The sequence below is a fragment of the Caballeronia sp. LZ003 genome, from assembly GCF_031451465.1.
Classification (GTDB): domain Bacteria; phylum Pseudomonadota; class Gammaproteobacteria; order Burkholderiales; family Burkholderiaceae; genus Caballeronia.
In genome coordinates this window covers 477,743-534,099 of the sequence record NZ_JARUXJ010000002.1, presented here as the reverse complement: position 1 = coordinate 534,099, position 56,357 = coordinate 477,743, and the positions used below count along the sequence as shown (strand labels likewise).

Annotated in this window: 55 protein-coding genes (2 of these 55 running past the window's edge); 20 read left to right on the top strand and 35 right to left on the bottom strand. The window is 61.6% G+C overall.

Features of this window, described 5'->3' with window-relative positions; all coding sequences use genetic code 11:
- Both QCE79_RS17095 and QCE79_RS17090 read right to left on the bottom strand, forming a co-directional pair.
- Window positions 1-38, bottom strand: the beginning of a protein-coding gene (locus QCE79_RS17095; protein WP_250527457.1) for an ABC transporter permease. 967 nt of this gene lie to the left of the window's left edge; 38 of the gene's 1,005 nt are visible here — the first part of the coding sequence; the start codon lies at window positions 36-38; its stop codon lies beyond the left edge, outside the window.
- A complete protein-coding gene (locus tag QCE79_RS17090) occupies window positions 31-1,653 on the bottom strand; it encodes an ABC transporter substrate-binding protein (protein ID WP_250469870.1) in 1,623 nt (540 codons plus the stop codon). Before QCE79_RS17090 ends, QCE79_RS17095 begins: the two co-directional genes overlap by 8 nt.
- A gap of 262 nt (window positions 1,654-1,915) precedes the next feature.
- On the opposite strand from QCE79_RS17090, the gene QCE79_RS17085 reads away from it, so the two are divergent.
- Window positions 1,916-2,512: a carboxymuconolactone decarboxylase family protein gene (locus QCE79_RS17085; RefSeq protein WP_250469869.1), complete on the top strand. Its 597-nt coding sequence runs from the start codon at window positions 1,916-1,918 to the stop codon at window positions 2,510-2,512.
- Window positions 2,513-2,668: 156 nt separating this feature from the next.
- Window positions 2,669-4,015 (top strand): chloride channel protein, encoded by a 1,347-nt coding sequence (locus QCE79_RS17080; protein WP_404989372.1) that lies wholly within the window; start codon window positions 2,669-2,671, stop codon window positions 4,013-4,015.
- A 57-nt stretch (window positions 4,016-4,072) separates the two neighbouring features.
- Here the strand turns inward: QCE79_RS17080 and ilvD are convergent, their stop codons facing one another.
- From ilvD to QCE79_RS17060, 4 genes are all read right to left on the bottom strand, one after another.
- A complete protein-coding gene (gene ilvD, locus QCE79_RS17075) occupies window positions 4,073-5,932 on the bottom strand; it encodes a dihydroxy-acid dehydratase (protein WP_250469867.1) in 1,860 nt (619 codons plus the stop codon).
- A gap of 152 nt (window positions 5,933-6,084) precedes the next feature.
- Window positions 6,085-6,498: a hypothetical protein gene (locus QCE79_RS17070; protein WP_309846242.1), complete on the bottom strand. Its 414-nt coding sequence runs from the start codon at window positions 6,496-6,498 to the stop codon at window positions 6,085-6,087.
- 11 nt (window positions 6,499-6,509) lie between these two features.
- Window positions 6,510-6,782, bottom strand: a complete 273-nt coding sequence (gene hfq / locus QCE79_RS17065; RefSeq protein WP_244831805.1) for an RNA chaperone Hfq — start codon at window positions 6,780-6,782, stop codon at window positions 6,510-6,512.
- A gap of 84 nt (window positions 6,783-6,866) precedes the next feature.
- Complete coding sequence (locus QCE79_RS17060; RefSeq protein ID WP_309846240.1) at window positions 6,867-9,044, bottom strand: response regulator; 2,178 nt, start codon at window positions 9,042-9,044, stop codon at window positions 6,867-6,869.
- Window positions 9,045-9,330: 286 nt separating this feature from the next.
- Here QCE79_RS17060 and QCE79_RS17055 point away from each other — a divergent pair, with 286 nt between their 5' ends.
- Window positions 9,331-9,972, top strand: a complete 642-nt coding sequence (locus tag QCE79_RS17055; RefSeq protein WP_309846238.1) for a DUF429 domain-containing protein — start codon at window positions 9,331-9,333, stop codon at window positions 9,970-9,972.
- On the opposite strand, the gene QCE79_RS17050 is transcribed toward QCE79_RS17055, so the two are convergent.
- A complete protein-coding gene (locus tag QCE79_RS17050; RefSeq protein WP_244831802.1) occupies window positions 9,969-11,120 on the bottom strand; it encodes a Gfo/Idh/MocA family protein in 1,152 nt (383 codons plus the stop codon). The two genes, QCE79_RS17055 and QCE79_RS17050, sit on opposite strands and share 4 nt — an antisense overlap.
- 20 nt (window positions 11,121-11,140) lie before the next feature.
- The gene (locus tag QCE79_RS17045) at window positions 11,141-12,319 is read right to left on the bottom strand and encodes a phytanoyl-CoA dioxygenase family protein (protein WP_309846235.1); all 1,179 of its coding nucleotides are present in this window, start codon (window positions 12,317-12,319) and stop codon (window positions 11,141-11,143) included.
- Window positions 12,320-12,418: 99 nt separating this feature from the next.
- On the opposite strand from QCE79_RS17045, the gene QCE79_RS17040 reads away from it, so the two are divergent.
- Window positions 12,419-13,486: a LacI family DNA-binding transcriptional regulator gene (locus tag QCE79_RS17040; protein WP_309846234.1), complete on the top strand. Its 1,068-nt coding sequence runs from the start codon at window positions 12,419-12,421 to the stop codon at window positions 13,484-13,486.
- Here QCE79_RS17040 and QCE79_RS17035 read toward each other — a convergent pair.
- Window positions 13,476-14,348 (bottom strand): cytochrome c oxidase assembly protein, encoded by an 873-nt coding sequence (locus QCE79_RS17035; RefSeq protein ID WP_309846232.1) that lies wholly within the window; start codon window positions 14,346-14,348, stop codon window positions 13,476-13,478. The genes QCE79_RS17040 and QCE79_RS17035 overlap by 11 nt on opposite strands.
- 293 nt (window positions 14,349-14,641) lie before the next feature.
- Here QCE79_RS17035 and QCE79_RS17030 point away from each other — a divergent pair, with 293 nt between their 5' ends.
- Window positions 14,642-16,612 (top strand): PAS domain-containing protein, encoded by a 1,971-nt coding sequence (locus QCE79_RS17030; RefSeq protein WP_309846231.1) that lies wholly within the window; start codon window positions 14,642-14,644, stop codon window positions 16,610-16,612.
- 25 nt (window positions 16,613-16,637) lie between these two features.
- Here QCE79_RS17030 and QCE79_RS17025 read toward each other — a convergent pair whose 3' ends face one another.
- Window positions 16,638-16,763, bottom strand: a complete 126-nt coding sequence (locus QCE79_RS17025; protein ID WP_309846228.1) for a hypothetical protein — start codon at window positions 16,761-16,763, stop codon at window positions 16,638-16,640.
- Between the two features lie 89 nt (window positions 16,764-16,852).
- Window positions 16,853-17,827 carry a ferritin-like domain-containing protein gene (locus QCE79_RS17020; protein WP_244831796.1) on the bottom strand — a complete coding sequence of 325 codons (975 nt, stop codon included), beginning with the start codon at window positions 17,825-17,827 and terminating at the stop codon, window positions 16,853-16,855.
- Window positions 17,828-18,270: 443 nt separating this feature from the next.
- Here QCE79_RS17020 and QCE79_RS17015 point away from each other — a divergent pair, with 443 nt between their 5' ends.
- Window positions 18,271-19,092 (top strand): alpha/beta hydrolase, encoded by an 822-nt coding sequence (locus tag QCE79_RS17015; RefSeq protein ID WP_309846225.1) that lies wholly within the window; start codon window positions 18,271-18,273, stop codon window positions 19,090-19,092.
- 14 nt (window positions 19,093-19,106) lie between these two features.
- Here QCE79_RS17015 and QCE79_RS17010 read toward each other — a convergent pair whose 3' ends face one another.
- The 9 genes from QCE79_RS17010 to QCE79_RS16970 form a co-directional block, all read right to left on the bottom strand.
- Complete coding sequence (locus tag QCE79_RS17010) at window positions 19,107-20,582, bottom strand: PepSY domain-containing protein (RefSeq protein WP_250494915.1); 1,476 nt, start codon at window positions 20,580-20,582, stop codon at window positions 19,107-19,109.
- A 109-nt stretch (window positions 20,583-20,691) separates the two neighbouring features.
- Window positions 20,692-21,093 (bottom strand): DUF2946 domain-containing protein, encoded by a 402-nt coding sequence (locus QCE79_RS17005; protein ID WP_309846220.1) that lies wholly within the window; start codon window positions 21,091-21,093, stop codon window positions 20,692-20,694.
- Between the two features lie 10 nt (window positions 21,094-21,103).
- Window positions 21,104-23,200, bottom strand: coding sequence for a TonB-dependent receptor domain-containing protein (locus QCE79_RS17000; RefSeq protein ID WP_309846217.1), 2,097 nt, complete (start codon window positions 23,198-23,200; stop codon window positions 21,104-21,106).
- A gap of 204 nt (window positions 23,201-23,404) precedes the next feature.
- Window positions 23,405-23,788: a DUF2946 domain-containing protein gene (locus QCE79_RS16995; protein ID WP_309846213.1), complete on the bottom strand. Its 384-nt coding sequence runs from the start codon at window positions 23,786-23,788 to the stop codon at window positions 23,405-23,407.
- 128 nt (window positions 23,789-23,916) lie between these two features.
- Window positions 23,917-24,135, bottom strand: coding sequence for a hypothetical protein (locus QCE79_RS16990; protein ID WP_244831790.1), 219 nt, complete (start codon window positions 24,133-24,135; stop codon window positions 23,917-23,919).
- A 223-nt stretch (window positions 24,136-24,358) separates the two neighbouring features.
- Window positions 24,359-24,562: a cold-shock protein gene (locus QCE79_RS16985; protein WP_244831789.1), complete on the bottom strand. Its 204-nt coding sequence runs from the start codon at window positions 24,560-24,562 to the stop codon at window positions 24,359-24,361.
- 237 nt (window positions 24,563-24,799) lie between these two features.
- Window positions 24,800-26,011: a DUF2252 domain-containing protein gene (locus tag QCE79_RS16980; protein ID WP_244831788.1), complete on the bottom strand. Its 1,212-nt coding sequence runs from the start codon at window positions 26,009-26,011 to the stop codon at window positions 24,800-24,802.
- A 131-nt stretch (window positions 26,012-26,142) separates the two neighbouring features.
- A complete protein-coding gene (locus QCE79_RS16975) occupies window positions 26,143-26,430 on the bottom strand; it encodes a DUF6723 family protein (RefSeq protein WP_250469853.1) in 288 nt (95 codons plus the stop codon).
- A gap of 329 nt (window positions 26,431-26,759) precedes the next feature.
- On the bottom strand, window positions 26,760-28,154 hold the full coding sequence (locus QCE79_RS16970) for a PLP-dependent aminotransferase family protein (protein ID WP_309846210.1): 1,395 nt from the start codon (window positions 28,152-28,154) through the stop codon (window positions 26,760-26,762).
- On the opposite strand from QCE79_RS16970, the gene QCE79_RS16965 reads away from it, so the two are divergent.
- Genes QCE79_RS16965 through QCE79_RS16945 form a run of 5 tightly spaced genes read left to right on the top strand, consistent with a single transcriptional unit; the run spans window position 28,146 to window position 34,019 of the window.
- On the top strand, window positions 28,146-29,615 hold the full coding sequence (locus tag QCE79_RS16965; RefSeq protein WP_309846207.1) for a hydroxymethylglutaryl-CoA reductase, degradative: 1,470 nt from the start codon (window positions 28,146-28,148) through the stop codon (window positions 29,613-29,615). The genes QCE79_RS16970 and QCE79_RS16965 overlap by 9 nt on opposite strands.
- On the top strand, window positions 29,608-30,549 hold the full coding sequence (locus QCE79_RS16960; protein WP_309846204.1) for a hydroxymethylglutaryl-CoA lyase: 942 nt from the start codon (window positions 29,608-29,610) through the stop codon (window positions 30,547-30,549). The genes QCE79_RS16965 and QCE79_RS16960 overlap by 8 nt, the downstream gene beginning before the upstream one ends.
- A 43-nt stretch (window positions 30,550-30,592) precedes the next feature.
- The gene (locus QCE79_RS16955; RefSeq protein WP_309846202.1) at window positions 30,593-31,075 is read left to right on the top strand and encodes a hypothetical protein; all 483 of its coding nucleotides are present in this window, start codon (window positions 30,593-30,595) and stop codon (window positions 31,073-31,075) included.
- A complete protein-coding gene (locus tag QCE79_RS16950; protein ID WP_250494922.1) occupies window positions 31,075-32,460 on the top strand; it encodes a tripartite tricarboxylate transporter permease in 1,386 nt (461 codons plus the stop codon). The genes QCE79_RS16955 and QCE79_RS16950 overlap by 1 nt, the downstream gene beginning before the upstream one ends.
- A 47-nt stretch (window positions 32,461-32,507) precedes the next feature.
- Complete coding sequence (locus tag QCE79_RS16945; RefSeq protein WP_404989371.1) at window positions 32,508-34,019, top strand: MFS transporter; 1,512 nt, start codon at window positions 32,508-32,510, stop codon at window positions 34,017-34,019.
- Here the strand turns inward: QCE79_RS16945 and QCE79_RS16940 are convergent.
- From QCE79_RS16940 to QCE79_RS16930, 3 genes are all read right to left on the bottom strand, one after another.
- Complete coding sequence (locus QCE79_RS16940; protein WP_309846199.1) at window positions 34,016-34,933, bottom strand: LysR family transcriptional regulator; 918 nt, start codon at window positions 34,931-34,933, stop codon at window positions 34,016-34,018. The genes QCE79_RS16945 and QCE79_RS16940 overlap by 4 nt on opposite strands.
- 88 nt (window positions 34,934-35,021) lie before the next feature.
- The gene (locus QCE79_RS16935; protein WP_309846197.1) at window positions 35,022-35,768 is read right to left on the bottom strand and encodes an SDR family oxidoreductase; all 747 of its coding nucleotides are present in this window, start codon (window positions 35,766-35,768) and stop codon (window positions 35,022-35,024) included.
- A 33-nt stretch (window positions 35,769-35,801) separates the two neighbouring features.
- Entirely contained in the window at window positions 35,802-36,548 is a 747-nt protein-coding gene (locus tag QCE79_RS16930; RefSeq protein WP_309846195.1) for a glucose 1-dehydrogenase, read from the bottom strand.
- A gap of 314 nt (window positions 36,549-36,862) precedes the next feature.
- On the opposite strand from QCE79_RS16930, the gene QCE79_RS16925 reads away from it, so the two are divergent.
- Complete coding sequence (locus QCE79_RS16925) at window positions 36,863-37,681, top strand: class I SAM-dependent methyltransferase (RefSeq protein ID WP_309846193.1); 819 nt, start codon at window positions 36,863-36,865, stop codon at window positions 37,679-37,681.
- A gap of 184 nt (window positions 37,682-37,865) precedes the next feature.
- Complete coding sequence (locus tag QCE79_RS16920; RefSeq protein ID WP_309846190.1) at window positions 37,866-39,329, top strand: tyrosinase family protein; 1,464 nt, start codon at window positions 37,866-37,868, stop codon at window positions 39,327-39,329.
- A gap of 7 nt (window positions 39,330-39,336) precedes the next feature.
- On the opposite strand, the gene QCE79_RS16915 is transcribed toward QCE79_RS16920, so the two are convergent.
- The 11 genes from QCE79_RS16915 to QCE79_RS16865 all read right to left on the bottom strand — a co-directional run bounded on the left by QCE79_RS16915 (window position 39,337) and on the right by QCE79_RS16865 (window position 47,955).
- The gene (locus tag QCE79_RS16915; RefSeq protein ID WP_309846187.1) at window positions 39,337-40,209 is read right to left on the bottom strand and encodes an anti-sigma factor; all 873 of its coding nucleotides are present in this window, start codon (window positions 40,207-40,209) and stop codon (window positions 39,337-39,339) included.
- Window positions 40,206-40,724, bottom strand: coding sequence for an RNA polymerase sigma factor (locus QCE79_RS16910; RefSeq protein WP_244831775.1), 519 nt, complete (start codon window positions 40,722-40,724; stop codon window positions 40,206-40,208). Before QCE79_RS16910 ends, QCE79_RS16915 begins: the two co-directional genes overlap by 4 nt.
- Before the next feature lie 43 nt (window positions 40,725-40,767).
- A complete protein-coding gene (locus QCE79_RS16905; RefSeq protein WP_250511459.1) occupies window positions 40,768-41,463 on the bottom strand; it encodes an anti-sigma factor in 696 nt (231 codons plus the stop codon).
- 112 nt (window positions 41,464-41,575) lie between these two features.
- Window positions 41,576-41,893, bottom strand: coding sequence for a DUF4148 domain-containing protein (locus QCE79_RS16900; RefSeq protein WP_309846182.1), 318 nt, complete (start codon window positions 41,891-41,893; stop codon window positions 41,576-41,578).
- A 110-nt stretch (window positions 41,894-42,003) separates the two neighbouring features.
- Window positions 42,004-42,567: a thioredoxin family protein gene (locus QCE79_RS16895; RefSeq protein WP_309846180.1), complete on the bottom strand. Its 564-nt coding sequence runs from the start codon at window positions 42,565-42,567 to the stop codon at window positions 42,004-42,006.
- A gap of 159 nt (window positions 42,568-42,726) precedes the next feature.
- On the bottom strand, window positions 42,727-43,581 hold the full coding sequence (locus tag QCE79_RS16890; RefSeq protein WP_250527441.1) for an MBL fold metallo-hydrolase: 855 nt from the start codon (window positions 43,579-43,581) through the stop codon (window positions 42,727-42,729).
- Window positions 43,578-44,936, bottom strand: a complete 1,359-nt coding sequence (locus QCE79_RS16885; RefSeq protein ID WP_309846176.1) for an MFS transporter — start codon at window positions 44,934-44,936, stop codon at window positions 43,578-43,580. Before QCE79_RS16885 ends, QCE79_RS16890 begins: the two co-directional genes overlap by 4 nt.
- 17 nt (window positions 44,937-44,953) lie before the next feature.
- Window positions 44,954-45,967: a succinylglutamate desuccinylase/aspartoacylase family protein gene (locus tag QCE79_RS16880; RefSeq protein ID WP_250494932.1), complete on the bottom strand. Its 1,014-nt coding sequence runs from the start codon at window positions 45,965-45,967 to the stop codon at window positions 44,954-44,956.
- A gap of 97 nt (window positions 45,968-46,064) precedes the next feature.
- Window positions 46,065-46,961 (bottom strand): LysR family transcriptional regulator, encoded by an 897-nt coding sequence (locus QCE79_RS16875; protein ID WP_309846173.1) that lies wholly within the window; start codon window positions 46,959-46,961, stop codon window positions 46,065-46,067.
- A gap of 107 nt (window positions 46,962-47,068) precedes the next feature.
- The gene (gene flhC / locus QCE79_RS16870) at window positions 47,069-47,650 is read right to left on the bottom strand and encodes a flagellar transcriptional regulator FlhC (RefSeq protein WP_244831767.1); all 582 of its coding nucleotides are present in this window, start codon (window positions 47,648-47,650) and stop codon (window positions 47,069-47,071) included.
- A gap of 2 nt (window positions 47,651-47,652) precedes the next feature.
- Window positions 47,653-47,955: a flagellar transcriptional regulator FlhD gene (locus QCE79_RS16865; protein ID WP_250469837.1), complete on the bottom strand. Its 303-nt coding sequence runs from the start codon at window positions 47,953-47,955 to the stop codon at window positions 47,653-47,655.
- A gap of 1,070 nt (window positions 47,956-49,025) precedes the next feature.
- On the opposite strand from QCE79_RS16865, the gene QCE79_RS16860 reads away from it, so the two are divergent.
- Window positions 49,026-49,760 (top strand): Crp/Fnr family transcriptional regulator, encoded by a 735-nt coding sequence (locus tag QCE79_RS16860; protein WP_244831764.1) that lies wholly within the window; start codon window positions 49,026-49,028, stop codon window positions 49,758-49,760.
- A gap of 12 nt (window positions 49,761-49,772) precedes the next feature.
- Here the strand turns inward: QCE79_RS16860 and QCE79_RS16855 are convergent, their stop codons facing one another.
- Entirely contained in the window at window positions 49,773-51,116 is a 1,344-nt protein-coding gene (locus QCE79_RS16855) for a PLP-dependent aminotransferase family protein (RefSeq protein WP_309846570.1), read from the bottom strand.
- A gap of 74 nt (window positions 51,117-51,190) precedes the next feature.
- On the opposite strand from QCE79_RS16855, the gene QCE79_RS16850 reads away from it, so the two are divergent.
- From QCE79_RS16850 to QCE79_RS16825, 6 genes are all read left to right on the top strand, one after another.
- Window positions 51,191-51,679 (top strand): PaaI family thioesterase, encoded by a 489-nt coding sequence (locus QCE79_RS16850; protein ID WP_250494941.1) that lies wholly within the window; start codon window positions 51,191-51,193, stop codon window positions 51,677-51,679.
- Between the two features lie 109 nt (window positions 51,680-51,788).
- Window positions 51,789-52,598, top strand: a complete 810-nt coding sequence (locus tag QCE79_RS16845) for a DeoR/GlpR family DNA-binding transcription regulator (RefSeq protein ID WP_250494942.1) — start codon at window positions 51,789-51,791, stop codon at window positions 52,596-52,598.
- 63 nt (window positions 52,599-52,661) lie between these two features.
- Window positions 52,662-53,654: a sugar kinase gene (locus tag QCE79_RS16840; RefSeq protein WP_309846166.1), complete on the top strand. Its 993-nt coding sequence runs from the start codon at window positions 52,662-52,664 to the stop codon at window positions 53,652-53,654.
- Window positions 53,647-54,945, top strand: a complete 1,299-nt coding sequence (locus tag QCE79_RS16835; RefSeq protein WP_309846163.1) for a D-tagatose-bisphosphate aldolase, class II, non-catalytic subunit — start codon at window positions 53,647-53,649, stop codon at window positions 54,943-54,945. The genes QCE79_RS16840 and QCE79_RS16835 overlap by 8 nt, the downstream gene beginning before the upstream one ends.
- Window positions 54,946-55,127: 182 nt before the next feature.
- Window positions 55,128-56,132 carry an ABC transporter permease gene (locus QCE79_RS16830; protein ID WP_309846160.1) on the top strand — a complete coding sequence of 335 codons (1,005 nt, stop codon included), beginning with the start codon at window positions 55,128-55,130 and terminating at the stop codon, window positions 56,130-56,132.
- Window positions 56,133-56,163: 31 nt separating this feature from the next.
- Window positions 56,164-56,357 carry the start of a sugar-binding protein gene (locus tag QCE79_RS16825; RefSeq protein ID WP_244831757.1) on the top strand. The gene runs 754 nt beyond the window's last position, so only the first 194 of its 948 coding nucleotides appear in the window; the start codon lies at window positions 56,164-56,166; the stop codon falls past the right edge of the window.

Genomic DNA, 56,357 nt, shown 5'->3' with positions numbered 1-56,357 from the left:
GCGGTGCGCTTTGTATCGGTCGCGATGAGCTCACTCATGCTTCGAAGGGTCGGTGTACCACACGTTCTTGAACGAGCCATAGACCTGATCGACGCCGCTTACCGTATCGTTGAGGTCGGCCGATTGCACCGTGAAGAAGTGCAGTTCGAGCAGCGGCAGCGACGGCAGATCGGTCTGCACCTGACGCTGGAACGCTTTGAAAAGCGTTACGCGTTCGGCTTGATCGCCGGAGGCTTGCGCATCGCGAATCAGTTGATCGACCTTGGCGTTGCGATACCCCGAGCCATTCGTGAAGGGAATGTTCTTGCCGATACTGTCCGACTGATACTCGCGCGTCACGCCCACTTGCGGGTCCGAGAAGCCTGCGTACCACTGGATCGTCACGTCGAAATCGCGGTCGCCGTAAATGCGGCGCGTGTAGGTCGGCGTGTCCTGATTGCGGATATCCGCGTCGATACCGATTTTCTTGAACGCTTGCTTGATGAACTCCGCGCTGCGAAGAAACTCGTCACCGTACGGCAGATAATCGATAGTCAGCTTGAAGCGAGTACCGTTGGGGCCTGCCTTGTAACCGGCCGTATCGAGCAACGCGTTGGCCTTCGCAATGTCGTAGGGATACTGCGGCACGTCGGGCTCGAAGAACTCCTTGAGCGTCGATACGACAGGGCTCACCGCGGGTTTGCCGAAGCCTGACCACACCACGCGGTTATACGCGTTGCGATCGATGGCCAGATAAAGCGCCTGCCGCACGCGCGCATCCTTCAACTGAGGACGATCGTTGTTGATGTCGAGAAAGAGCCACGGCGAGAGCCATTCATAACCCTTCGTTTCCACCTTGAGGTTCGGCAGTTTCGCGAGACGTTGGGCGTCGCGAGCGGGTACGGGGCTCAGCGGCGCGTATTGCACTTCGCCCTTTTCGAGCGCAGCGGTGCGTGCGCCGCCATCGGGAATCACACGATAGATCACCTTGTCGAGATACGGCTTGCCCTTGTCCCAGTAGTCCGGATTGCGTTCGAGCAGAATGTAGTCGCCTTTCACCCATTTGCGGAAAATGAATGGACCCGTGCCCACTGGCTTGTTGTTATACGGATTGTTGAGGACGTCCGTGCCTTCATAAAGATGCTTCGGCAACACTTGCGCGCCGTTGCTGTTGAGCGAACTCAGCACGGCAAGCGATGGCTTCGAAAAATGGATGATGACGGTGTAATCGTCCGGCGTATCCACGCGGTCCGCGTTGGCGAACAGAGCCTGATTGCGCGGATGATATTTCTTCCACACGTTTTCGAGCGTCCACTTCACGTCGGCGGAAGTGAAGGGTTTGCCGTCGTGCCACTTCACGCCCTGACGCAGATTCAACGTGAGCGTCTTGCCGTCGGTCGAAAGCGCCCACTTGACCGCGAGTCCCGGCTTGAGATGAAAGTCGTTGTCGTATTCGATGAGGCCGTCGAAGACATTGGTGCTGAAGGTTCCCGTCGGCGAAGACGTGCTCAGTGCTGCCGTCAGAATGACAGGCTCGGGCTGCGAGATGACGGTGAGCGTGCCGCCGCGTTTGGGCGTTTCTGCGTGAGCCAGGCTCGATCCCGCGATGAGCGCCACGAATGCGAGCGGGCGCGCCCAACGCTGCCAGAGCCTGAGTGTTGTGCTGGTCGACACGTGCGATTCCTCTTGTTGTGATGTTGCGCGATATTTGCGTAGTGTTGATTCGATGTTGCGGTAGATGGCCGCTGCAAGACAGGGCGAGCACCTTGCGGGATCGCGAACGATAGCAACGACTCGCCACGTGAGGAACCAATAAAAAGTGCTGTGCATATGACGCGGCATGCTTCGCATCGGTCCGGTGGATGAACGCTGCGTGGCCACGAAGAATGGTGTACGTTTCGTGTCTCGCCTGGCTTTCATATCGAACGGATCGCACATGACTCATCAAGCCGATGTCCGCGCGCTCGCCGCGCTCGAATCACGTAACGCGCATGCCGGGGCGTTTCGCCGCCTCTCGCAGGCGCATTGGAGCGACGGTCGTCTGTCGAGCCGCGACAAACATTTGGTCGCTGTGGCGGTGGGGCAGGTGACGCGCTGCGAGTACTGTATCGAGCATCACGCGGAGATCGCGAAGCGCCTGGGTGCGTCGCTCGATGAGTTGCTTGCCGCTTCGTATATCGCTGCGGCGCTAGAGACTTTCGGGCGCGGGGAAGTAAAGATCGATGCCGCCTTCACGTTCGAACAACGCGAGTCGGTGATCAACGGCACGGCTATCGGCGCGGGCCGCGATACGTTCGCAAGCACCGTCTTTCGCGACGATACCTTGCCGCGTGAATTGCGCCTCGTGACCGCCGCCGCTGTCGCGCAAACGCAAAATCACGAGCCGTTGCGGCGGTCGCTGCACGCGCTTGCCATCGAAGCAGGCGTCACATCCGAGGCGCTCGAAGAAGCCTACGCGGTCGCGATCATTCTGCGTGCGGGCGCGGTCTACGCGCATACCTTGCCTATCGCGAGATTGTTCGAAGCGAAGTGATGCAAGCCGGGTCCATTCATCGTGGCCCGGCTTTTCTTCATCCCAAAATAGCTACTAACGGTCTCTCGCCAACACGTCAGTGAATCGCGCAAAGCCGTGCGAATAGAAAAACAACGCGCTTGGTTCGGAGAGCCTGCAAGTCAGGCGCGATACTCTATGGTTTTTGCGCTCAACGTGACCGAGATGACACCGACTTCGCCTGGCAACGGCTTGGCTTCGGCCAGCAGGTTTATCGTCGTGACCGTGCTCGTGGGTGTGGGCGCGGGCATCGGCGGCATGTTGCTCGCGTTGTTGCTGCACGCCATCCAGCACATCGCGTTCGGCTATAGCCTCGATGCGGTCATCAGCCGGGAGAGCTTTCTCGAAGGCGTGACGGCCGCGCCACCCGAGCGCCGGCTCGTCGTGCTTACGGTGTGCGGTCTCGTTGCGGGAATCGGCTGGTGGTGCGTGTATCGCTTCGGCAAGCCGCTCGTGAGTATCCGCAAGGCCGTCAAATCGGACGATCCGCGTATGCCGGTGATCAGCACGCTCGCGCATACGGTGTTGCAGATCGTCACGGTAGCCATGGGTTCGCCGCTCGGCCGTGAAGTCGCGCCGCGCGAGATCGGTTCGCTGTGGGCGGGATGGCTCGCGCATTACGCGGGACTCACGCCCGCGCAGTCGCGCATCATGGTGGCGTGCGGCGCGGGTGCGGGGCTCGCGGCGGTCTATAACGTGCCGCTCGGCGGTGCGGTGTTCGTGCTCGAAGTGCTGCTCGGCACCTTCGAATGGTCCATCGTCGCGGCGGCGTTCGCGACCTCGGCAATCGGCGCGCTGGTGGCGTGGGTCGGTCTCGGCGATGAACATCAGTATCGGTTGCCCGCGCTCGCCTTCAATGCGCAGATCGTCGTGTGGGCCGTGGTCACGGGGCCGCTTTTCGGCGTCGCTGCCTGGGTGTTCGTGCGGCTGACATCGGCGGCGCGCAATGCCGCACCGCGCGGCAATGCATTGCCGGTGCTTGCACTCATCAACTTCGCGATGATCGGTGCGCTCGCCATGTATTTCCCGCAACTCGTCGGCAACGGCAAGGGGCCGGCGGGCCTGTCGTTCGACAATCAGATGACGCTCGGGCTCGCCGCCGTGCTGCTCGTGCTCAAGGTGATGGTCGAAGTGAGTACGTTGCGCGCGGGCGCGGAGGGCGGTCTGCTCACGCCGGGGCTTACGAATGGCGCGCTGCTGGCCGTGATTCTCGGTAGCGTGTGGAATGTGCTCTGGCCGGGAACGTCGCTTGGCGCGTTCGCTGTGGTGGGGGCGGCGGCGTTCCTGGGGGCATCGATGCAGATGCCGTTGACGGCCATCGTGCTGATGATCGAATTCACGCGTTTCAGCCAGGACTTTTTGATTCCGGCTGCGCTCGGCATTGCGGGTTCGACGGTGGCGTACCGGGCGGTCGAATCCTACGCGGCCCGCGCGGTCGCACGGCCGGAGCAACCGGCCAATGGCGTCGACGGGATCACGCCTTGATACATCGCGGGCTTCGCGCGGCAGCACCGCACGCGGCCGCCGAAGCCCGCGACGACCTCAATCGTCCAGCAGCGAAGCGTCCCGCACCGCGCCCTTATCCGCCGACATCACGAGCTTGGCGTAAGCCTTGAGCGCGGTCGATACCTTGCGCGGACGCGGCGCGGCCGGCTTCCAGCCTCGGGCGTTCTGCTCTTCGCGGCGGCGCGCGAGCTCGTCATCCGACAGCAGCACGTCGATAGTGCGATTCGGAATGTCGATGCGAATCTTGTCGCCATTGCGCACGAGGCCGATAGCGCCGCCCGCCGCCGCTTCGGGCGAGCAATGACCGATTGACAGCCCCGACGTGCCGCCCGAAAAACGCCCGTCCGTGAGAAGCGCGCACGACTTGCCGAGCCCCTTGGACTTGATGTAGCTCGTCGGATAAAGCATCTCCTGCATGCCGGGTCCGCCCTTCGGACCTTCGTAGCGCACGATCACCACGTCGCCCGCCTTGACCTTGTCGTTCAGAATGTTTTCGACCGCCTCGTCCTGCGATTCGGTGACATGAGCCGTGCCTTCGAACACCAGAATGCTCTCGTCCACGCCAGCCGTTTTCACCACGCAGCCGTCCAGCGCGATATTGCCCGTGAGCACCGCCAGTCCGCCTTCGCGCGAGAACGCGTGTTCATACGAGCGGATGCAACCTTCGGCGCGATCCGTATCGAGACTCGGCCAACGCGTGTTCTGGCTGAACGCCACTTGCGTCGGCACGCCTGCGGGACCGGCCATGTAGAAGGTCTTCACGGCATCGTCGGGATTGCGCTTGATGTCCCACTCGTCGAGCGCGTCCTTGAGCGTGTGCGCGTGGACCGTCGGCACGTCGGTATGCAGCTTGCCCGCTCGATCCAGTTCGCCGAGGATAGCCATGATGCCGCCCGCGCGATGCACGTCCTCGATGTGATACTTGTTCGTGTTCGGCGCGACCTTGCACAGTTGCGGCACGACGCGTGAAAGGCGGTCGATGTCCGTCATGGTGAAGTCGATTTCCGCCTCGCGTGCAATGGCCAGCAAGTGCAGGATCGTGTTGGTCGAGCCGCCCATGGCGATGTCGAGCGTCATCGCGTTTTCGAACGCCTTGAAGCCGACCGAGCGTGGCAGCACGCGGTCTTCCTCGTGCTCGTAATACTGCCGCGCCAGACCGACGATACGGCGCCCCGCGCGCTTGAAAAGCTGCTCGCGATCCGCGTGCGTGGCGACCACCGTGCCGTTGCCCGGCAGCGACAGACCGAGCGCTTCGGTCAGGCAGTTCATCGAGTTGGCCGTGAACATGCCCGAGCACGAACCGCACGTCGGGCACGCGGAGCGTTCGACCTCGGCGACATCGGCGTCGGAGTAGGAGGCGTCGGCGGCGATCACCATGGCATCGACCAGATCGAGCTTCTTGAACTCGATTGCCTTGGTCTTCGGATTGGCAAGATGCGTCTTGCCGGCTTCCATCGGTCCGCCGGACACGAAGACAACCGGAATGTTGAGGCGCATGGCGGCCATCAACATGCCCGGCGTGATCTTGTCGCAATTGGAAATGCAGACCATGGCGTCGGCGCAGTGCGCGTTGACCATGTACTCGACCGAATCCGCGATGATTTCGCGGCTCGGCAGCGAATACAGCATGCCGTCGTGACCCATGGCGATGCCGTCATCGACCGCAATGGTGTTGAATTCCTTGGCGACGCCGCCCGCTGCCTCGATCTCGCGCGCGACGAGCTGACCGAGATCTTTCAGGTGGACATGTCCGGGAACGAACTGCGTGAACGAATTGACGACGGCGATGATCGGCTTCGAAAAGTCTTCGTCTTTCATGCCGGTGGCGCGCCACAGCGAGCGCGCTCCCGCCATGTTACGGCCGGCGGTGGAGGTTTTGGAACGGTATGCGGGCATTGTAATTTCGAGGAGTCGCGGGGAAGAATGTGGGCCAGGGGATGAGCGGCCGGACATGCGCCCGTGCGAACGACCTTTTGAGCTTCGCCGCGGGCAATCCCAATATTATCCCACAGGCCCTGAAACGACCGCTGGATGCGGCTTTGGCGGTTTTATCGCGATACGGGCGGCTGGGGCGGCTGGGGTGGCCGGGGTGGCGTTACCCACATGGCGCTCGGCACGATGAAATACTGCGGCGCATTGCGCGTGGAGAGCGTGCCAGTAACGGCGATAGGAACCCGCACCGGAGGCGGCGGCACGCCAATGAGCTGTATGCGCGGGACCATGAGCCGTCCCAGCGCGTCCTGCGAAAACCGCCTGTCCACGACGCACAGGGGCGGGTCCATTGCGAGCATCCAGGCGGTCCTGACGGAGCCATCGCTCGATTCCACATCTTCACGCACGGCGGTGCCGAAAAGCGTGATTGCCGTGCCGACGGGATAGCACGCCACGTCGGCCCGGACCGCGCCGGCCCACAACCACAGTGCAACAAACAAGGGGCCGGTCTTCACGGATAAAGTGCGCAACGCGTTGTTCGTTACGCGCGTCGCGGACGCTGCACGCGCGCCATCGGCGTACGTTCGTCCGTCCTTCTCGGCGGCAGCGTATGCGGCTCGCACACCGTGGAGATCGCGTTCTTGTAAATGGCCTGCGAGCCTACCGGCGACTGCACGGCAATGACGTACTGATCGAAAGACTCGATGACGCCGGTGAGTTTTATACCGTTCACGAGAAAAACCCAGACGGTTTTTCGTTCGGCTATCAGGGCATCCAGGAATGCGGATTGAATTTCATGTTCGACTTGTGACATAGCGGCCATCCTCGACTTGCGTTATTCGCCTAAAAATTGTTATCACAGGGGCGTATCTGTGTAGTAAAGCATATGTGCCGGCGCTCATTCCGGGTAAGTCATCGGTACTCCGGTAAGGAGCGCCCTGAGGTCGTCGGTATTAAACGGTTTCGCCAGAACGGTTACACCCAGGCGACGCGCCTCGGCGAGATGATCAGCGTAACCTGTCATAAGCACGACCGCTTGCCGGGGCAAATGTTTTCTTATCCATTCGGCCAGGCAAATTCCGTCGCAGCCCGGCATCTGAATGTCGGACAGTACCAGAGTGAATCGGTTTCCCTCCTTTAATACGCGCATGGCCGCGTCTCCGTCCGACTCGTGGCGCGCGTGCCAGCCGAGCACGTCCAGCACCGCGACGAGTCCCGCAGCCACTTCCTCGTTGTCCTCGACCAGCAGCACGGACGTCTCATTGTCGATCAAAGGCACGCTGACCGGTTCCGCTTCGTCTGCTTCGAGCGGCGCGGCGCCCGTCCAGCGTGGAAGGTAGATGAAAACGGTCGTGCCTTTTCCCCATGTCGTCTCCAGTCGCGCCGTGCCTCCGGCTTGCTCGGCCATGGCCAGTACCTGAGCGAGTCCGAGGCCCGTGCCCGCGCCCGCTGCCTTCGTGGTGAAGAGCGGCTCGAAAGCCTGGTGCGCCACTTCGTCGCTCATGCCTGTTCCGGTGTCGCGGCTTTCGATCACCACGTAATCGCCGGGCGGAACGCTGTAGCGCCGGCTGCTGAACGAGGCATTGCGCGCGGTGACGATGAAATGGCCGCCGCCACGCATCGCGTCTTTCGCATTGACGGCAAGATTGACGAGCGCGGACGTGAGCTCGACAGGATCGACCTTGACCATCCAGAGCGCGTCCGGCGCATTGATTTGCACCGTGATCTTGCTGCTCATGGCCGAATGGAGCAGCGGCTCCGCCTGTTCGAGCCAGCGGTTCAGATTGAGCACGCGCTGTTGCAACGGCTGCTTGCGTGCGACGCTCATCAGCCGGCGAGCCAAGACTCGCGCATTGATGGACGCGCGCTCGACCGCGTTCACCTCGTTCCTGACGCCGATATAGTTCTTGCGCCGCACGAGCTCCATGTTGGCCGTGACGACCATCAGCAGGTTGTTGAAGTCGTGTGCCACGCTCGCCACGAGATTACCGAGCGCGCCCATGCGTTGCAGATGCCGCGTCGCGTCTTCGGCGCGCTGGCGCATCGCCAGTTCGCGGCGCCAGTTGAGCCAAGCCGCTTCTTCCGCCTTGAGGCGGCGCAGCGAAAATACGACGAGAAACCACAGGCAGACGCATGGCACGAGCGCAAGTCCGGCCACCAGCATGTCGTCGTGCCACCAGTCGTGTATCACGTCGCTCATCGCATAACTCGCCGATACATAGACCGGGTAATTCGATGCCTCGCGAAACGCCATCATGCTCTGGCCGCCATCGAGCGGTGAATCGCCTCGCAGGGAGCCGATGGACACCTTGCGCGCGAACGCGTTGGCGAGCGGCACATGATGCGTCGGCGCATTCATGAGCTTCGGCGCCGGCAGACGCACGAGAATGCCGCCGTCCTGTCGATACAGACCGAGCGTAAGTCGAGGATTGTCCACGAGCAGCTGGCGATAGAAGTCGAGCAGATAATTCCGGTCGAGCGAAACGACCACCGCGCCAATAAAGCGCCCGTCGCTCGCGGTCCGCGCGACGAGTTCGTTCACGATATCAAGGCCTGCCATCCGGCCGCGCACTGGCATCGACACATACAGCGGTGCGTGAGCGGCGCGCGTGGCCAGAAAGTCGTCCCGGTCGCCTATCGATACGGCAGGCGCGGGCGTCTGCTTACTTGTCGCGAGTATCTGGCCGGTTCGTCCCACCACGGAAAGCGCCGCCACGTGCGGCAGCTTGGTGACAAGCGCACTCAGCGTGTCGTGCAACTGCACCTGTTGGGTGCGCAGCGTGGCCTCGTCGGTCGAGCCGATTGCCTCTCCGACACGTGCAAAAAGTTCGCGATTCAGATCGAGAAGGTTGACGAGCTTGCACTCGGCGATCCACGCAAGACGGTCGAGCGCAATCTGCTTTTCGTGAATGGCGCGATCGTACGTAACGTAGCCGTACAATGCCGCGCACAGCAGGGGAACCGTAACGGAGGTGACGAGCGCGGCCATGAGTCGCCGGCGCGCGGTCTGGAAGTCGGGGGTATGTCTCGAAACTTCGTCGGATGCGTCTTTGGAGGACGTGGCGGCGCCGGTCATTGAAGACCTCCGGACGAGCGCACCCGATTAGCCATGTCGGATGGCGGGCCGATATTGGTACGCATGTCACTGTCCTCGGAATAGGCGAAAACTTCGCATTTCAATACGGCTTTCGCTCTTTGTCTGACATCCCGAGCCGGTCTCTCAGGTCGGCTCTTGAGCTTCGCCTTTATTTCGCGGCGAGGCTTATTCGTAATCCGTAGCAATCGTCATACCGCGCAAACAGGCACCAGCAGGTCGCATTTGCGCACGCGGCAGTACTTCCTGATAAGAGTAGAGGAACAAGTTGAGCGTTGTCGATCAAAAATTCGTGGCCGGTATCGATGTCGGCGGGACGAAGAAGGGGTTTCATCTGGTCATCGTGAGGGGCCGCGGCATCGAATGCGTTTTGACCAGCACGCATCCGCTCGAATTACACGAGCAGTGCCTGCGCTTCGGCGTCGCTGTCGTCGCCATCGATGCCCCTTGTCGTTGGGGAGCGGAAGGCGTTGGGCGCACGGCCGAGCGGCAACTGGCGCGCGAACGCATCTCCTGTTTCTCGACGCCAACGCTCCAACGCGCAGAATCGAATCCGAGCGGGTTCTTCGACTGGATGATCAACGGCGCGCGTGTGTACGATGCATTCGCGAACACTCATCCCATTCTCGAAACGAATCGATACTCGGGCAAGGCAGTCGCCATCGAGACGTTTCCGCACGCGACGACATGTGCGCTGCTTGGGCGCGAAGTCGCGTCGGCGAAGCTGAAGCGCGTGCAGCGCCGACGCCTTCTCGAAGACCTGGGCTTTGAAACGACGCGGCTGAAATCGATCGACTTCGTGGATGCAGCTCTATGCGCGGTCACGGCGCAGCGCTTTGTCGAAGGCAACACGCGCGTCTTCGGCGACGAGGCCGGAGGCTTTATCGTCGTGCCGGATAAGACGCTCTAGATGGCCACATCCGTCCAGCGTCCGGCGTTCGCGCTTTGCACCGCCGCCGCGACGAAAGCGAGGCCCTTCACGCCGTCGATGACACCCGGGTAGAGCGTCGCTTCGCCGGAGACATCGCGCCCGGCCAATCGGTTGGCAACACGCTTCGCGAACTCGGTGTACAGATTCGCAAACGCCTCGAAGTAACCTTCGGGATGCCCTATCGCAATGCGTGTCGATTGCTGCGCGCCTTGGCTCGTGGCGGGCCCGAGTCTGCGCGTGATGATCTGTTCGAAGCCATCCTTGCGCCGATGGATCAACCGGTTCGGCTCTTCCTGATGCCATTCCAGGCCGCCCGCGTCGCCATGAATTCGAAAGCTCAGGCCATGCTCGGAACCCGCGGCCGCATTGGTCACGTATAACGAGCCACGCGCGCCGTTGCCGTAGTGCGTCAACGCGCCGACATAGTCGTCCACCTGGCGGCCGGGAATGGCCGAGCCGAGGTCCGCGCAGATTTGCGTGACGTCTAGTCCCGTGACGAAGCCGCCAAGATGAAACGCGTGCGTGCCGATATCCATGAGGACGAGCGACTCGCCACCGCGTTTGCCCTCGGTGCGCCATCCCGAGGGCAAGTCGTGGTCCGCGAAATAGCCCTGGATGTATTGCAGATGCACTTGCCTGATCTCGCCCAGTTCGCCCGCCGCGACCATGTCGCGCGCTTGTCGCACCATCGGGTAACCGGTATAGCAGTAGGTCACGCAGAATTCGGCGTGTGTCTCGGCGACTTTGCGCGCAATGTCCCGCGCGGCGGCGAGCCCGTGCGCGAGCGGCTTGTCGCAGATGATATGAAATCCGCGATCCAGCGCCTGCATGCAGATGTCGTAGTGCGAGTCGTTGGGCGTCATGACGGCGACCACGTCCATCCGGTCGGGACGTTGAGCTTCGGCTTGCAGCATCTCCTGCCACGAGCCATACGCGCGTTCTGCAACGATGCCAAGCGCAATGCCCGCCTCGCGCGAGCGCACGGCGTCCGAAGTCAGCGCACACGCGACAACCTCGTATTGACCATCGAGCCGCGCCGCGATCCTATGCGTCTCGCCGATTATCGAGCCCGGTCCGCCGCCTACGAGTCCAAGACGGATGCGCCGTCCGATGATGTCGATCGTCATTGTCGAGTCCCGTTGGAAGGTCAAGCGGTGCGCCCGAGCGACGCGTAGTGGGTGAGCGCGTCATCGAACCGTTGCGCGGACCAGGCTTCTTCGATTGCCTGGTTGAACAGATCCTGCTGTGTGGCCGGCGCAAGACCGTTGAGCGGCGGATTGATATCGAGGTTCGTCGGGAACGCGTAGCCTCCCGCGCAGGAAGCGATGATCGTCCGCGTTTCCGTATTCGTGATGCGTCCTTCGGCACGCATCTCGCGCAGCACGGAATAAAGCGCGGCGCACATGCGGTTGCGGTCGAGCGACTCCATCGCACGTCCATACGCCGACGACACCTGTAGCAGATTCGCCATGCGCTGAACGTCCGTGGTCCGGTTCGAGCCGGCCGCATGAAATAGCGCGGGGCTGAAGAAGATTGCATCGCCCTTTTTCAGCGGCAACTGCACGAAGTTCGCTTCGAAGTAGTCGCGGAAGTCTTGCCGCCGCCACGCGACGTAGCCTTCGGCATAGCGCTGCGAACAAGGCAGCAACTTGGTGGGACCGCTTTCAACCGGCATGTCGCCATGCGCGACCGCGCCTTGCAAAGTGAGAAACGGCGACATTGCGTGAACGTGCGCGGGAACGCGCTGCGCCTCGTCGACCGTGAGGAAACCGAGGTGGAAGTCGCGATGCGCTTGCTGCGCCGCACCGCCCGGCCGCACGACATTGACTTGCGATGTCATCTGATAACCTGGCCCCAGCCACGCTTCCGATGCAGCCGCGATCACGGGGTTGGCGAAGTATCGGGCGAAGACGGCTGGCGCTTTCAGGCAGAGCTTTTCCTGCGCGTTCCAGATGCGGTCGTTCGCTCCGGCCTTGGCGAAGTGGTCCGCCTTGCCGCCGCCCGCAGCGCGTTCCTCGCGAATGATTGCTTCGAAGACTTCGGTAGCTTCGTCGATGGGCGCGGTATCCGCATACGCTTCCCGAAGCACGAAAACACCCGCGCCCTTCGACAGCACGTGCGCCCATTCCGCGAGCAAGGACTGGCGACGCGCGGCATCGCCGAGCACGTTCTCGAGTTCGGGGCACGCATAAACAGGGATGCGCTCGCGCACTTCGGCGCAGTACTCGAGCGCTTCAATGTCATCCGCGGCTTCGACCTGCGCCACGAAGTCGCTCACCGAACAATCCTCTTCCCGATACCAGCCCGACCGCTGCGCCGACGTCATGGTGTCTCCTCCACTCTGGCGACAAGCTTAGTCTTATCGACGCGGGCTGCGTTATCATCGAAACATCAAAAACACATCATAACGCCGGGACGCGAAGCCATGTCTCACCCGTTTCTGATCAAGGAAATCGCGCTTCAGGCGGGTGTCGGCACCGCCACCGTGGACCGCGCGCTGAACGGGCGGGCGCACGTGCGCGAACATACGCGGCGGCGTATCGAACAGGCGATCAGGGAACTGGAACAGCAGCAATTCCAGCTGGCGACGACGGGCCGCAAGATAGTCGTCGATGTCGTCGTGGAAGCGCCGCGCCGATTCGCCGACGAGATTCGCGAGGCGCTGGAGGCCGAAGTGCCGGGCCTGCATCCCGCCGTGTTCCGTATGCGCTATCTCATGCGCGAAAGCATGGTTGCGTCCGAGGTGGTTCAGGCGCTGCGCGACATCGCGCGCCGGGGCAGTCACGGCGTCTTCCTGAAAGCGCGCGATGTGCCGGAGATTGCGAGCGCGATTGCCGAGCTTCAATCGTGTGGCATTCCGGTGGTGACGGTTTTCACCGACATCCCGTCGTCCGGCCGAATCACCTACGCGGGTCTCGATAACCGCGCGGCAGGCGCCACGGCGGCGTATCTCATCGGACAGTGGCTGGGTCGGCGGCCGGGCAATGTGCTCGTCACGTTGAGCCACGAACGTTTTCGCGGCGAAGAGGAACGCGAACTGAGCTTCCGGCGGGCACTACGCGCGCGCAACCCGCGGCTCGCCTTGATCGATGCCAGCGGTGGCCACGGTCTCGACGCGGCGACGGAAGAACGCGTGAGGCAGGCTGTCGGCGGTGGCCAAAAAATCGCGGCGGTTTATTCGATCGGCGGCGGCAATGTCGCGATACTCCGAGCGCTCGAAGCATTGGGGCTTCGGCCGAAGTGTTTCGTCGCGCACGATCTGGACCGGGAGAACACGCATCTGCTGCGCGAGGGCGCGATCTCCGCTGTGCTGCACCACGATCTTCGTCAAGACATGCGTTCGGCCTGTCAGCACGTGATGCAGTTTCACAAGCTGCTTCCTGCTTCGGGCGTGGCGCTGTCGTCGTCGGTCGTGGTGGTCACGCCCGAAAACATCCCGGCCTTCGTGGCGTCGCGCTTTTCTGCAAACACGGGCACGCGGCCTAGCGTGTGACCGGGTGAACGCGGTCCTGTCGTGCCGACCTTCTCCTCGATGCCTGACGCGCCTTTTCGCGCGGCGAGTTCGACAGACGCATCATCAGGCGCAGCGCCATCATCGCGCCGACGGTTTCCAGCACGGCGGCTGGCACCCACATGATGAGTCCGCCGAGGCTCTGATCGAGCGCGGGCGGAACGGACGTGAACGCGCGACCGCAAACTTCGAACACTGGGTAGAGATCGCGCGAGCTGAAGGTGATCAACGCACCCGCCAGAATTTGCGGCGTCATGGTGATGACGGGCGACAACACGCGCAAGCCAGGCCGCGTGCGGCTCGGCGGGCTCGGGCGATGATCGAGGATCATCCACCAGTACATGAGTCCGCTGATCGTGACGGACCAGTTCATGAAGCGATAGATGCGCCAGTCGAGCATCGACACGAATTGGATTGAAGGCAGCAGCCACACGAGCACCGACACGATGAACGCCATGCCGATGACCGTAGGATTCAGCAGTACCGCTCCGAGCAGACGCGCGCCGCGACTGCGTTGCCAGTTCCGTAGCAGGGGCCGCCAGGCGAACGGCAGGCCCGCACGCAGCGCGGCGCCCGGATACGAAGCCATGAGAACGAGCGGCGCCAGATGATGCAGCACGAGATGCTGCAAACGATGCACGAAGAACTGATGCTCGGCGTAGTAGTCCACTTTCGTGTGCAGCGCGACGTAGAAGAGGACGATTCCGGTCCAGAACGCGATGCGCCGCGCCACGCTCATGCGCGCCTTTCGCGCGCCGCGCGCAAACAGCCCGGCCACGACGATAAACACGGCAACCAGCGCGTACGACGGCTCCCACGGTTCGAGCAAACTGATGAGCGACATAAGAAGACAGGCGAGAGTGCGAGTGTGCAATGGCGTGCATGGTATCAACCGCGCCTTGAATTCTGCTGACCGCCGCCGCGTATTCGACGCGAACGCGCCGTATGACATCGATTGCATGCGACGGTAAGTCGCGCCACGCGCCGGCCGAATCCCGCGCGAAAACCCATATCCGCTTAAACTCGTCGGTCACCGCGACGCACGCCTTCACGTTGCCGACAAAACGGTATTATCGTCGGCGAATCGCTTGCATTCGGCACGCAGAGTTTCTTTTGAAAGCCTTTAGTCTTTAGTCGATGACAGACGAATCTTCCTCGCATCAGGACGTTGCGGCGCTTCAGGCCGAAATCGAGTCCTTGCGTGCGCAACTGAATTCACGCGACGACGCGCACGAACAAGTGCTGTGGCAACTCAGTCGCGATCTATTGGCCGTCGCCGACGAACAAGGCTCGCTCGCGAACGTCAATCCCGCGTGGACGCGCAATCTCGGCTGGTCGCTCGACGAAATCATCGGCCAGAATCTCGGCGAGTTCGTGCATGAGGAAGATCGCGAGGAAACGCTGGATGCACTGCAAAAGCTCGATCGCGACGGTTCCACCGCTGAATTCAAAAGTCGCATGCGCACGGCTTCGGGCAGTTATCGTCTGCTGGACGGTCGAGTGGATCGCATGCGCGGACGCATTTTCATCGTGGCGCGCGACATCACGGAACTGCGCGAGCGCGAGATCGCACTGAACGATTCTCGAGACTTCGCGCGGCTTGCGCTGTCGGCGGTCAGCGGCGTGGGCGCGTGGACGTATGAGGTCGCAAGCGACTGCTTTTTCTGCGATGCAGCCGTGTCGGAGCTCTACGGCATCGACGCCAACGAAGCCGCGCGCGGCATCAGGCGCGAGGGATTTCTCGCGAATGTCCATCCGGACGACCGCGCCGCGTTGCAGTCCACGATGTCGGGCGGCCTCGTGCGCAGCGGCGATCTCGAACTCGAATATCGCATTCGTCATCCCGACGGTTCTACCCGTTGGGTCTTGTCGCGCGGCAATACGCATTTCAACGATGCAGGCGTGCCGGTGCGGCGCACGGGCGTCGGCATCGACATGACTTCGCAGCGGGACCTCGAACAGCAGCTGCGCCAGAGTCAGAAAATGGAAGCGGTCGGGCATCTGACCGGCGGCATCGCGCACGACTTCAACAACATGTTGCAAGGCGTGATCGGACCGCTCGAACTCATCCGGCATCTCGTCGCGAAGGGCAATACCGCTGGCCTCGATCGCTTCATCGAGATGGCGATCTCTTCGGCCAAGCGCGCGGCGGGGCTCACGCATCGTCTGCTGGCGTTTTCGCGCAGGCAGCCGCTCGCGCCGAAGTCGGTGGATATTCGCGAGCTCGTCGTATCGCTAGAAGACCTGATTCAGCAGATGGCGAAGGAGACCATCTCGCTTTCCGCCGTCGCGGATGCCGAGCCGTGCTTCGTGCTCTGCGATACGAACCAGCTCGAAAGCGCCTTGCTCAATCTCGCGATCAACGCGTGCGACGCCATGCCCGACGGCGGGTCGTTGTCCATCGAGACATCGCGCAAGACGATCAGCGAGAAAGAGGCACGCATGCACAAGGATGCGCGCCCCGGACAGTACGTTTGCATCGCGGTCACGGACACCGGCTCCGGCATGCCGCAATACGTCGTCAATCAGGCGTTCGAGCCGTTCTTTACGACCAAGCCGCTAGGGCAGGGCACGGGCCTCGGATTGTCGATGGTCTATGGCTTCGTCGGCCAGTCCGGCGGCTTCGTGACCATCGATAGCAGCGTCGGCGTCGGCACCGTGGTGCGACTGTTTCTTCCTGAAGAGATGGAACAGGCGGACGCGGCACCGGACGCGTCGGTCCACCGCAAGGAGATCGGCACGGGCGCGGGCGAGACCATCCTCATCGTCGATGACGACGAAACCGTTCGCCAGGTGCTCCAGGATTTATTCGAGCGCCTGGGCTACAGGACGATGACCGCGCACGACGGTCCCTCGGGGCTCGCTGTCTTGCAGAGCAAGACGCCGGTCGACTTGCTGATTACGGACGTGGGCCTGCCTGGCCTAAACGGCAGACAGATGGCCGATGCCGCCCGTATGCATCATCCCGCGTTGCCGGTGTTGTTCATCACGGGCTATGCGCAAGCGGCGACCGCGAACAACTCGCTGGATACAGGCATGCAGATGCTCACCAAGCCGTTTTCGACGGAGGCGCTGCTTGATCGCGTACGCGCCATGCTCGGCGCCTGAACTTGCGAGAAGGCGCGCGAATCGGCTAAAAGCCGCCTCGCAACAAGTGCAGCGACGCCATGCATTGCAACAGCGCACCGCCAGCGAGAAAACACCCGACGACGCTGAGCCGCACGCGCATTCTCCAGTCTTCGACCGATGTGTCACCCATGATTCGGCGCTCCTTTGAGCGGTAAAAGCAATTCCGCGCGACTCCCATGCAAGCGAGCCGCGCGATGAACCTACCCGTGATGCGAAGACTTACACGAAGGCACTGCTCATGTTCAGACTGCCATTGACGCCTGCCGGGAAAAAGCCGCCTTTGTTCACTGCCGCCTTGCTCAGATAAACGATGTTGAGCACATCGTCATACGAGCGGCTGAACGCGATGCCGTTGCTATCGAGCGGGACGATGTTCGAGATTTGCGACGACGCGCCCGCAATACCCTGATCGACATCGCTGGATGAATCGAGCGAATCGCGCGCATCGGAAATGGCTTGCGTCGCGGTTACGAGGCTCGGTGTCTGAATTCCCTTCGTATAGAGCACCGTTCGAACGAGACCCGCGTGATAGGCCTCGGCCGCGAGAATGCCCGCTGCCGCTTCCAGATAGGTCTTGTTCGTAATGAGCGGCGACGCGCCCTTATAAGCGGTCACGCCCACGTCCTCGAAAATATAGGCGCCGAGGAGGAAGTTGTTGTCGTTCAGATAAGGGTTGAACGCCGTGCCAGCCGGAGCCAGGCCCGCCGCTTGGGCCGCGAGCGAGAAGGCCCCGTTCGGATCGACACCGCCGACATCGAGCGCGGGCATCGCCACCGCGGATGCGCCTAACGCCGTGCGAAGGAACGCCACGTGCTCCAGTTCATCCTTGGCAATCTCGCGTGCATAAGCGGCGACGACGGGATCGGAGAACTGGACTTGTTGTCCGGCCACGACCTTGCCTGGCGTGCCCACGCCGCTCATGAGATTGGCGGGGAGTCCTGCGCCGGTCGTTGCGTAGGCATAGAACGTTGCTTCGAGATATTCGAGATTCAATGCGAAGTTGAGAATCTCGGCATCGGTTGGGCCGGTCGCGGCATTGGCGTTATCGCCCGAGCCGCCTCCGCAGGCGCCGAGAATCGTGCCGCCGACGAGCCCTAGTCCCAGGCCGCCAGCACTCCGAAAGAACTGGCGCCGCTTTTCACGTCGTTCCACTCGACGGTCGAGCACCGATGTCACCGCAATATCTTCGAGCATGTCAGTCTCCTTTATCTCAGGTAGATGGGCGTACATGTTTTCCGCATGGACGAAGGGGCATGCGCCGCGCTTCTCCAACGGACTGTTTCGATGGTGAGCAGACTCGACCGATATGTCTGGCAGCCACGTCGACGGATACGTTGAAGATCGTGCGAAGAGATTCGCGCTGTAACACATGCTTGCATCTATCCGGTGATTGACGAGTTCTTTACTCGATGCGGGGACGAGCATCGGGAAACATGACGGTGCTCGAATAAAGATGTTTTTGCATCCGCAAGACACGCACTTGCGTATAGCGTAAGTGGCGTCAATCGCTCTCTTCAACTTCTTCATCCGACATGCCGTATCTACAGTCTCGCCGCTTATCGCTCAAGCTCGTTTCCTGCGTTGCCGTGTTGTCGGCGCTGACCGCATGCAGTCCCGTCAGGCTCCTGAATGCACTCGTGCCAAGCAATGATTTCGATGTACAACGCGCCGTTCCTTATGCAGAAGGCGACAGGCACGAAGCCGATATCTATGTGCCGCGCGCATCCGCGGATAACCCACGCGGCCGGCCGATGGTCGTGTTCTTCTATGGCGGAAGCTGGCAATCGGGAAGCCGTCGTGACTACCTCTTCGTGGGCGAGGCGCTGGCGTCGCGCGGCATCGTCACGGTCATTCCCGATTACCGCTTATATCCGTCCACCCTTTTTCCAGGTTTCGTCGAGGACGCCGCTGCTGCCGTTGCATGGGCGAAGGCGCATGCGAAAGACTACGGCGCAGACCCTGAGCGCATCTTCCTGATGGGACACTCGGCAGGCGCGCATATCGTCATGTTGCTCGTCACGGACAAGCACTATCTGGCCGCCGATGGCGTGGAGACGAATTCGCTTGCTGGTGCGATAGGGTTGTCCGGTCCATATGATTTCCTGCCCTTGAAGGACGATGCGCTCAGGAGCATCTTTCCCGCGAGTCTCAGAGCGGCGAGCCAGCCGATCAATCATGTAAGCGGCCACGAGCCGCCGCTCTTTCTGGGCGTCGGTTTGTCGGATGTAACGGTCGATCCCGGCAACACGTTCCGGTTCGCGGCGCGTGCCAACGAAGCAGGCGACAGCGTCGAGGTGAAGCAGTACGCGGGCATCAATCACGCGATGATCGTCGGGAGCGTGGGGCGACCGGTGCGCGCGCTGTCGCCGCTCATCAAGGTCGCACCGGTGCTCGACGACGTCACCGCGTTTATCGATCAGACGTCACTCAACGCAAGCCGTGCAGCGTCGGCGAAGTGACGCGCGTCATGTCCTTATGATGCGATGCGGCGAAACGCGCGATCGAACATCAGCCGGTCCATCAGCCAGACGGCGAGCATGGTGAGTCCCATCAACGGGAATACGATGCCAAGCAGCGCGAGTCCGGTCTTCCATGCGCGCATGGGCGGCGCCAGTCGCTCACGCGCCGGTGCGCCGAGCGTGCGTTGCGGACGACGCTTCCACCACATGACGAAGCCGGTCACGGCCATTGCCGCGAGGCCGAGCGAAATCGACGCGCACGCAAGTTGATTCCAAAAGCCGAAGTATCGGCCCATGTGCAGCGACGTGCCGTACGAAACCGCCTGCGCAACTGCGCCATAGTCCCGATAGCGGATGTCCTTGAGCACCGCGCCGCTGTATTGATCCACGTAGAGGGTGCGTTCGAGTTTCGGATCGGCGGGGAACCAGGAGACGGTGTAGACGCCCGTTGCCGTCGATGGCACCACGATGTCATAGCCGCTTCCCACGCCAAGCGATGCCGCGATATCCATCACGCGCTGCAACGGCAGGCGTGCGCCTTCCGCTGCGTGCGACTCGGGAACAGCGGCGTTCGTGACGGCCCACGGTGTTTGCGTCAAGGGTAGATCGCTCATCACCATGCCGGGCATGGAATCGCCGTTGCCGGCGTCGTGATGATGTTCGCCGGCATTGTTCGAAGCGGTCGCGACGCTGGCCTTGCCCGGCACGGATGATTGCAGGGGCAAGCCGCCCCAAGCGCCCGCCGGCGTACCGATATTCGCGCTCGTCGCAAGCGCATTGAAGTTTTTGCCCCAGGAGCCCGACCACGGCAAACCCGTCACCACGAAGAACAGCGCGCCGAGCGCAAGCCAAATGCCCATTACCGCATGCACGTTCTTCCACAAGGGCCGGCCTTTAAGTGAGAGCCGCGGCAGCAGCGCATCGCGCGCGGTGGTCTTCGTGCGTGGCCACCATAACGCAACCCCGGTGCCGATCATCACGAGCGTCCAGCATGCGGCGAGTTCCATCAACAGCTCGCCAGCCTTGCCGAGTAACAGTTTGCGATGCACCATGCGATCGAGCTGGATGAACCGGTTCTCGACGCTTAGCGTGCCGAGCACCGCGCCGGTGTACGGATTGAGGTAGACACTTTCCTTTTCGCCGCTCGGCAGCTTGAAGACGAATTCGGCGCTGCGAGAAGGATCGTCGAGAACATGCACTGTCGATATGACCGCGCCATGCGGCACTGCCGCGCGTGCATCGTGCATCAGTTGATCGGGAGGCAAACGTGGCGTGGTTCGCGGTGCAACCACCATTTGTTGTCTGTATAACAACGGCTCGATTTGCGGCTGAAAACAATAGATCGTTCCCGTGATGGCGAGGACGATCAGAAAGGGCATTACGAAGAGCCCCGCGTAAAAGTGCCAGCGCCATAGCGTTCGATAACTGCCTTGGGATGCGCTGGCCGCCTGGGCCGCACTCGAGGCGGCGCTGCTGGTCTTCGCGTGCATTGTGTTTCTCCATGCCACTTTCGGTGGCGTACCGTGGGATCGGGACATCACGATGCGATGCGCGCGCATGCCTGCGCGGCGTTCGGCATCGATCAAGCGGATATCGGCTTCAGGAGAAAGCGGGCGGGGCGCGCGCATGGCGCGAGGTGCGCGGCTCGATGCGTAACGTGCTGATAAAACGCGTGGCGACGAGTTGCGCGATGGCGCGAGCGGTGACCGCAAAGCTCACCGGCAAGCCCGGAATGAAGGGCACATGCGCAAGCAGGCCGCAATAACCGCATGCTTGTCCATCCGGCATCGTGGTGTGCGAGTGAGACGCGTGGTCTGCGTCGTCGCTCATCGATTGCGTTCGTTGCATCGGGCAGTCCGCGTCCATCGTCATGGCCGGCATGCGCGCGGCGACGACGAGTTGCGAAACCGTAGGCGCGAGCGTTGCCATGAGGATCGCAAGCAATCCCAGCAAGCTGCACCATGTCCGAAAGAAGCGGCTCTGCATGTCGCGGTGGGTCAATGAAGATGCCTTAGAAAGCGTAGCGCATGCCCGCGAAAATGCTACGTCCTTCGCCCGGATAGAAAATTGCGTTCGAGGTCGTGCGAGCATCGGCGACCGTGCTGATGTCGCTCACGTAACGCTTGTTCGTCAAGTTGCGCGCATCGACGAAAACCGAGAGACCATTGCGAAAATCCATTCCCGCCTGCACGCCGAGGAGCGTGTAACCGGGCACGCGCAAGGTGTTGGCGTCGTCCGCCCATGCGCCCGCCGGAACCCAGTCCACCGATGCCGATATATGAAACCCGTTGGGCCGCGAATAGCCGAGCGCCGCGCGGATCACGTTCACCGGCACGCCTGCGATGCGGTTGGAGCCGTATTGCGGATCGTCCTTGAAACGGAAATCGCTCAGATTCCAGAGCCCGGACAACGTGATCTTGTCGCCCGCGCCGGCATGCGTGATGTCGCGCAGCACATCCACCGATACACCCGCCTCGATGCCTTGCAGCACGGTCTTGTTGGCGTTGAACGTGGAGGCCGGAATGTCGGGATCGGTCGTGTATTGAAGCAGTTGATCGCGCACGAGCGAGCGATATGCGGTCAGGTCCCAACTCACGCGATCGCGCGTGCCGCGCGTGCCGATCTCAAGCGTCCATGCATGTTGCGATGCCAGCGGCGTGAAGCGCGTGGTGTTCGAGAAGGTCTGCGTGAGGTCGGTGAAGTCCGGAACATCCTGGCTGCGCGTGACATCCACGAATGCCTGAATGTCCTTGTTCGGTTGCCACAGCAGGCCGAGCTTCGGATTCACGCCGCTGAAATTTTCGCTCGCCGACTTGTAGTTCGGATCGGCGGCGAGACCGCCATGATCGACATATTTGCGCACGTCGCGCAGCGCCTTGAAGCCAGCCATCACGGCGAAGGTCGGCAGAAAGAAGAGCCGGTCTTCGACATACGCTTCGTAGTTATAGGCGCTTTGCGTCGAGTCGAGCGTTTGCGTGCCGCGCTCGCCCGACACGTTCACGTACTGCCGCGCCTGGGTGTTGCCGCCGAAGAAACGCGCACCCGCGATCACATCGTTGCGCATGCCGCCCACGTCGATGGTCGCCGTATAACGCGGCGCGAAGCCGTAGGTCCAGCCATCCTGATCGATCACCTGGAAGATCGGGTGATAAAGGCTCTTGTGAATGGCCCACGTGACGAAATCGAGCTGTCCGACATCGAGCTTGACCGTCGTGCGATTGGCAATGCGCTCGGTGCGCGTGTCGCGCGCCTGATCGCCGGCAAGCGCGCTCGCGGAAGCCTTCGTGGGATTGTTCAGGGCATCGCTCAGCGACAGCGTGCCGGGCAGTTGCTGATCGATGATGTACGCGCCGAGATAGAAACGCGTTTCGACATCGGGCGAAAATTTATAACCGATATTCGCGTTGAACTGCTCGTACTGGCCGCGATCGTGATCGCGATAACCGTCCGCATGATTCACCGAGAAAGTGCCGGTGAAGTCCAGCGGCCCGACCACGCGCGAGAATTGCGCGCTGCCCCGGATGGTGCCGTAACTGCCGCCCTCCAGCCGCACGATGTTGGGCGCATCCGCCGTGTAGGCGGTGGGCGTGAGGAAATCGATGGCGCCGCCGAGCGTCGACGAGCCATACGCGAGACCGTTGCCGCCTTTATAGACCTCGGCGGATTGCAGCGCGAGCGGGTCGATCTGGTAGTAGTCGCCGCTGCCATCGGCGAGATTGGTGGGAATGCCGTCCTGAAGAATTTCGAGGCCGCGCGTGTGGTAGCCGCGTGCGATACCCGAGCCGCGAATCGACAAGCGCAACTCTTGTCCGTAGCGCGTCTGCACGAACACGCCGGGCACGTTCTTGAGCACGTCGCGCAACGTGAACGCGTAGGTGTCGCGGTAATCGGCGCTATCCACGAAGCCCACGGAGCCGACGGTCTGATCGAGCGTCTGCTTTTGCTTGACGACAGTTTGCGATGTCAGCGAGTTCGCGGACTGGCCCTGGACGATGACTGCGGGAAGTGTGGCGGTCGCGTCGTCTTGCGGCGTCTGCGCAATGGCGCGCGTCGCGAAGAGCGCCGTCATGCCTGTCATCAGCGCGCCCTTTCTGGCAAGTCGTCTCATGATCGCGTCCCCCGTGCGGAAGACGCGGAAGACGTCCCGGCGGGGACGTGCGTATGACGCGTGGACGGCAAAGCGCCGCCACGTTCGAATGTGGTGAACATGGTTCATCTCCGAGTTCGATTGATCGGGACTCGCACGAACAGATGAACGTGCGAGACCGCGCAACACCTCACGGCAGTGCGGCATTGCGTTGGCGGAACGAAGTCAGATCAGAACGGGAGGCGCGCGCGGTTGCGCGGTGGTGAACGGCTGTGCGGGACGCTCGATCTCGGTCCGTGCGACCGCGATAGCGCGTGCTGCGGGAACATCGAGCGCGAAGCTCGCGCTTGCGCCCGGTACGACGGGTGTATGCGCGAAGAAGTGACAATAGCCACACGCTTTGCCGTCGAATTGCGAGAGCGCGTCGGGTGAGTGATGACCGGAAGCAGCATCGCCCGATGCAGCATGTGCGGAACACAATTCGGCGAGCGGAACGCCGTCATGCGTATTGGCTGCGATCAGCTGCGAGACCATCGGCGCGAACGTAATCAGCAGCATTGCAAGCAATGCCAGCAGAGAACCCGTTCGTTGATGAGTGCGGCTGCGCATGGAGGCCCAGGCGGGGAGGCAGATGAAAGTCAGCCGATTATGCCATCCGGCTAACTGTCTTTACACGCCGCTAGCGTGAAAAATTCCCGCTATAAGAAATGCTGCGTGGATCCATGTCGCAGGCTGGATCAGCCGCGCGCGTCGATCCAGTCGCGTGCCCAGATGCGTGAGTAATTCACGGCGTCGGCTTCTTTCGAAAAATAGCCGAGCGAATAAAAACGATACTGCGTGTCGATGGGATCTTCGTCGGAACGCTCGAGGAGGAGATTCGCCGAGAAGCTTTGATCGCGCAAACGATGCGCGGACGGATATACCGCATAACCGCGGTAGTTTTGAGAATGTGCCATTTTAATTTTAATGAAGAGGCCTTCCGGCAATAAACACGGAAAGTCAGCGGACTAATGCCGCAAAAACGAAAACTGAAGGATGTCAGGCGAATTAGCCTGTTTGATGAACTGCGCGGGAGAAATCTGGACTGCGAGATTTGGACTGCGAGGCTCAACTAAAACCCAACTGATATAAAAAAGGACCCGGTTTCCCGGGTCCTCACGCTACGAAGCTACTTGGAGCTTACAGCGGCGTGATGTTCGAAGCTTGCATGCCCTTCGGGCCGCGCTTCGTTTCGAAGCTTACCTTCTGTGCTTCGACCAGGGTCTTGAAGCCTTCCGAACGGATTTCGGAAAAATGGGCGAAGAGGTCGTCGCCGCCGTTATCCGGGCTGATAAAGCCGAAGCCCTTGGTGTCGTTAAACCACTTGACGGTACCGGTATCCATGATATTCCTTGGAAAAAATTTGGATGAAAATTGCTTTGAAACAGCGAAGCTGCAAGGAGGGAATGGACAACGAATACCGCGGAAAACGCACTATTGATGAGCAGCAATCAACTTCTTGAACTTCAGAACGGATTATCACAATTCCACATATTTTAGTCAAGTATATATTTGTCACCGTGAATAAAAGGCGGACCGGAGGTCCAAAAACCCGGCTCCGAACCCGCCCGTAACCCATGCTCAGGCTGCCGCAAGCGCGTAGCGCCGGCAATGTTCGAGATAGCCGGTTTCGTGACTGCCCACGAGTTCGACGATGCTGCTCCAAAGCCACAACGGCGCGTCGATCGATTTGGTCTTCGTGCGCCGTAGCTCCGAAAGCCAGCTGCGGCGGGTGTTCTTGTCCATTTGGCGCGCGTGCGCCTGACCGACGACGAGCGCGAGATAACGCGCGACTTCCATCGCCTCCGTTTGTCCGATCTGCTCGATCTCCAGCTTCAAATCCTGCGGCAACAATTCGCGCAGGATTACCGGCCGTCCCTGCAGACTCGCGGCGCGCATGCGTTCGCCGAGATGAGGCGAGAGATGGCGCGCGCCTTCCACGACGCGTTCGGCGTGATCGCGCGGCATCGACGTGCCGGGATAGCGCGGCGCGGCGGCCTTGACGCCTTCCTTGATGTCCATGATGCACAGATCGTCGCCTTCGATCACGCCGCCGTCGACATCCAGCAGCACGGCGTAGCGCAGACGTCCGAGCGAGCTACAACCCTTGACCCAGTAGGCGGCGTCGAGCACCGTGACTTCGCCGGTATCCGGGCGTCCGCGCAGGCTCGTCGCGAGTTGCGTCACGCTGGCCTTTTCGAAGAGCGATACGATTTCGGCGCGCTCTTTCTTGCTGATCGGCCAGAAACGGTTGCCGAATGGAATGGTGGGCTGCACGTCGTCGAGCCGCTCGCGGGCAAGATGCTTCCACGAACGGCGTACCGCTTCGCGCATCACCACGCGCACGACTTCGGGCCTGCGCACGGAATTGGCATCGCTATCCTTGTCGAAGGCTTCGGCGTAACCCGCGAACAGCGCTTCGATCATGTTGATGGTCGTAACGCCGGGCAGCGCCGATCCGCGCGCGGCCGTCGCGAGCGACAAGCCAAGCCGGATCAAATCGTGCGCGGGATTGCCGATAACCGTCTGGTCCAGATCGCGTATCTGGATTTCGATCTTCCCTTTCGCGTCCGCGATCGGGCCGAGATTCCCGGTATGACAATCGCCGCAAATCCAGATGGCCGGACCGTGCGGCAAACTGCGAATCTCGGCTTCTTCGAGCCAGTCGTAAAACTTGATCGTGTTACCGCGCACATAGGCGTGCGTCGAGCGCGCCATCTTGGCGTTGCGCTTGAGCTTCAGGATGTCCTGACGGCTTTCGGAATCAGGCACCTTGGTTTTAGGTTTGAGCATGTGGAGCAAGTAGTCGTGGGCAGAACGGGCGCATCGAGCGCGATTCGACGCTGGCTGCCGATCATCCGGCGCGCCATGTCGTTTTCGAAGCGATGCAATCGCACACCGTGTGCCTGAGCGGCAGACGCGGATTACATCTCCGGAATGCGGATATCCGCCTGGACGATTTCGCTGCCGCGCGCCGATGCGGCGTTGACGGCTTCGTCCTTCTTGCTATATGGACCAATGGTTTCGGCGCCATCGAACGGAAAGAGCAGACGGCCGTCGGTCTTTCTGACGACTTTCAGCGTGCCGAAAAATCCGGAGGTGGGCGAGCCGCGGTACGACGCATAAATTTCGAAGTCGCCGGCGCTGACGCCGGGCGCGGGAACGGTATAGCGGGAGGGGGAAAGCACGAGCTTCGGTCTTCGTCCAGTCATGATCTTCATCGGTAGCGTACGAGGGCTCGCCGGGAAGCAGCCGGACACCGGGGCAACGGTTTGAGCATCGCGCCGCTCGGGTTTGTCGATCTTCCCGACGAGCGGTGCGAGTACTGACTACCCAGCACTAACCGTTCCAGTCATCGGCCGCCTTGCCGTGCGGGTTTCGACAGGATGAAAGAAAGCGGTATCCGCTCAACGCGACGCTTATGGCGCAAGCAACGGGTCGATAAGCTTGGTGGACCAGGGAAGGATTACGGGCGCGGTTATGGCCAAATGCTGCACGGACAAACGCGAATGCCACGTAACGTGCGACGCGGAACGTGCCGTTACTTCGCGCGGCCCGCAAACCGTTCCATTGCCTTTTCGAAGCGCGGATCGCCGAGATAGCCGACGTTGAAGCGGAACCACGGCGAGACGCTATTCGCGTGCGCCGAGAAAATGGTGCCGGGCGCGAGAATCACGTGCTTGTCGAGCATCTCGCGTGCGAAGGCGATGGAGTCGTCGCAACCGGGCAGCCTGGCCCACAGGTACAGACTCTGATCGCTCACCTTGTAAAGCGTCGCGCCGCAACGCGTGAGCACTTCGACGCCATTGGCCGTCGCGCGCCGCAGCCGGTCTTGCAGGCGATTGGTATGCCGCAGGAAATGACCGTCGCTGACGATGGCGTCTAGCGTGCGTTCGCAGTATTCCGAGCTGCTGACGTGCGTGAGCATTTTCACGTCAGCCAGATCGCTTGCCAGATCCGCGCCGCACGCCAGAAAGCCGACCCGCAGTGCTGCCGATACCGACTTCGAAAAGCTGCCGACATAGATCGTGCGCCGCAATTGATCGAGCGCGCAGATGCGCGTGGCCGAGCGCGGCTTGAGATCGGCGAGGGCATCGTTTTCGACGACGATCAGATCGTGCGCTTCGGCAAGCCGCAAGATGCGATGGGCCTTGGCCGCGCTGATATCGGTCGCGGTCGGATTATGGCCGACCGATTGCGTGAAGAAGAGCTTCGGACGATGCGTCTTGAGCTGCTCTTCGAGCGCCAGGATATCGGGCCCGTCCACACCGCGCGGCACGCCGACGATATTCGCGCCCGAGAGTTTGAGCTTGCCGAAGAGCGCGTAGTAACCGGGGTCATCGACGAGAACCGTGTCGCCCGCGCGCACGAAGTAACGCACGACCATGTCCATGGCCTGATTCGCGCCATGCGTGAGGACGATCTGCGGCGGCGCGGCCTCGATCTCGTATCCGGCCAGCTTTTGCTGCAAATGCTGGCGCAACGGCAGATAACCGAAGCGGCTGCCGTACCGAAAGAGCGACGCGACGCCCGTGCGCACCACGCGCTGATGAAAGTGATCGAGCCGCGTCTCTTCGAGCCACGCGACGGGCGGAAAGCCTTCGCCCACGTTGAGAAAGTCGGGCTTGCTCTGCAACTGTTCGCGCATGAGCCAGACGGAATCCATCGCGCGATCGAGTGTGGGCGCGTCTTCATCCGGTAGTTGCTGCCCGGCGACGCTCGCGACGAAAAAGCCCGCGCCGCGTCTCGGTTCGATCAGACCGCGCGCGGTCAACGCGTCGAACGCGCTGATGACGGTGTTCTTCGAGCAACCGTTCGCCTCAGCGTATTCCCTGATGGAAGGCAGTTTGTCGCCGGCGCGCAGGAGCCCGTCCTCGATCTGTCTGGCCAGATTGTCCGCCAGTGTTCCTGACAGGCTGGGCTTCTCATGGCGCATTGCATCTTCCTCTTGTCGCATGTTCGCGTCTGTCATGGGTACAGTACGCGCGCTGTCTTCTCGAATTGTACCTTTCCATTGGGTACAGCAAGCCTATTATTCGCCCAACCGCCGCACGCCCGCAAGCTTCGCGGACAACGGAACGGACATCCATCGAAAGAGATAAGAGGAAGACACATGACAGATTCGCAATTGCCCAACTTTCGCGCGATGTCACCCGCGCAGCGCCTGAGCCATATTGCCCAGGCGACTGGCATGGACGACGCCGAGCACGCGCTACTGAAGACGCCCGGCGCGCTGCCGCTCGAAACGGCGGACGGCATGATCGAAAACGTGATCGGCACGTTCGAGTTGCCGATGGCCGTCGCAGGCTACTTTCAGATCAACGGTCGCGACGTGCTGGTGCCGATGGCGGTGGAAGAGCCGTCTATCGTCGCCGCAGCCTCTTATATGGCGAAGCTCGCGCGCGTGGAAGGCGGCTTTCGCACGTCGAGCACCGGTCCGTTGATGCGCGCGCAGGTGCAGGTGGTCGGCGTGTCGGACCCGTACGGCGCGCGTCTCGCTATCCTCAAGCATCGCGACGAGTTGATCGAGATGGCGAACGCACGCGACAAGGTGCTGATCGGTCTTGGCGGCGGTTGCCGCGATATCGAAGTACACGTGTTTCCGGATACGCCGCGCGGCGCGATGGTCGTCGCGCATCTGATCGTCGATGTTCGCGACGCCATGGGCGCCAACACCGTCAACACGATGGCCGAAACCGTAGCCGGGCGTATCGAGGAAATCACGGGCGGCAAGGTGCGGTTGCGTATCCTCTCGAATCTCGCGGACTTGCGGCTTGCGCGCGCCTCCGTGCGCTACAGCGCCGCCACGCTGCAAACGAAGGAGTATTCGGGCGAAGACGTGATCGCCGGTGTGGTCGATGCATATCTCTTCGCCGCCATCGATCCGTATCGCGCCGCGACGCATAACAAGGGCATCATGAACGGTATCGATCCGGTGATCGTCGCGACCGGCAACGACTGGCGCGCGGTCGAAGCGGGCGCGCATGCCTATGCGAGCCGCGGCGGCCGCTATACGTCGCTGACCACGTGGGAGGTGGCGAACAACGGCGACCTCGTCGGCGCCATCGAAATGCCGATGCCCGTGGGGCTCGTCGGCGGCGCGACCAAGACGCATCCGCTCGCGCGGCTCGCGTTGAAGATCATGCAAGTCGAATCGGCGCAGGATCTCGGCGAAATCGCCGTGGCCGTCGGCCTCGCACAGAACATGGGCGCGTTGCGCGCGCTTTCCACGGAAGGCATCCAGCGCGGCCACATGGCGCTGCACGCGCGCAATATTGCGCTGGCGGCGGGCGCGAGCGGCGCGGATATCGACTGGGTCGTGAAGAAGATGGTCGCCGCGCGCAACGTGAGCGTCGACTACGGCATGAGCCTGCTGCAGGGGCCGCGCGATGCATGAGCTTCCGAAGCGCGTGCGGATTGTCGAAGTCGGTCCGCGCGATGGCTTGCAAAGCGAGCCGTCGCCCGTCTCGGCAACGGTGAAGGCCGAACTGATCGAGCGTCTGATCGATGCTGGCGTGCGCTATGTCGAAGCCGCGTCGTTCGTCTCGCCGAAATGGGTGCCGCAAATGGCCGATGGCGCGCAAGTGCTCGAGCGCGTGTTGCCGTCCGCGCGCCGCACGGGTACGACGCTCGCCGCGCTCGTGCCGAATCTCAAGGGACTCGAAGCCGCGCTCGCCGCACACGCGGATGAAGTCGCGGTGTTCGCGGCGGCGTCCGAGTCGTTCTCGCAGAAGAACATCAACTGCTCGATCGACGAAAGCATCGCGCGCTTCGAGCCGGTAATCGGCGCGGCGCGCAAGGCGGGCGTGCGCGTGCGCGGCTACGTGTCGTGCGTGCTCGGCTGCCCGTTCGAAGGCGAAATCGCGCCGGAAGCGGTCGCGCGCGTCGCCAAACGGCTTTACGATCTCGGCTGCTACGAGATCAGCCTAGGCGACACCATCGGTGCGGGCACGCCGCTCAAGACGCAAGCCATGCTCGACGCGTGCGCCGCGCAGGTTCCGCTGCAGGCGCTCGCCGGCCACTTTCACGACACGTGGGGCATGGGTGCCGCCAACGTGCTGGCCGCGCTGCAACGCGGCGTGGCGACCTTCGACAGCTCGGTATCCGGTATTGGCGGATGCCCTTATTCGCCGGGCGCGACGGGCAATGTCGCGACCGAGGACATCGTCTACCTGTGCGAAGGCATGGGCATGACGACGGGCATCGACCTCGACAAACTTGCGGATGCGGGCGCGTTCATTTCGGCAGCGCTCGGACGCGCAACATCGTCGCGCGTGGCGCGTGCACTGGAGGGCAAACGCCAGCGGGAAAGCGCGGCGCGCAAGGTTTGACGCACGACATCAATACGATACGAACTCCGTATAAGGAGGAGACATGGAACAACAACTCGCCGCGCCTCAGCGCGGTCATCGGGCAACGACGAACGCGGCCGAGGCCGACTACAAGCTCGTCGAAATCTGGGGCGATACCGTCGATACGCGGCATCTCGCTTGGTCGGTCGTGCTCGGCATCGCGATCAGCTATGGCGCGTTCGCGGCGGCCAATCGCGTGCTCGCGGCCTATGTACCCGACCCGGCGATGGCGCGCGCCTACGCAATGCTCGTCGGTCTCGCGGGATGCCTGATTGCGGGCGCGGTCTGCGCGAGGCTGTTCCGCCCGAAGCGCGAAGTGATCGAGGAAGCGCATGGCGCGGCGGGCCGCGAGGAAGTGCTCGCGCAACTTGCAAGCGAAGCGGGTGGCCTCGGACGCGTCGCGGATCTGCCGCCCGCGGTGGCGGCGGAAATGAAGGAACTCGGCCTCTACGAACTCTTCGCCGATTACGAAAAGCGCGCCGATGTGCGCGAAGGAGCGCGCTGATGGAACCGCTCGTTCAACAACTGCTCGTCGCGCTGTCGATGGGTCTCATCGGCGCGGTCGTCTTTGCGGGCATCGGCCTCATCTCGGGCACGGACGAAACCACCACGCTCGCGCCGCTCACGCTGCTCGTCGTGTTGCTGGGTGTGCCGCCTGTCGGCGTATTCTCGTTCTTCATGGCGGGCGCGGTCTCCAAGCACATGACACACGCGATACCCACCGCGCTGCTCGGCATTCCCGGCGACACGCTCGCCACGCCGCTTCTGCAACAAGCGACGATGCTGCGCAATCTCGGCGTGCCGCACATTGCGCTGCGCAAGATGATCTCGGGCGCGATCATCGCGGCATTCGTCGCGGTCCCGCTCGCGGTGCTGTTCGCCGTGCTGCTCGCACCGTTCGGGCCGGTCATCACGAAGGCCGCGCCGTGGGTGTTTCTGGCGGCGGCCATTGCCATTGCATACTCTTCGTCGGGACGCTGGGCTTCGGTGCTGCTGCTCGTGCCGTTCGTGCTTTTGATCATCGGCTTGCAGGCGCTCACGGGCAAATACGGCGTCAAGCTCTCGGTCAGCTACTTTCTCGGCATCGCCATCGGGCCGCTTATCGCCGATCTCTTTTCGATACTTTCGCCCGTGGGCCGCGCACATATGCGGCGCGATCGTCCGCGCACGTTTTCGCTCGCGCCCGATGTGAAGGGCTGGAGCGGTTACTTCCCGAATCCGCTGAAGGTGCTCGATGGCCAGCAACGCGGCTGGGTCGTCGCGACCGCCGCCATCTCCAGCGCGACCTTCGTGTTCAGCCCGGTCGCGATGACGGTCGTGCTCGGCGAACTCGTCGGCTCGCGCGTGAAGCATGCGTATCACCGGCTCACGACCGTGATTTCGGCGCGTAACGGTGTGACCGAGGCCACGTATATCGCCGAGGCGCTGATTCCGCTCATCGCTTTCGGTCTGCCGCTGAGTCCGGTCGCGGCGGGACCGGCCGCGCCGCTCTTCAACGCGCCGCCGCGCTTTACCGTGGATACCGCGACGGGTCACATCAACAATCTTCACACGATGATGACGACTTGGCAGTTCCTCGGCTTCGGCTTGCTTGCAGTGGTGCTGGCGGCACTCGTGGCCTATCCACTGTCGATGAACTACGCGCATCGCGCGGCGTCGTTCGTCGCACGCAAGCTGAGTCACGAGGCGATCATCGCGACCTTCGTCGGCTTGATCGTGGTGATCAGCGTGTGGGAAGGGCAACTGCTGGGGCTGCTCGTGATCCTGACCGTGGGGCTGATCGGCGGACTATTGTCGCGCTTGTTCGGCTTCAACACCGGCGTGCAGTTCATGGGCTACTACACGGCGGTCCTGAGCGTGCCGGCCATCACGAAGCTCTTCGGCGGCTAGCCGCGCGTGGACGTATCCTTGATGGTTCACGCCATCGAGGAGCGAATGTGACGAGTCAGGACTTGAAAGAGCGCGCGGTGTCGCCTCCCGTGGTGCGGCACGCCGCGCCGCAAGGTCCGTGCGATGAACTGATCATTCGCACGCAGCCTGAAGCGACCGATCGACCCTGCCGGCGCAAACGGCTCGCGCTGGCGGCGACGATCCTCGGTTCCAGCATGGCCTTCATCGACGGCTCGGTCGTCAATGTCGCGCTCTCGTCCATTCAAAGCCAGCTTGGCGCGAGCGTCGCGGCCATGCAGTGGGTCGTGAACGCGTATCTGCTTTCCCTCGGCTCGCTCGTGCTGGTCGGCGGGTCGATGGGCGACAAGCTCGGCCGTCGCACCGTGTTCATCGCGGGCATCGCCATCTTCATGCTGGCTTCGGCGGTATGCGGCTTCGCGCCCGATACCGCGTGGCTCATCGGCGCGCGGGCGGTGCAGGGCATCGGCGCGGCGCTCCTCGTGCCGAGCAGTCTCGCGATCATCGGCGCCGTGTTCGAGGGCGAAGCGCGCGGACGCGCCATCGGCACATGGGCGGGCGTTGGCGCAATTACGTCGGCGCTCGGTCCGGCGGCGGGCGGCTGGCTCGTCGATGCCTACTCATGGCGCGCGATCTTCTTCCTCAATGTGCCGCTGGCCGCTGCGACCATCGCGCTCGCCATGCTGGCCGTTCCCGACAGCCACAAGCCCGACGCGACACAGCGCCTCGACTGGCCCGGCGCGGCCTGCGCGGCGGCGGGACTCGCGGCGCTGACCTATGGACTCACGGAAGCATCGGCACGCGGTTTCGGGAATCCGCTCGTGCTGTGCGCGCTGGCCGTCGGCGTGCTCGTGCTTGCCGTGTTCGTCGCGATAGAAGCGAAAAGCGCGGCGCCGATGATGCCGCTCGATGTCTTCCGCTCGCGCGACTTCAGCGGCGCGAACGTCGTCACGTTGCTGCTGTACTTTGGCTTGGGCGGCGTGTTGTTCTTCCTGCCGTTCACGCTGATTCGCGCCTATGGCTATACGGCGACGCAAGCGGGCGCCGCGCTCTTGCCGATGCCGCTCATCATCGGACTGCTGTCGCGCGTGACAGGCGGCGTGACGGGGCGCTTCGGCGCGCGCACATTGTTGACCGTGGGGCCGTGCGTCGCGGGCTTCGGCTTCGGCATGCTCGCGCTGCCTTTCGTGAGCGGAAGCTACTGGACGGGCTTTCTTCCCGCGCTCGTCGTGCTCGGCATCGGCCTCACGATCACGGTCGCGCCGCTCACGGCGGTAGTCATGGCGTCGGTCGAAAGCGAACGCGTGGGCGTGGCATCGGGGATCAACAATGCGGTTGCACGCGTGGCGAGCCTGCTTGCGATTGCGCTGCTCGGCATTGTGTTCGTGTGGTCGCACGACGCCGCGATGGCTTCCAAGGCAGCATCTGTCAGCGATGCCAGCGCGGTCGCCGGCGCATTGCGCGCCGTCGCGTTGCTGTCCGCGCTATGCGCGTTCGCAGCGGGAGGCGTCGCGGTCGCGACGATTCGCTCCGCCCGTTAAGTGTTGTTTATGTTCATTCGACGCTCGGCGGCGTGACGCGCGATGAGCTCGTCGAGCCGCGATAGGAAGAGGCGCAAGGTCGGCGACTGATTCGACTTGCTATAGCCGACAGCCAGGTCGATAGTCGGTGCATCGCCTGCCAAGGGACGGCTGACGACCGACCACGGCATCAAATTCTGAACGTACGATGGAATCAGCACGAGACCGCGCGTCGATGCCACGAGCGACATGACCATCGCCGGGTTATCGACGCTCTGCGAAGGCAAGATTTGCACGCCCGAGCGTTCGAGATAATCGTCGACGACGGAACGCAGCACCTTCGCCTTGCCCGCCATGGCAATGAACGGTTCGCCCACGAGGTCTTGCGGCGCAATCTCGGCGCGTTCGGTCAACGCGTGATCGCTCGGCATCAACACGACGAGCGGTTCTTTATCGACGATGTAATACGCCAGATCGAAGTCCGGCTCCGCGCGCATGAAGGCGAGGTCGAGCTTGCCGCGCGCGACACCTTCCGCGAGTTCGGTCGAATAATCGCTCGATACCGTGACATCGACGTTGAGCAATTCGTCGCGAAGAATATGCATGGCGCCCGGAAGCCAGTTCATCTCCTGGCCCGTGAGAAAGCCGAGCGCGAAACGTTGCTTGCTTGGCGTCGCGGCACGGCGCGCGGCTTCGACGGCGGCATCGACCTGATTCAAGGCGATTTTCGCGTGCTCCATGAAGGCCTTGCCAGCGGGCGTCAGATCCACGCCGCGCGCGGTACGCTCGAAGAGGCGCGTGCCGACCTGATCTTCCAGATCGCGGATCTGTCTGCTGAGCGAAGGCTGCGACGTGAACAGCCGCTGTTCCGCCGCTTCGGTCAGACTGCCGGTTTCCGCCACTGCAATGAAGTACCGCAGATGCCGCAGTTCCATGGGCTTCCCGTGCGAGTCGTTGAACGTATCACCCGGAGATTATCCGGGCAATCGTCCAACTGCACGAGTCGTCATGCGCGTTCAAAGGTCAAAGCTTCGAGCCGCCGTCCACGTGTAGCGTCTCGCCCGTGACCCAGCGTGCGGCATTCGAAGCAAGAAAGACCACGGCGTCGCCGATATCGTCCGGCTGCGCAATGCGTTTGAGCGCCTGCATGCCGAGCGTGAGTGCGCGGCCATCGTCGGTCTTCGTGAAGTTCGACATATCGGTTTCCACGACGCCCGGCGCCACCGCATTCACGCGAATGCCGCGTTCGCCGAGCGTCGCCGCGAAGTGCTTGACGAGCGTATCGACCGCGCCTTTGGTCGCGGCGTAAGCGGACAGCGAGGTCACGGACGCGCGCGCCACGAGCGACGACAGCAAGACCACGCTGCTGCCATTGCACATCGCGGGAAGCAGTTGCTGCACGAGGAAGTAGGGCGCGCGCACGTTCACGGCGTAGAGCGCGTCGAAGTCATCGACGGTCGTATTCTCGATGCTCGCGGCCTTCGAGATGCCCGCGTTGGCAACCAGGATGTCGAGCCTGTCGCCGACCACTTCACGTACACGCCGTGCGAGTTGGTGCGGTCCGTCTGCATCGCGCAAATTCGCCTGCACTTTCTGCGCGGTGCCGCCTGCGGCGCGAATCTGCGCGACGACGGCTTCGGCTTCCTGTTCGCCGCTGCTGTAGTGAACCAGCACGCTCGCTCCCGCACGCGACAGCGCGAAAGCCGTTGCGCGACCGATACCGCGCGATGCGCCCGTGACGAGCGCGGTTTTGCCTGAAAGATCGTTCATGTCGTTGCTCCTTTGAATGGGGAAGAGAACGCGTCAGCCCGCGGTCTTGCCACCATCGACGGTGACGATCTGACCCGTGACGAACGAGGCCGCATCCGAAGCAAGAAAGACGATTGCGCGCGCGATATCGACGGGCGTGCCAACACGTCCAAGCGGCACCTTCGATGCAAGCGCGGCCTTGCGTTCGGCTGTTCCGGTGAAGCGGTCGAGCATGCCGGTATCCGTGGGGCCGGGCGCCACTGCGTTGACGCGCACGCCGAGCGCCGCGACTTCGAGTGCGGCGGACTTCGTCATGCCTTCGACCGCATGCTTGCTGCCCGCATAGACCGACGCGAACGCCGCGCCTTCATGCCCGTAAGTCGACGACACGTTCACGATGCTGCCGTGCTTCTGCGCCTGCATGACGCGCAGTTCGTGCTTCATGCTAAGGAGCGTGCCGAGCACGTTGGTATCGAAAGTCGATGCATAGCTTGCGGCGCTCTGATCGACGATCGCACCGGGCTGGCCTTCGGTGCCCGCGTTGTTCACGGCGGCATCGATACGGCCGAAGTGCGCGACGGCTGCATCGACGAGATCGCGCACGCTGTCTTCGTGGCGTACGTCGGCGGCAACGAAGAGCGCTTCTCCACCGCGTTCGCGCAGTTCGGCTTCGAGCGCGCGTCCTTCGGCTTCACGCCGGCCCGATACGACGATGCGCGCGCCGCTGTCGGCAAAAGCAAACGCCGTTGCGCGGCCAATGCCGGTGAGCGCGCCCGTGATGAGAATGACTGGCTTGTCCATTTCGTGACTCCATCGAGGTCTGAGAGAGACGGGGTTGTGTTGCAGACCCGTCGGTGGAATCAAATGTAGGGTGCGTGCTTGCTCAAGAAAAAGACTTTCGAGGCAGCCGGTCATGCCTGCGAGGCATGACGCATTGGAATCACGAACTGGCCTCGCGTTCGGGAAAACGCCACTCCTGTCCCGCGACGCTATGTGCGTCACGTCACATTCAATCGCCAGGCGCGAGTCTATAAAGACTGGTCGTGACCATCCAGACGTTGCGCGTCATTCGTCGTACTTGCGTACATTCGCAGCCCGCCCCCAACGGAGTTTCCATGAACACGACGATGAGCATGAGCTTCAAAACCCGAATGAAACGCACGATCAAATGGCGGCTGATCGCCGTGGTCGCCGCGTTGCCGGACTGGGTTCAGACGCTGCTCTTCGTCTCGTGGATCAGGCGCTTCGGCGAACGCGTGCCCGTCTTGCGCGTGCTTTATAACGGCTGCTATAGAACGCATCCTATCGACCGCATGCTCGGGACCGATACAGGCGGCATTTATCCGCCCGAATCCGACAGCGGCCCCGGCGCCGATGCGGGCAATCTACCGTATATGGGATCGCAGCCGAGCATCGTGCGGCATGCGCTGCAGCAACTCCGAGACGTGCGTGGCAGCACGTTCATCGATATCGGCTGCGGAAAAGGGCGGCCGATGATCGTGGCCACCGAGTTTCCCTTTGACGCCGTGCTCGGTTATGACCTGGCCGAGCCGCTCATCGAGATAGCGAACCGCAATGCCGAGATCGTTGCGCGCCGGTTTCCGCAGAGGATACGCATGCAGGCCTTCGTCGAGAATGCGCTCGAACTCGCATTTCCGAAGGGCGATCTCGTTGTCTTCCTGTTCAATCCCTTCGGCGCCGCGCTCATGGCGACGCTTCTGAACAATCTGGAGAAAGCGGTTGCAGATGCAACTATCCGCAAACTCGTGGTGGTTTATATCTACCCCGTCTGCGCGCATGTCTTCGATCAATCGCCGATCTTGACGCGACACCTCTCGTGCTCGATTCCCTATGACAGTCACGAAATAGGCTATGGGGCAGAGTCGGAGCAGACTGTGATCGTCTGGAGCAACGCAGCACGAACGGACGTTTGAGTTCCGGCAATGTGCGCTAGTACACGTTCACTTTCGTTGGGTATTCTAAATATTCGTTGAACCCTGCGCGAAGTGAACCATACTTCCTTGGCATTTTCCGATCACTACTGCCACGTCGGCTGACTCATTAGAAGAGTCGGACGCGGAGCGTTCGCGGGCAATCCGCGGGCGCGAGGGGACAAACATGGCTTCCACGATTACCCGGCGCTCGTTCGTCACGGGGACGGCGTCGGCGCTTGCGCTTGCGTCCATACCCGAACTCGGTTTCGCCGCGACGCCCAATGTCATACGGCTCGAATGGCAAGTCTTCAAGACAACGCCTCACTACGCGTCGTTTCTCAATGCCATCCGCACCATGCGAGCCACGGCCGACAGCAGCAAACCGGCATCATGGCAGTACTGGAGCAACGTGCATTCGAATTATTGCCCGCATGGCGTGGCGTACTTCCTGACGTGGCATCGCGGTTATATCTATTACTTCGAGCAACAACTGCGCACTGTGTCAGGCGATAACACGCTGACGCTTCCGTACTGGGATTACTACACGTATCCCGTGATGCCCTCCGAATTCACCGATACCGCGAGCGGCAATCCCTTATACACATCGCGTGTGAACACGAACGTCTATCAGGCGCTCGATTTGAGCCCGTTCGCGCGCAGCGTCGCCAATTTTCAGCGCGGCACGAGCAACGCGTTCGAGACTAAACTGGAGAATGCACCGCACAATCCGGTGCATGACATCATCGGCGGATACATGGCGGATATCATGACCGCGCCGCTCGATCCCATTTTCTATCTGCATCATGCGAATCTCGACCGCCTGTGGAATGCGTGGTCGTTGCGCTCGACGAGCAAGGTTCCTGCAGCCAACAACAAGTACTGGTCCGGCAGCTTCACGTATGCGACCAACCTCACGATGACGAAGGCCAAGACGCGGACGACCACGGGGCTGGGATACGATTACGCCAACGATACCGTTCCAGTCATCTTGCCACCGCAAGCAGAACGCGGCGGAATCATTCGGGTTCAGGCGCAAATGTCACCCATAAGCGGACGTCCTCAGATCGGCACCTTTACCGCAAGCGCGGGGCGCACGGTGTCATCCACGCGGCGTTCGCTTGGCGGCGTGAAGGGCGTGGCCCTTGCCGACAACTCCATCAGCGCGCGCATTCCGCTTCAAGCCGCCAATGCCACGTTGCTGCGCGATACGCTTGCCGTGGCTCCGGAAGCGGACGACAGCAGCGCGATCGAATCGCAAGCGCAGTCGCAATCGCAAGCGGCCAGGCCCGCCGCTTCGGGATTTCGTCATGTGAATCTCGTGCTGGACGGCGTGTCCATGCCGGCGGCGGCACGTGCCGGCGGATTCTTCTACAACGTCTATGTGAATTTGCCCGCAACCGGCGACCCGGATGCTCAACGCGATGCTCACTTCGTCGGCACGCTCGGCGCGTTCGAGGTATCGACAGCGACGCATCACGGCGGCAGCTCGATCGAGTTTCCCGTGACTGAATTGCTCGCGCGCGCGGGCGTGACGAACCCGAGTGAAGTGGTCGTGTCGTTCGTGCGCGTGAGCGGTGTGAATGCGGTTAAGGGAACGGCGATATCCATCGGCGAGATGCGCGTCGAACTGGCCGCGGACGCCCCATAAGCCGCGCTCACTGCGTTGTTTTCTGTCCATTTCTCGCGGTGAGTTGCTCGTACACGTCGTGCGACACCGCGAGCAATTGCGGCCGTGCAATCGCGCCCGATACCGCATAGCCGAAGTCGCCATCGACCCAATAGAACACGTTGACCGAGCCGTCCTGATACAGCTTGAACGCGGTGACGTCGCGGCTCACTTTGCGATGAGACACGTTGAGCGTGATGCGTTCGCCATTGGCATCGTGATACATGAACTGCGCGATAGGACCTTCATCGCCGGGCAAGAGACGGCCGCCCATCAGATTGAAGCCCACGCGCGTGAGCACGGGCGCGTGCACGTCGGTGCCGAGGCGGCTCGATAGCCACTTCACGAGTTCTTCTTCCTGATCCGCGCCGACTTCGACAGGACGCGTGACCATCGGCGCATACGTGACATAAGCGATAGCCGATTGCCGCGCGAACGATTCGTCGCGGGAGAGGCTGACGTGACGAAGCGAAGCGTTCTCGCCATTCGGCATGAGCATGTCGCGCGCTGTTTCGCTGAACATGCCGCCCACGCCGATGCCGATACCCAGCACGAGTGCCGCAGCAAGTCCCGCAAAGCGCGGCCAATTCGCGGCTTCACGTCGACCCGCATCGACCTTCGTGACAGTGCTGGATGCCGATTCGAGCGGCAGCACGAGACGTTGCGGCAGCGGCTCTTGCAATACGCGATCGTACCGATCATGCAGCATGCTGTTGAGCGAAAAGTAGTCGCTCACGCGGCCCGCGAGCGCGTCGTCGGTTTCAAGCAGCCGATCGATTTCCTCGCGCCGTTGTTCGGCGATCACGCCATCCACGTAAGCCTGGATTTCGTCCTCGCTGACGGGAGTCGATTGTCTGTTCATCGCACCACCTTCAATTGAGCGCTGTCCTGCTTGCCTGCCATTAGCGCGCGAAGCCGCTCGCGTCCGCGCGAAAGCCGCGACATTACCGTGCCGAGCGGTATTTCGAGGGCGAGCGCCACTTCCGCATAGCTCATCTCTTCGAGCCCGACAAGCAGCACCACTTGCCGCTGTTCGATGGGCAGACGCTGCAGCGCATAGTCGAGATCGCGCATTTCCAGCGATTGCGTGTCGCGGCTAGCCACCGCGAACTCGCTTTCGTCGATAGCTTCTTCATCGACGGAGACATGCACGGCTCGCGCATCCGCACGGCGCGTTTGATTGGCGAACACGTTGTGCATGATCGTGAAAAGCCACGCGCGCAGGTCGGTGCCGGACTCGAATTTTTCGGTGTTGCGCAGGGCGCGTTCGAGCGTGTCCTGCACGAGATCGTCGGCGAGTTCCTGATTGCGGATGAGCGCACGCGAATAGCGCCGCAAACGCGGTACGTGGTCCATCAATTGGTCTCGCACGCTCATTGCGACTCCTTGCAGCGGGCGGTTCGATTGGTGACGCGTGCTTTCACGAGGCATTCCCTTGCATGTTCTGTTGCTTCGCCAGCAAGTCGGCCGCGCGCATCAGTCCTTGCGTGCCCGCTCTAGCGCCCACCACTGTGCGCACGCCAGCGGTCGAAGTCCATTCGAGAAGGCGCGCCGCATCGATTCTATGCGCCTGCCACGGCGTTCGCATGGATGCCGCGGGTGCGCGCATCGAGAGCAGGACGAGCGGTTCATTTAAGGCGTTGCGATACGTGATCACGCTGACCGTCGAGAAAGCGCCGAGCGTCACGTTGCGTATGCAGTTAGCGCGAAATCCAAGCGACGAAAGATCGGGCGCGGCAGCGGCGGGAACGGGCGTTGTCGCTGTCGGTGCATCTATTGATAGTGCTTCGACAGCTGCGCGTTCGAGCGCCTCATCAGGGACGCGCACGGTGACCCAGATCGCCGAGATCATGAGCGCGAAACACCCCAGGATCGCCGCGAGTAACCGGAAGCGCAGGTCGATCGTGGGACGGCGCGATGCTGGTTGAGCGTGGCTGACGTCGTACATCGAACGCAGTTGCACGTTCAGTCGATCGTAAAACACGACTCTGCGTGCTTCATCCGGCCGCCGCGCCAGATAGGCGTGCAAGCGTTCGGTCCGTTCCGACGCGAGTACGCCGTCCGCGAAAGCCTGGACATCTGCTTCGGATAGACGCATTTCAGAGGGCGGATTCACGATTGCGGGCCTGTTCGAGGATCGGGGTTCAATGACGCAAACAGCGCCACGCCGCGTTTATTCCGCAAGACGCGAATATTTTTCGATGCAGCGACGGGCGAGCTTGCGGCCATCAGGAACCGGCGTAGATATGGCAGAAGCTGTAGGGCCCCACGCATTGCGAGACGCTCATGTTCATGCGTGCGTTGCCCGAGTCTCTCGTGGACGCGGCGCCGCCGTATGAGGTCGTATCCGCGGACTTCGCATGCGCAACCTGGTTCTGATAGATCGGGCTGACGTCGGGATACGACGCATCGACCACGAGTCGCGAGCCGTTTTGCTCGGCCTGAACGAGTTGTGCGCGGACTTCGGCGCGTGTGAGGCTCTGCGCGAAAGCGCCTGAGGAGAGGACGAGTGCGGCGGATACAGCGGCGAGTTTGACGAGGTTCATGTTCGGCTCCTTGAGCGTGTTTAATGGGCTTGCATGTAGACAAACAACCGTTGCGGCGAATCTATTCCCGAGAATTTTCGGCATGAACGTGCTTGCTGACTGAGGGTTGGTTACTTCGCTTTGTCGTCACGTGCGAGCAGTGCGCGAATCTTTTGCTCGGTCTGCGCGTATTGACCTTCGCCGAAGTGGCTATAGACGAGTTTGCCGTTCTGATCGATGAGATAGAACGCTGGCCAGTATCGATTCCCATAGGCTCGCCATGTCGCGAACTCGTTGTCTTGCGCAACGGGGTATTCAATGCCATTGCGAACGATGGCTTTCCTTAGATTGCCCGTATCGCGTTCGAAGCCATACTCGGGCGAATGCACGCCCACCACGACGAGTCCTTTGTCGCGATAGCGCGCATGCAAGTCTTTCACGTAGGGCAGCGTGTGAGCGCAATTGATGCAGTCGAAAGTCCAGAACTCGACGAGCACCACCTTGCCGCGCAGTCGCTTAAGATCGAGCGGCGCGCTGTTGAACCAGTTGTCGATACCCTTGAAGTCCGGCGCGCTTGCACCGTTCGCTACCGTTGCGGTAGTGGGCAACGAGACATGAGTGGATGCGAAGACCGCGAACGCCGCGCTGCCCGCGATGCCCGCTGCAACAGCGGCGATCTTGAAACGACTGTACATGATTTACTCCTTTGGAGTCGATGTCAGGTCGTATTGGATCGCGGCGGTGTATCTCGCTTGTGGTGGTTATGGATCGGCGTGTGTCGCTCCAGGATGCGGATACGCTGTGATACGAAGAGTATCCGCAAGGCATCAGCATGACGACGCTGTAGCGCAAGCTCAATGGCTCGCGTTGTACGTAAGATAGCGCCAGACGAATTCATCGCCGATGCGCTGCACCTTGCCTGCTGAGGTCATCGGGAAATGCGCGGGAAAGACCGTTGCATTCGTCTCGGCTGCATGGTTCAAGAGCCATTCGCGCGAAGCGCGTGCGAGATCAGGTCGAAGGCAGAAGGTCGAACCGAACTGCGGTCTTGAAACTTGCAACGGGCTATGCATGACATCGCCCGAAAAGAGCGCACGCTCGTTGCCGGACGTTATCTCTATCGCCATGTGTCCCGCGCTATGCCCGAAGGTTGGCCAAAAGCGGATGCCTTCGCGAAGGATTGCGCCTTCGTCCGGCACGGTAAGCGCGATGCCCGCATCGATCAAAGGCGCAACGCTGTCATCGAACACCATGCGTCGCGGTGCGCCCGCGGGCGTGTCGAAGAACGCGCGCTCACGTTCGCCGAATACATGAGTCGCGTTGGGAAACACAGGCGTCCAGCGCCCGTTCTCCCAATGCGTATTCCAACCGACGTGATCGACATGCAAATGCGTGAGCAGCACATAGTCCACGCGATGCCGGTCGAAGCCCGCCGCTTCGAAACGCTGCAACACAGGGTTGTCGAGCCGGTCGAATAGCGCACTGAAGGGTCTTGGCTTTCCGTTGCCGATGCCCGTATCCACCACGAGCGTCAGCCCGTCGATCTCGACGACCCATAGATGTGTGCGTAGCGTCACTTGCTGATTGTCCGAACCGATGCTCGCCAAATCTTCGTTGGAAAACAACACGTCGGCCCTTAACGAAAATTCCGTTTCGTCGATACGCGTGACCCGCATTTCATTAAGACGCCAGTCGAGCGCTGTGTTCATGCGTTCTTCCTCGTAGTCGATGCAATGCGCGTCGTCGCCAATGCGTAAAGCAGGGCGCTCGCAAGCGCGGATACACCGCCGACGATGGCGAGCGCCGTGCCTAAGCCGGCATGCGCACCCGCGAGATGCTCGTTGAGGTAGCCTACCGCGAGCGGACCGACGCCGCCGCTTATCGCATTGGTCATGAAGACGAGCAGCGCGATCGAACGGCCGCGCATGCGATTAGGCACGGCGATTTGCAGCGGCACGGGTGCGAGCGCCATCGCAATGCTCGCGGCGAGCGCGCATGCGCCGTAGAGCAAGATCGCGAGCGTGCTGTTGGTCACGAGCGGCATGGCGATGGCGGCGGGTACCAGCGCGGTCACGGCACATGTCGACAGCATGAGGACTTTGTGTAGCGTGCGTTCGTCGGTGACGCGCGCGGCGAGCATGCCAGCAAGCGCCACGCCCATCATGCCGCCGATCATGTATGCAGGCGCGGCCATCTTTCCGACCATGGCGGGCGCAAGATGAAAGTGCCGCATGAGCAAGGTGGGAAACCACGCGGCATGCGAATAGAACAGCGTGATGAGCGCGACATAAGCGGCAAAGTACGGTGCGCAGAAGCGATTGCGCACGAACAGTTCGGCGAGCACTTCGCGTAGCGAGGGCAGAGCTTCATCAAAATCCGTATTGGCGATGCTGATAGTCGTGGCTTCGCGTCTTGCCGGCTCGCGAATCGTCAAGGCAACGAGTGCTGCCAGCACGAGTCCTGGTGATCCGACGAGCACGAAAACCGCTTGCCACGGCTGAAAGCCATGCGCGGCGAGCCATGTGCTCACGTCGCCGCCAGCGGCGGATAACAGCATGCCGCCGCCGAAGAGTGCAAGCCCGCCGCCGATATACGGTCCCAGCATGAAGACGCTGCTCGCTCGCGCGACCTTACGCGGCGCGAAGATATCGCTGAAGATGGAGAGCGCCGCAGGACTCAGCGCCGCTTCCGCGATGGCGGTTCCCGCGCGCGCGAACAACAGTTCGGTGAAGCTCGTCGCGAAGGCGCAAAGAGCCGTGGAAATGGCCCAGATCGCGACGCATATGGCGATCAGCCTGACGCGATTAGCGCGATCCACGAGACGCGCGACGAACACACCCGCAGTCGCATAGCACATGGTGAACGAGAAGCCTTGCAGCAGTCCGATTTGAGTATCGGTAATGCCGAGCGTGAGTTTGATCGGCTGCACGAGAATGCTGACGATCTGACGGTCCAGATACGAAAACGCGAAGCACGTGAAGAACAACAGCACGACGTACATCGGATGACGGACGTCGAGCGGGGCATCGGCGTTAGAAGCCGACGCAAGCGGATGAGCGCTCATGCGAATGCTCCTTGAAATCAGTCGAGGGATGCTTCGGCGGCAAGAAGCGCAATGCAATCGCCGGCTTCGACGCGGGCAAAGGTGCGCGCACACATCACGCGACCATCGCCACGAAATGCGATGTCGCGCGGCGCGCGCCACGGTTCTTGTGGATCGAAGAGACGGCCCGCGAGCTGACCCGAGCGCACTTCGTCGTTCAAGGCGAAGGCGGGTTCGAAGACGCCCGCATGCGGCGCATACACGTAATGCTGCGTGCCTTCCACGCGTAGATAACGCGTCCTGGGCGGCGCATCGTGCGCGGCATCGTGCAATACATCGAGGCGATGCAGCACGCGCTGCAAACCGCTTTCGACGATAGCGAGATTCGCCGCGTCGCAGCCGGCATGGCCGCCGAATTCGCCGCATAGGAAGAGCGTGTCGTGGCGTTCGGCCGCGGCTGCGAAGGTGCGATCCTCGCCGAGCAGATCCATGATCATGGTGTAGGGCGCGCCAAACGCGCGCACCAGATCGAGATAGCGCGCGCGACGTGCGGCATCGCCCGATGGCGGCGATGCAAGCAGTGTCGGCGCATGTTCGAAGCTCGCGCCGCCCGCGTGCAGGTCGATGACGACATCGGCGCGCGGCAGCAGTTCTGTCTCGACATAATGCGCAATCATCTCGGTCGGCTTGCCGTGACGTGAGCCGGGGAAGAGCCGGTTGAGATTGCCGCCGTCGATAGGCGATGTGCGCGAGCCATTCACGAACGCCGGAAAATTCAGCCCCGGTATGACGATAAGACGACCTCGAATCGAAAGCGATGGCATGCGCTGCATGAGCTTCATCAACGCGACGGGGCCTTCGTATTCGTCGCCGTGATTGCCGCCGGTAAGAAGCACCGTGGGGCCGTCGCCCGCGTTCAGGACGGCGAGCGGAATGGGAATATGACCGTATGCGGAACGGTCATGCGACCACGGTAGACGCAGTGTGCCGGTCTGAAAACCGTGGCGTTCGTAGTCGATATCGGTTGCAATGAGCGAGGCTGTAGTGGACATGAGCGGATCTCGAATCGAGTAGGTTCGTATCCACTATTGCCGACGAAATATCCGCTGGCCAATGCCGTTTTCTGCAGCGGGCGATGCCTTCAGGGCATCACGCTTCAGGGTGCTTTTGCGCTTCGAGCATTTCGATGAAGCGTTGCAATGCCGCGCTGCCGTGCTGCGCAAGAAAGCAGAATTCGAGCGGCAACGGCACCGACAGGTCCTCCACTTCGACGAAGCGCACGCGTGCGGGCGGACGTTCGCGATTGGCCGCATTTACGAGCGCCGCGCCGACGCCTGCCGCGACGAGCGAAAGAATCGCGGTTTCGGTGGAGGCTTCCTGGCGAATATTCAGCGTGAGACCGCGCTCGGCGCACGCGGAGATGAGGCGGTCATAGTAGGCCGCATAGACGTGTCGCGGAAACGCGATGAACGGCAGCGCGGCAAGCTCGCTTGCACGCACCTTGGCTTGCGCGGCGAGCGGACATTGCTCGGGCACCGCAAGCACCACGTTCTGTTCGAGCAGCCGGATGCTGGCGAAGCCATCGGGCAGCGCGCCGAAGCGGTAACAAAAGCCGCCTTCGAGCCGTTCAGCGGCGATGGCATTGAGTTGCTCGGGCGTGTTCATCGGCTGCAATTCGAGCGCTATGTTGCGAGCGTTCTGCTGAAACGCGTTGAGCGCGGACAGCACGAGACCGCTCCACGATGCGTTCTCGACGAAGCCCACACGCAAACGTCCTTGTTCGCCCGATGCAATGCGATGCGCGAGCCGGTTCGCGGCATCGACATGGGCGAGGATCGCACGTGCTTCGGAGAGATAGGCAATGCCGGCAGCGGTCAGCTTCAGGCCGCGCGGCGTGCGTTCGAAAAGCGTCGCGCCGATGGTCTGTTCGAGATCTTGAATCTGCCGGGAAATGGCGGGCTGCGTGACATGCAGATGCTCGGACGCGGCGCGCACGCTGCGCAATTCGGCAACGGCAATGAAGTAACGAAGATGGCGCAGTTCCATGTGTTGGTCTGGCGTGAGACGGCCATGTGAGCGGTGAGAGACACGAAGAAGTCTCTCACTTTGCCCGGGGAACTGCGATGCGAATGACCTTGGAAGAAGGCTTGGTGTTATGCGGCACGCGCCTGCAACGCGGCGCTTTCTTCGCGCGCGGCCTTCGCGGCCTTGGTCTTGCCTGCACGCGACGGCGGCTGGCAGATTCCGCAGACCATGCCGGTCGTGATGTCCTGCGAGTGCGCCACGAACTTGCCGTGGCAGCGCTTGCAGCCCGCGAGGCGCAGCATGCCGGCTTCCTTGAAGCGCACCAGCGTCCATGCGCGCGTCAGGTCCATTTGCAGCGGCTCGCCTTGCATCGTGAAATGCTCGGCATAAAGACCATAGGCGCGGCTCAAGAGATCGACGCGGTCCAGTTCGCGGCTGTTGGCTTCGAGAAACGCATAGACATTGGCGAACATGGATGCATGGATGTTCGGCCCCCATGTCAGATACCAGTCGGCGGAGAAGGGCAGCATGCCCTTGGGCGGTGAAGCACCCTTCACTTCGCGATAGAGGCGAATGAGACGGTCGCGCGAGAGCTTCGGAAACTCCGACTCGAGCACTTGCATGCGTGCGCCGAGCTTGATCAGCGTAACCGCGCGCAGTACCTGGCTGGCGTCGTCGGCGAGACTCTTCGTCGATGCAGTCGTGCTCATGTTCAGGCCACCAAAAGCGATGCGTTGGATGCGGCAGAAGCGCTTTGCGCGCGTTCCGTGAGACTGGCGAGGCCCGTGAGCAGCGCATCGCCGCCAAGGCGGAAGAAGCACAGCAGTTGCGACGACGAAGCCAGCCGCACGGTCTGATCGGGCGACAACTGCGTCAGCGTTTGAGCCATTTCGGCGGACAGGCCGAGATGAGCCTGCGCCGCGTCCCGGTCTTCGGTCAGCACACGCTGCGCAAGCAGCAGATAAGACAGGTTCAATTCACGAATCGAATCGAGGGTTTGGCTGTCGTGCGTCATGGCGTTGGACCGAAGTTGACTGTGACGGGGAGTGTCGGAAACATCAGTTGTTTCAGAGCACGGAACCGATTGTGAGGCGATTCTATTTGTCATGCAACACAATGTTACAGAGGCAAACCTTTGCGATCGGACTATTTTGAGTAGGCAAACGTTTGTGGAGAGAAGATAAATACTTTATTGGCGTCCTATCCGGCGAAAGAATCTTCTCGCATGGACGGAATTTGGGTCCGCCAGTGACGCTTCTAGTCTGATCAATCGTAAATATTTCCGCTGGTTTAAGAAAATGCTTCTCAGGGCTTCGACCGTTAAAAAAATCACTTTCGGCAAAATGTGCCGTAAAAATTTTTTTCGCCTGATGTATGAAAACGACAGAGTTACCACCCATGAGGCGGAATTGTTTCCGCAAAACTTGAATCCAGATGTGATTCAGCGGTTCTTTACAGAAGGTTGTCGGTAGGCGAAAACGAGAGTGGGTATCTGCAATGCAACAATTTTGGCCGGGTTTTTGTCACCCCTTCTCCTCAAGGCGCTCGGACCGCCGAGATGCCGCAATTGCTGCGCCGCCTGCCTTGGCGGGGCGTTCCGCAGTCTAGTTCTTCCCTATTTTGGTTTCAGCGCGCATCTATCGTGCAGCACTGCAACAATTTTGAAGCGAGTCTTTAACGGGCTCAAAAACATTGCCATTCAAAAAGCACCACTGGCCGATAAAGGCGCGCAAACGCTAAAACGGTATTCGAGAAACACTGAAAGACGCTTGAAATGTAAGCAGGGTCATTAAGCGGCGATTTAACGTGTTCGAAACTGAATCATTTTTCATCGCCCGCACTTCGTATGGCCCGGCACATTCCGGCTGACGCCTTGCTGGTATGAGGATTGAGGGCTCCTGGCACGCCTCTCGCTTATGTATGACAAAGCACGGTAAATAGTCGCGAACGGGAATCGAACAAGCGGCTAACGGTGCTACGGGGCTGGCCCTGAGGTTTCGATGATCGCCGTCAGATGCGATCACGAAACCTCAAGTGGCCAGAAAAAAGCACAGCGCAATGCGCACAGACCAAAAAGTCAAAATCATGTTGAGCCTTCAATCAGACCTGCACGGCAACCATTTGTTGGGCGCGCTTCCGGCGCAAGAATGGCAAGCAATCGCTCCTCATCTCGAACTCGTCCAGTTGCGCACGGAACAGTTGCTTTGCGATTCCGGACAACGCATTCACCACGTGTACTTCCCGACCACGGCTATCGTCTCGCTTCTGCATACGATGGAAGACGGCGGCTCGGTGGAAGTCGCGGCAGTGGGCCGTGAAGGCATGACGGGCGTTCCGGTGCTCACGGGCGGCGACACCATGCCGACGCGCGTTCAAGTGCAGTGCGCGGGTTTTGCGTATCGCATGAGCGCGGGCGCATTGCGTGAACACTTCGGCAAGTCGGACTTTCTGCGCCGTGTGATGCTGCTGTATATGCAAGCCCTGCTGACGCAAGTCGCGCAAACGGCCGCTTGCAATCGTCACCATTCGCTCTCGAAGCAACTGTGCCGCTGGCTGCTGATTCAAACGGACCGCACCCCGTCGGATCAACTGCGCGTGACGCAGCAAATGATCGCGGACATGCTCGGCGTGCGTCGCGAAGGCGTGACGGAAGCCGCAGGCAAGCTGCACGACGCGGGTCTGATCCACCACAGCCGTGGCTGTATCAAGGTGCTCGACCGCGCCGGTCTGGAAGAGCGTGCGTGCGAATGCTACGGCATCGTCAAGCGTGAGTTCGAACGCATGCTGCCGCGCACGCGTCAAGCCGAGGCACTTGTCTAAAGGCCAAAGCGCTCAGATTGGAAAGCGCTCGATGGTGTCGCGTACCTGCTTCAGTACGTGTTCGAGCGTTTCCATGGGCACTGAACTCAAGCCTATACGTAAGGCTCGCGGTGCATGCCGCGTCGTCGCATAGGACTCTGCTTTCGATACGGCGATGCCCTGCGAAGCCAGCGCCGTCGCTATGCGATCCGCGCGCAAGTCTTCGGGCAAGCGAAGCCAGAGGAACAGCGAGGACGGGTGCGCGAGCATCTCCATGTTCGCGAACACGTCTCGCGCGATCGCTTGTCTGCGGCGCGCTTCGCGGCGCAGCATGACTTCGTGCCGCGCGACGGTGCCGTCGGCCATCCAGCGCGTGGCTATCGCGGTGACTATGCTCGGCATGCTCCAGTAACTTGCGCGGATCGTGGCCTTGGTGCGGCTCGTGCAGTCTTCTGGCGCGACGATAAAGCCAAAGCGCAGGCCGCTTGCGAGACTCTTGGCCAAACTCGATACATACACCGTTCGCTCAGGCGCCAGCGCCACGAGCGGCGGCGGTGCGTCGTTCACGAGATACGCGTAGGCGGCGTCTTCGATCAACATACAGTCGTGACGCCGTGCGCTCTCGACCAGACGATGACGCTGTTTAGCCGACAGCACCCAGCCGAGCGGATTGTGCACGGTTGGCATGGTGTAGATCGCGCGTATGCGGTGACGGCGGCATAGCTTGTCGAGCGCGTCGAGATCGGGACCGTCATCCAGGGCGGGGATCGCATGCACAACGCGGCCTTGCGTATGCGCGAGCATCTTGAATCCCGGATAAGTCAGCGCGTCAGCCGCAACGGAATCGTGCGGCTCGAGCAGTGCGCGCGTCGTGATGTCGAGACCTTGCTGCGCGCCAAGCACTAAGAAGATTTGCTCGGCTTCCACGCGAATTCCACGCGCTTTGGCCAGAAACTTGGCGACAATGGCGCGCTCATGAAGCCGGCCACCAGGCGGTTGCTGATGCATGAGCGCGGCAAGGTCGCCTGAAGATGCGAGTTCGCGCAACATCGAGCGCAATAGGTCGGCCTGACCCGGCCACGTTGGATGATTGAACGACAAATCGGCGGTGCTGCCTGAAAGCCGCGCTTCATCGCCGATATCCCACTCGCGTTTTTGCGGCCGGTCGCGCACGAAGGTGCCACGACCGGTTTCGCCGACAACTAGACCCAACGACTTCAGTTCCGCATAGACCTTGGTCGCCGACGCGATGGCAATGCCGTAACGCGTGGCAAGCTGCCGATGCGTGGGCAACAACGCTCCCGGGTGCAGTTTGCCATTGCGTATATCGGCTTCGAGCGTGGCTGCAACTTTCCTGACCTGTGTCGTTGCGCTCATGTGTATGTAGGACAATTATTTGATTGTCCTAGTTTAAGCGATTATCTTCGGCAAAACACCGAGTTGGAGCCGACATGACCGATAGCGCACACCGCCACGTTCCCGTCCTCGAGTTCCTGAAGCGTCAACTAGACGGCAGCCTCACTGCCGATACCGTCACGCACATGCGTTATCCCACCGCGATATCGGCGCTGCTCAAGTTTCGCATCGTCGAAATAGGCGAAGCGCTGGCCGTTATCGAGCTCGATGCCGATTGCGCCATTCACGGCAATCAACAAGGCACCGTGCACGGCGGTCTTTTGTGCGAACTCGCCGATGCGGCTATCGGCACGGCGCATTCCACTGTGATGGACATCGAGGAGAGCTTCACGAGCATCGACCTGAGGGCGACCTTTCTGCGCCCCGTGTGGAAATCGAGGCTTTCGGCGCGCGCATGGGCCGAGCATCGCGGCAGGACCATCAGTCATTACCGATGCGACATTCAGCGCGAAGACGGCAAATTCGTGGCGAGCGTCGCGAGCACGGTAATGACATTGCGCGGCGCATTAGCAAAAAACCGCTAAGTACCAAGCGGGAAAACACCTACGGATCACGAAGGGAAATGCCTTTGACGTTCTTTCGAATCGAAACTAGACTCTTACGGAACAAAATACATTTCGACTCGACGATTCGATGCTCACCAACAAGAGTTCGCTTAAGCGGCGGCTGCAGATCGTCGAACTTGTGCGCAAGCGCGGCGAAGTGTCTGTCGAGGAACTCAGTCAGGCGTTCGACGTTTCGAGCGTCACCATTCGAAGTGATCTGACGTATCTCGAGCAGCAGCGTTATTTGCTGCGCTCGTTTGGCAAGGCGCGCTATCTCGTGCAGAAAACGGGCGACGATATTCTCGTGCCGGCGTCGGATGGCGCCACGCGCAAGGCGTCCGAGAGCATGATCGCGCGAATTGCCGCTGAAGCCGTGGGCGATCACGAAGCACTCTTGCTGGGAGCGGGAGAGATCATTCACAAGATCATTCCGTTTTTGTCGGACCGCGCCAACCTGTCGCTTCTCGTGCAGGACGTCGCGGTCGGCGGCATGGCGCAGCGCTTTCTGCATTGCGAGTTACTTCTGACCGGCGGCCAACTGGAGCATGGCGCAACTGCCATGACTGGACCCGACGCCGAGGCTTCGGTGGCGCGTCATTCGCTCGATCTGTGCATTCTTCAGGCGTCGGGGCTCGATCGCGATGGCAATCTGCTGGCTGCCGACCCTGCACAGGCGCGCGTTGCGCAAGCGGCAAGACGTACGGCCAAGCGGACGGTCGTCGTCGCTTATCAGCCGCTGCTCGACGAGCGCAACGGCGAAGTCTTCGCAAGCGTGGCAGATATCGACACGTTGATAATGGATGACGGTATCGATTCGCCGACGCTCGACACCGTGTCGCGCAACGGTCTGCAATTGCAGCGAAGGGATAGCGGCATTCTGGAGTTTAGGCAGAATTAAGTTGAAAGCGCGGTACGCCCTGAACGTCAATCTGCCTTGTTGGCATCCTGACCAAAGAACGCCATGGACGAAGCTCAAGCTCAAGCGCAAGAGGCCGGCCGCACCGGCTACATCGTAACGATGGGCGAGATCCTCGTCGAAATCCTGGCGACTCAAATCGGGCAGTCGTTTCGCCGGCCAGGCACGTTGATGGGACCGTATGCGAGCGGCGCGCCTGCCATCTTCATCGATCAGGTGGCGAAGTCGGGCAGTCGTTGCGCGATCATCGGCTGCGTCGGCGACGACGACTTCGGCGTGCTCAACGTCGAACGGTTGCGTGACGACGGCGTCGATGTGTCGGGCATCTCCGTGATCAAATCCGCGACGACAGGTAGTGCCTTCGTGACGTATCGCGAAGACGGCGACCGCGACTTCATCTACAACATTGCGAATAGCGCGTCGGGGCATTTGTCAGTCGGCGAGATCCGCGAGCACTTGCTGAAAGAGTGTGGTCACTTTCATGTGATGGGCTCATCGCTGTTCTCGTTTCGCATCATCGAGGCGATGAAGAAGGTGATCGAGACCGTGAAGGCAAACGGCGGTACGGTTAGCTTCGATCCAAACATTCGCAAGGAAATGCTGCGCATTCCGGAGATGCGCGAGGCGCTCGACTTCATTCTCGACTACACCGATGTGTTTCTTCCGAGCGGCCACGAAGTAATGCTGCTTGCGAATGCGCGAACGGAGCAAGGCGCAATCGACGAACTGCTTGCGCGCGGCGTGCGCGAGGTCGTCATCAAGCGCGGCAAGGACGGCTGTAGTCATTACGACGGCAATCACGCGAGCCACTTCGCGGCATTGTCGGCTACGGAGGTCGATCCTACCGGCGCGGGCGATTGCTTCGGCGGGACATACATTGCGTGCCGCGCGCAGGGCTTTTCCGTGGAGCGCGCGCTCGAGTATGCAAGCGCGGCGGGCGCGCGGGCCGTGACGTTCCGTGGTCCGATGGAAGGCACGGCGACACTTGCCGAACTCGATGCGTTCATCGCCGCGACATCGGAGGCAAAGCATGACTGACATCGTCACGCGCTTGACCGGCGACGAGCGCGCCGCCGAGCGCCTGAAAGGCATCTATTCGATTTGTTCGGCGCATCACTGGGTGATCGAAGCCGCGATGAAGCAGGCGCTCGATGACGACACGCCCTTGCTCCTGGAATCGACATCGAATCAGGTGGATCAGTATGGTGGTTACACCGGCATGAAGCCTGCGGATTTCGTTCGCTTCGTGCATGGCCTTGCCGATCGCATGGGCTTTGATCGCCATAGATTGCTTCTCGGTGGCGATCATTTAGGCCCTAACGCATGGCGTAATCTGCCTGCCGAAGATGCCATGCAACGCGCCGATGCCTTGATCGATGCTTATGCCGCCGCAGGTTTCAGAAAGCTCCATCTCGATGCAAGCATGCCCTGCGCCGATGACCCCGCGCGTCTATCCGACGAGGTCGTGGCCGAACGTGCCGCGCGTATGTGCGCCGTCGCCGAAGCGGCTGCCGCGCGCGCGGGGCTCGCCGAAGGTCCGGTGTATATCATCGGCACTGAAGTGCCCGTTCCGGGCGGTGCATCGGAAGAACTCGCCACCGTGGAGGTTACGCACGCGAGCGCCGCGCTCGAAACCGTCGCCGTGCATCGCAAGGCTTGGGATGCATGCGGACTCGGCGCGGCGTGGGAGCGTGTGGTGGGACTCGTCGTTCAACCCGGCGTGGAGTTCGATCATACGAGGGTCGTCGACTACGCCCCCGCGCTTGCAAGCGGACTTTCCAAGGTGCTCGAAAGGCTACCGGGTATCGTGTTCGAAGCGCATTCCACCGATTATCAAAAGCCCGAGGCGCTCTCGGCGCTGGTCGATGATGGCTTCGCCATTCTCAAGGTGGGACCGGGCGTAACCTTCGCTTTGCGTGAAGCGCTTTATGCATTGGCGGACATCGAGTGCGAACTCCTCGCGCCGAATGTCCGGTCGAATCTGCGTGAGATAGTCGAACGCGTGATGCGAGAGAAACCCAACAACTGGGAGAAGTACTATCACGGCAGCGACGAGGAGAAGCGGTTGCTGCGAACCTATAGCTATAGCGACCGCGTGCGCTACTACTGGTCCGACCATGATATCGATGAGGCGACGCGCAAGCTGGTGGCGAACCTCGCGAACATCGGCATACGGGAAAACCTCATCAGCCGCTATCTGCCGGAGCAATACTGGCAGGTGAGGCGGGGGTCGATCGATGCATCGCCCATGAGCCTTATCTACAGCAAGGTCCGCGACGTAATCCGTGTTTATGCGGAGGCCTGCCGCATGCATACGCAGGCAAAGTGATCGAATGAAAACTAAGGAATCCAATATTTGAAAGCAGGTTCATAGGTGAACCGGATCGCGCCTCAAGCCCGGCAGGGAAAACCCGCTTTGACTGGGTTTCGACCCGAAACTAAACTCTTTCAGCACAAAAACAGCTTGTCCTTGACATGCGACGGGCGCACAGAGGCACTGGAGGCGACACCATGAGCAAGCCAACGCTGGCAGCCAGCGAGCGGGCGAGACCCCGTCGCGGGTTCGCCGCTCAATTGCTGCACTCGCGCGAAACCGGTATCGTCGGCGCCCTGCTGATCATGGTCGTGCTTCTGTCGATCTTCGCGCCCGACTTCGCGAGCAAGGGCAACCTCCTCAACGACGCGCGCAACCTGTCCTTCATCGGCATCGTGGTGCTGGGGCAGGCAGCGGTGATGATCACGGGCGGCATCGATCTCTCGGTCGGCAGCGTATGGGGACTGGCCGCCGTCGCGTCAGCCGCGATGATGCAGGCCGGCATGCCTGTGTTTCCCGCTTGCGTGCTGACGCTGCTCATAGCCGCGTGCGTCGGCCTCTTCAACGGCTTCTGCGTCACCAAACTGCGCATGCTGCCCTTCGTGCCTACGCTTGCCACCATGAGCATTGCGCGGGCGTTGGCGCTCGTCATTACGCGCGGCAAGGCTATCGACGGCTTTCGTCCCGATGGCGATTCGTTTTTTGCCCTCGGCGGCGGCGACTTTCTCGATCTGCCCGTACCGTTTCTGATTTTCGTGGCGCTCGCCATCGTGTCCGCCATTGTTCTCAAGCGTACCGTCTATGGCCGCCAGTTGTACGCGGTAGGCGGCAACGAACGCGCGGCCATGCTCACCGGCCTCAACGTCGACCGCCTGAAGATGAGCGTTTACGTGATGTCGTCGGTGCTCGCGGGTCTCGCGGGCATCATCGAAGTGAGCTATCTCTCGTCGGCAATCTCCAATCAAGGACTGGGCAAGGAGCTGAGCGTGATCGCGGCGTCTGTCATCGGCGGAACTGCTTTGTCCGGCGGCGATGGCAACGTGATCTGCGTATTCGTCGGCACCGTCATTCTCGAAGTGCTGCGCAACGGTCTCGTTCTGCTCGGCACGGACGCTTACTGGCAAGGGGTGTTCGTCGGTTCGGTGATCGTTCTTGCCGTGTTTATCGATCAACTTAGAAAAGGCGTCTGGCGACGTCGATGAAAGCTGTATTACAACGACTCTGGAGAAGACCATGACACGCACCATGCTCAGTGCCGTAGCCGCTACGCTCCTGCTCGGGATCGGCATTGCCCAGTCGCAGGCGGCGGACAAGAAGGTGTTCGCCGTCGTACCGAAAGCGCTCGGCGTCGCGTTCTATGCCGACGCGGAAAAAGGCTGCAAGGAAGAAGCCGCGAAGATCGGCGCCGAATGTCTGTTCACCGGCCC

Coding starts and splice junctions, on each gene's coding strand:
- QCE79_RS17085 (WP_250469869.1), top strand. CDS start 1,916: ATGACTCATCAAGCCGATGTCCGCGCGCTCGCCGCGCTCGAATCACGT.
- QCE79_RS17080 (WP_404989372.1), top strand. CDS start 2,669: ATGGTTTTTGCGCTCAACGTGACCGAGATGACACCGACTTCGCCTGGC.
- ilvD (WP_250469867.1), bottom strand. CDS start 5,932: ATGCCCGCATACCGTTCCAAAACCTCCACCGCCGGCCGTAACATGGCG.
- hfq (WP_244831805.1), bottom strand. CDS start 6,782: ATGTCACAAGTCGAACATGAAATTCAATCCGCATTCCTGGATGCCCTG.
- QCE79_RS17060 (WP_309846240.1), bottom strand. CDS start 9,044: ATGACCGGCGCCGCCACGTCCTCCAAAGACGCATCCGACGAAGTTTCG.
- QCE79_RS17050 (WP_244831802.1), bottom strand. CDS start 11,120: ATGACGATCGACATCATCGGACGGCGCATCCGTCTTGGACTCGTAGGC.
- QCE79_RS17045 (WP_309846235.1), bottom strand. CDS start 12,319: ATGACGTCGGCGCAGCGGTCGGGCTGGTATCGGGAAGAGGATTGTTCG.
- QCE79_RS17040 (WP_309846234.1), top strand. CDS start 12,419: ATGTCTCACCCGTTTCTGATCAAGGAAATCGCGCTTCAGGCGGGTGTC.
- QCE79_RS17035 (WP_309846232.1), bottom strand. CDS start 14,348: ATGTCGCTCATCAGTTTGCTCGAACCGTGGGAGCCGTCGTACGCGCTG.
- QCE79_RS17030 (WP_309846231.1), top strand. CDS start 14,642: ATGACAGACGAATCTTCCTCGCATCAGGACGTTGCGGCGCTTCAGGCC.
- QCE79_RS17025 (WP_309846228.1), bottom strand. CDS start 16,763: ATGGGTGACACATCGGTCGAAGACTGGAGAATGCGCGTGCGGCTCAGC.
- QCE79_RS17020 (WP_244831796.1), bottom strand. CDS start 17,827: ATGCTCGAAGATATTGCGGTGACATCGGTGCTCGACCGTCGAGTGGAA.
- QCE79_RS17010 (WP_250494915.1), bottom strand. CDS start 20,582: ATGCACGCGAAGACCAGCAGCGCCGCCTCGAGTGCGGCCCAGGCGGCC.
- QCE79_RS17000 (WP_309846217.1), bottom strand. CDS start 23,200: ATGAGACGACTTGCCAGAAAGGGCGCGCTGATGACAGGCATGACGGCG.
- QCE79_RS16995 (WP_309846213.1), bottom strand. CDS start 23,788: ATGCGCAGCCGCACTCATCAACGAACGGGTTCTCTGCTGGCATTGCTT.
- QCE79_RS16990 (WP_244831790.1), bottom strand. CDS start 24,135: ATGGCACATTCTCAAAACTACCGCGGTTATGCGGTATATCCGTCCGCG.
- QCE79_RS16985 (WP_244831789.1), bottom strand. CDS start 24,562: ATGGATACCGGTACCGTCAAGTGGTTTAACGACACCAAGGGCTTCGGC.
- QCE79_RS16980 (WP_244831788.1), bottom strand. CDS start 26,011: ATGCTCAAACCTAAAACCAAGGTGCCTGATTCCGAAAGCCGTCAGGAC.
- QCE79_RS16975 (WP_250469853.1), bottom strand. CDS start 26,430: ATGACTGGACGAAGACCGAAGCTCGTGCTTTCCCCCTCCCGCTATACC.
- QCE79_RS16965 (WP_309846207.1), top strand. CDS start 28,146: ATGGCGCATTGCATCTTCCTCTTGTCGCATGTTCGCGTCTGTCATGGG.
- QCE79_RS16970 (WP_309846210.1), bottom strand. CDS start 28,154: ATGCGCCATGAGAAGCCCAGCCTGTCAGGAACACTGGCGGACAATCTG.
- QCE79_RS16960 (WP_309846204.1), top strand. CDS start 29,608: ATGCATGAGCTTCCGAAGCGCGTGCGGATTGTCGAAGTCGGTCCGCGC.
- QCE79_RS16955 (WP_309846202.1), top strand. CDS start 30,593: ATGGAACAACAACTCGCCGCGCCTCAGCGCGGTCATCGGGCAACGACG.
- QCE79_RS16950 (WP_250494922.1), top strand. CDS start 31,075: ATGGAACCGCTCGTTCAACAACTGCTCGTCGCGCTGTCGATGGGTCTC.
- QCE79_RS16940 (WP_309846199.1), bottom strand. CDS start 34,933: ATGGAACTGCGGCATCTGCGGTACTTCATTGCAGTGGCGGAAACCGGC.
- QCE79_RS16935 (WP_309846197.1), bottom strand. CDS start 35,768: ATGAACGATCTTTCAGGCAAAACCGCGCTCGTCACGGGCGCATCGCGC.
- QCE79_RS16930 (WP_309846195.1), bottom strand. CDS start 36,548: ATGGACAAGCCAGTCATTCTCATCACGGGCGCGCTCACCGGCATTGGC.
- QCE79_RS16925 (WP_309846193.1), top strand. CDS start 36,863: ATGAACACGACGATGAGCATGAGCTTCAAAACCCGAATGAAACGCACG.
- QCE79_RS16920 (WP_309846190.1), top strand. CDS start 37,866: ATGGCTTCCACGATTACCCGGCGCTCGTTCGTCACGGGGACGGCGTCG.
- QCE79_RS16915 (WP_309846187.1), bottom strand. CDS start 40,209: ATGAACAGACAATCGACTCCCGTCAGCGAGGACGAAATCCAGGCTTAC.
- QCE79_RS16910 (WP_244831775.1), bottom strand. CDS start 40,724: ATGAGCGTGCGAGACCAATTGATGGACCACGTACCGCGTTTGCGGCGC.
- QCE79_RS16900 (WP_309846182.1), bottom strand. CDS start 41,893: ATGAACCTCGTCAAACTCGCCGCTGTATCCGCCGCACTCGTCCTCTCC.
- QCE79_RS16895 (WP_309846180.1), bottom strand. CDS start 42,567: ATGTACAGTCGTTTCAAGATCGCCGCTGTTGCAGCGGGCATCGCGGGC.
- QCE79_RS16890 (WP_250527441.1), bottom strand. CDS start 43,581: ATGAACACAGCGCTCGACTGGCGTCTTAATGAAATGCGGGTCACGCGT.
- QCE79_RS16885 (WP_309846176.1), bottom strand. CDS start 44,936: ATGAGCGCTCATCCGCTTGCGTCGGCTTCTAACGCCGATGCCCCGCTC.
- QCE79_RS16880 (WP_250494932.1), bottom strand. CDS start 45,967: ATGTCCACTACAGCCTCGCTCATTGCAACCGATATCGACTACGAACGC.
- QCE79_RS16875 (WP_309846173.1), bottom strand. CDS start 46,961: ATGGAACTGCGCCATCTTCGTTACTTCATTGCCGTTGCCGAATTGCGC.
- flhC (WP_244831767.1), bottom strand. CDS start 47,650: ATGAGCACGACTGCATCGACGAAGAGTCTCGCCGACGACGCCAGCCAG.
- QCE79_RS16865 (WP_250469837.1), bottom strand. CDS start 47,955: ATGACGCACGACAGCCAAACCCTCGATTCGATTCGTGAATTGAACCTG.
- QCE79_RS16860 (WP_244831764.1), top strand. CDS start 49,026: ATGTTGAGCCTTCAATCAGACCTGCACGGCAACCATTTGTTGGGCGCG.
- QCE79_RS16855 (WP_309846570.1), bottom strand. CDS start 51,116: ATGAGCGCAACGACACAGGTCAGGAAAGTTGCAGCCACGCTCGAAGCC.
- QCE79_RS16850 (WP_250494941.1), top strand. CDS start 51,191: ATGACCGATAGCGCACACCGCCACGTTCCCGTCCTCGAGTTCCTGAAG.
- QCE79_RS16845 (WP_250494942.1), top strand. CDS start 51,789: ATGCTCACCAACAAGAGTTCGCTTAAGCGGCGGCTGCAGATCGTCGAA.
- QCE79_RS16840 (WP_309846166.1), top strand. CDS start 52,662: ATGGACGAAGCTCAAGCTCAAGCGCAAGAGGCCGGCCGCACCGGCTAC.
- QCE79_RS16835 (WP_309846163.1), top strand. CDS start 53,647: ATGACTGACATCGTCACGCGCTTGACCGGCGACGAGCGCGCCGCCGAG.
- QCE79_RS16830 (WP_309846160.1), top strand. CDS start 55,128: ATGAGCAAGCCAACGCTGGCAGCCAGCGAGCGGGCGAGACCCCGTCGC.